Annotated in this window: 43 protein-coding genes and 1 pseudogene; 8 read left to right on the top strand and 36 right to left on the bottom strand. The window is 69.5% G+C overall.

The window, feature by feature from the left end; genetic code table 11:
* On the bottom strand, positions 1-208 hold a 208-nt coding region (locus ACLQ6X_RS11505; protein ID WP_411700297.1), incomplete at its 3' end, for a phosphoribosyl-ATP diphosphatase.
* A 41-nt stretch (positions 209-249) separates the two neighbouring features.
* Positions 250-453 carry a hypothetical protein gene (locus ACLQ6X_RS11500; RefSeq protein ID WP_411700296.1) on the bottom strand — a complete coding sequence of 68 codons (204 nt, stop codon included), beginning with the start codon at positions 451-453 and terminating at the stop codon, positions 250-252.
* A gap of 70 nt (positions 454-523) precedes the next feature.
* On the opposite strand from ACLQ6X_RS11500, the gene ACLQ6X_RS11495 reads away from it, so the two are divergent.
* Positions 524-1,483: an LLM class flavin-dependent oxidoreductase gene (locus ACLQ6X_RS11495; RefSeq protein WP_411700295.1), complete on the top strand. Its 960-nt coding sequence runs from the start codon at positions 524-526 to the stop codon at positions 1,481-1,483.
* 46 nt (positions 1,484-1,529) lie between these two features.
* Here ACLQ6X_RS11495 and ACLQ6X_RS11490 read toward each other — a convergent pair whose 3' ends face one another.
* The 20 genes from ACLQ6X_RS11490 to ACLQ6X_RS11395 all read right to left on the bottom strand — a co-directional run bounded on the left by ACLQ6X_RS11490 (position 1,530) and on the right by ACLQ6X_RS11395 (position 23,652).
* Entirely contained in the window at positions 1,530-1,904 is a 375-nt protein-coding gene (locus ACLQ6X_RS11490) for an FKBP-type peptidyl-prolyl cis-trans isomerase (RefSeq protein ID WP_184235498.1), read from the bottom strand.
* 454 nt (positions 1,905-2,358) lie between these two features.
* The gene (locus ACLQ6X_RS11485; RefSeq protein ID WP_411700294.1) at positions 2,359-3,768 is read right to left on the bottom strand and encodes an 8-oxoguanine deaminase; all 1,410 of its coding nucleotides are present in this window, start codon (positions 3,766-3,768) and stop codon (positions 2,359-2,361) included.
* A 16-nt stretch (positions 3,769-3,784) separates the two neighbouring features.
* A complete protein-coding gene (locus tag ACLQ6X_RS11480) occupies positions 3,785-4,549 on the bottom strand; it encodes a nucleoside phosphorylase (RefSeq protein ID WP_411700293.1) in 765 nt (254 codons plus the stop codon).
* 11 nt (positions 4,550-4,560) lie between these two features.
* Positions 4,561-5,538, bottom strand: coding sequence for a nucleoside hydrolase (locus ACLQ6X_RS11475; RefSeq protein WP_411700292.1), 978 nt, complete (start codon positions 5,536-5,538; stop codon positions 4,561-4,563).
* Positions 5,539-5,616: 78 nt separating this feature from the next.
* Positions 5,617-6,276 carry a ribulose-phosphate 3-epimerase gene (rpe, locus tag ACLQ6X_RS11470; protein WP_411700291.1) on the bottom strand — a complete coding sequence of 220 codons (660 nt, stop codon included), beginning with the start codon at positions 6,274-6,276 and terminating at the stop codon, positions 5,617-5,619.
* A gap of 2 nt (positions 6,277-6,278) precedes the next feature.
* Entirely contained in the window at positions 6,279-7,655 is a 1,377-nt protein-coding gene (locus ACLQ6X_RS11465) for a transcription antitermination factor NusB (protein ID WP_411700290.1), read from the bottom strand.
* Positions 7,652-8,590, bottom strand: coding sequence for a methionyl-tRNA formyltransferase (gene fmt / locus ACLQ6X_RS11460; RefSeq protein WP_411700300.1), 939 nt, complete (start codon positions 8,588-8,590; stop codon positions 7,652-7,654). The genes ACLQ6X_RS11465 and fmt overlap by 4 nt, the downstream gene beginning before the upstream one ends.
* A 128-nt stretch (positions 8,591-8,718) precedes the next feature.
* On the bottom strand, positions 8,719-10,728 hold the full coding sequence (locus ACLQ6X_RS11455) for a primosomal protein N' (RefSeq protein WP_411700289.1): 2,010 nt from the start codon (positions 10,726-10,728) through the stop codon (positions 8,719-8,721).
* A 26-nt stretch (positions 10,729-10,754) separates the two neighbouring features.
* Complete coding sequence (metK, locus tag ACLQ6X_RS11450) at positions 10,755-11,951, bottom strand: methionine adenosyltransferase (protein WP_411700288.1); 1,197 nt, start codon at positions 11,949-11,951, stop codon at positions 10,755-10,757.
* Between the two features lie 35 nt (positions 11,952-11,986).
* Positions 11,987-13,171 (bottom strand): bifunctional phosphopantothenoylcysteine decarboxylase/phosphopantothenate--cysteine ligase CoaBC, encoded by a 1,185-nt coding sequence (coaBC, locus tag ACLQ6X_RS11445; protein ID WP_411700299.1) that lies wholly within the window; start codon positions 13,169-13,171, stop codon positions 11,987-11,989.
* 29 nt (positions 13,172-13,200) lie between these two features.
* Complete coding sequence (gene rpoZ / locus ACLQ6X_RS11440; protein ID WP_184235522.1) at positions 13,201-13,461, bottom strand: DNA-directed RNA polymerase subunit omega; 261 nt, start codon at positions 13,459-13,461, stop codon at positions 13,201-13,203.
* Positions 13,462-13,509: 48 nt separating this feature from the next.
* Positions 13,510-14,406: a guanylate kinase gene (gene gmk, locus ACLQ6X_RS11435; protein WP_411700287.1), complete on the bottom strand. Its 897-nt coding sequence runs from the start codon at positions 14,404-14,406 to the stop codon at positions 13,510-13,512.
* Positions 14,403-15,251: an orotidine-5'-phosphate decarboxylase gene (gene pyrF, locus ACLQ6X_RS11430; protein WP_411700286.1), complete on the bottom strand. Its 849-nt coding sequence runs from the start codon at positions 15,249-15,251 to the stop codon at positions 14,403-14,405. Before pyrF ends, gmk begins: the two co-directional genes overlap by 4 nt.
* Positions 15,248-18,550 carry a carbamoyl-phosphate synthase large subunit gene (gene carB, locus ACLQ6X_RS11425; RefSeq protein WP_411700285.1) on the bottom strand — a complete coding sequence of 1,101 codons (3,303 nt, stop codon included), beginning with the start codon at positions 18,548-18,550 and terminating at the stop codon, positions 15,248-15,250. The genes pyrF and carB overlap by 4 nt, the downstream gene beginning before the upstream one ends.
* Positions 18,550-19,704 (bottom strand): glutamine-hydrolyzing carbamoyl-phosphate synthase small subunit, encoded by a 1,155-nt coding sequence (carA, locus tag ACLQ6X_RS11420; protein ID WP_411700284.1) that lies wholly within the window; start codon positions 19,702-19,704, stop codon positions 18,550-18,552. Before carA ends, carB begins: the two co-directional genes overlap by 1 nt.
* Positions 19,701-20,201 carry a hypothetical protein gene (locus ACLQ6X_RS11415; protein WP_411700283.1) on the bottom strand — a complete coding sequence of 167 codons (501 nt, stop codon included), beginning with the start codon at positions 20,199-20,201 and terminating at the stop codon, positions 19,701-19,703. The genes carA and ACLQ6X_RS11415 overlap by 4 nt, the downstream gene beginning before the upstream one ends.
* Positions 20,194-21,519 carry a dihydroorotase gene (locus ACLQ6X_RS11410; protein WP_411700282.1) on the bottom strand — a complete coding sequence of 442 codons (1,326 nt, stop codon included), beginning with the start codon at positions 21,517-21,519 and terminating at the stop codon, positions 20,194-20,196. Before ACLQ6X_RS11410 ends, ACLQ6X_RS11415 begins: the two co-directional genes overlap by 8 nt.
* A gap of 5 nt (positions 21,520-21,524) precedes the next feature.
* Positions 21,525-22,472, bottom strand: coding sequence for an aspartate carbamoyltransferase catalytic subunit (locus tag ACLQ6X_RS11405; protein WP_411700298.1), 948 nt, complete (start codon positions 22,470-22,472; stop codon positions 21,525-21,527).
* Between the two features lie 2 nt (positions 22,473-22,474).
* The gene (gene pyrR, locus ACLQ6X_RS11400) at positions 22,475-23,008 is read right to left on the bottom strand and encodes a bifunctional pyr operon transcriptional regulator/uracil phosphoribosyltransferase PyrR (protein WP_188509453.1); all 534 of its coding nucleotides are present in this window, start codon (positions 23,006-23,008) and stop codon (positions 22,475-22,477) included.
* Between the two features lie 56 nt (positions 23,009-23,064).
* A complete protein-coding gene (locus ACLQ6X_RS11395; RefSeq protein ID WP_411700281.1) occupies positions 23,065-23,652 on the bottom strand; it encodes a hypothetical protein in 588 nt (195 codons plus the stop codon).
* Positions 23,653-23,745: 93 nt separating this feature from the next.
* Here ACLQ6X_RS11395 and ACLQ6X_RS11390 point away from each other — a divergent pair, with 93 nt between their 5' ends.
* The 7 genes from ACLQ6X_RS11390 to ACLQ6X_RS11360 all read left to right on the top strand — a co-directional run bounded on the left by ACLQ6X_RS11390 (position 23,746) and on the right by ACLQ6X_RS11360 (position 30,345).
* Positions 23,746-24,648, top strand: a complete 903-nt coding sequence (locus tag ACLQ6X_RS11390; RefSeq protein ID WP_411700280.1) for a LysR family transcriptional regulator — start codon at positions 23,746-23,748, stop codon at positions 24,646-24,648.
* A 130-nt stretch (positions 24,649-24,778) separates the two neighbouring features.
* Complete coding sequence (locus ACLQ6X_RS11385) at positions 24,779-25,624, top strand: MBL fold metallo-hydrolase (protein ID WP_411700279.1); 846 nt, start codon at positions 24,779-24,781, stop codon at positions 25,622-25,624.
* Positions 25,621-26,928 carry an extracellular solute-binding protein gene (locus ACLQ6X_RS11380; RefSeq protein WP_411700278.1) on the top strand — a complete coding sequence of 436 codons (1,308 nt, stop codon included), beginning with the start codon at positions 25,621-25,623 and terminating at the stop codon, positions 26,926-26,928. The genes ACLQ6X_RS11385 and ACLQ6X_RS11380 overlap by 4 nt, the downstream gene beginning before the upstream one ends.
* Positions 26,925-27,842: a carbohydrate ABC transporter permease gene (locus ACLQ6X_RS11375; RefSeq protein ID WP_411700277.1), complete on the top strand. Its 918-nt coding sequence runs from the start codon at positions 26,925-26,927 to the stop codon at positions 27,840-27,842. Before ACLQ6X_RS11380 ends, ACLQ6X_RS11375 begins: the two co-directional genes overlap by 4 nt.
* A complete protein-coding gene (locus tag ACLQ6X_RS11370) occupies positions 27,835-28,662 on the top strand; it encodes a carbohydrate ABC transporter permease (protein ID WP_411700276.1) in 828 nt (275 codons plus the stop codon). Before ACLQ6X_RS11375 ends, ACLQ6X_RS11370 begins: the two co-directional genes overlap by 8 nt.
* A complete protein-coding gene (locus ACLQ6X_RS11365) occupies positions 28,659-29,714 on the top strand; it encodes an ABC transporter ATP-binding protein (RefSeq protein WP_411700275.1) in 1,056 nt (351 codons plus the stop codon). The genes ACLQ6X_RS11370 and ACLQ6X_RS11365 overlap by 4 nt, the downstream gene beginning before the upstream one ends.
* On the top strand, positions 29,707-30,345 hold the full coding sequence (locus ACLQ6X_RS11360; RefSeq protein WP_411700274.1) for a hypothetical protein: 639 nt from the start codon (positions 29,707-29,709) through the stop codon (positions 30,343-30,345). Before ACLQ6X_RS11365 ends, ACLQ6X_RS11360 begins: the two co-directional genes overlap by 8 nt.
* Here ACLQ6X_RS11360 and ACLQ6X_RS11355 read toward each other — a convergent pair.
* The 14 genes and pseudogenes from ACLQ6X_RS11355 to ACLQ6X_RS11290 form a co-directional block, all read right to left on the bottom strand.
* The gene (locus ACLQ6X_RS11355) at positions 30,342-31,163 is read right to left on the bottom strand and encodes an endonuclease/exonuclease/phosphatase family protein (RefSeq protein WP_411700273.1); all 822 of its coding nucleotides are present in this window, start codon (positions 31,161-31,163) and stop codon (positions 30,342-30,344) included. The two genes, ACLQ6X_RS11360 and ACLQ6X_RS11355, sit on opposite strands and share 4 nt — an antisense overlap.
* A 39-nt stretch (positions 31,164-31,202) precedes the next feature.
* The gene (gene nusB, locus ACLQ6X_RS11350) at positions 31,203-31,616 is read right to left on the bottom strand and encodes a transcription antitermination factor NusB (RefSeq protein WP_411700272.1); all 414 of its coding nucleotides are present in this window, start codon (positions 31,614-31,616) and stop codon (positions 31,203-31,205) included.
* Positions 31,617-31,627: 11 nt separating this feature from the next.
* On the bottom strand, positions 31,628-32,191 hold the full coding sequence (gene efp / locus ACLQ6X_RS11345) for an elongation factor P (RefSeq protein ID WP_411700271.1): 564 nt from the start codon (positions 32,189-32,191) through the stop codon (positions 31,628-31,630).
* Positions 32,192-32,280: 89 nt separating this feature from the next.
* A complete protein-coding gene (locus ACLQ6X_RS11340; protein ID WP_411700270.1) occupies positions 32,281-32,721 on the bottom strand; it encodes a type II 3-dehydroquinate dehydratase in 441 nt (146 codons plus the stop codon).
* Between the two features lie 155 nt (positions 32,722-32,876).
* Positions 32,877-33,953: a 3-dehydroquinate synthase gene (gene aroB / locus ACLQ6X_RS11335; protein WP_411700269.1), complete on the bottom strand. Its 1,077-nt coding sequence runs from the start codon at positions 33,951-33,953 to the stop codon at positions 32,877-32,879.
* A complete protein-coding gene (locus tag ACLQ6X_RS11330) occupies positions 33,950-34,474 on the bottom strand; it encodes a shikimate kinase (RefSeq protein ID WP_411700268.1) in 525 nt (174 codons plus the stop codon). The genes aroB and ACLQ6X_RS11330 overlap by 4 nt, the downstream gene beginning before the upstream one ends.
* Entirely contained in the window at positions 34,461-35,669 is a 1,209-nt protein-coding gene (gene aroC / locus ACLQ6X_RS11325; RefSeq protein WP_411700267.1) for a chorismate synthase, read from the bottom strand. The genes ACLQ6X_RS11330 and aroC overlap by 14 nt, the downstream gene beginning before the upstream one ends.
* 61 nt (positions 35,670-35,730) lie before the next feature.
* A complete protein-coding gene (locus ACLQ6X_RS11320; RefSeq protein WP_411700266.1) occupies positions 35,731-36,570 on the bottom strand; it encodes a shikimate dehydrogenase in 840 nt (279 codons plus the stop codon).
* A complete protein-coding gene (mltG, locus tag ACLQ6X_RS11315) occupies positions 36,567-37,841 on the bottom strand; it encodes an endolytic transglycosylase MltG (protein WP_411700265.1) in 1,275 nt (424 codons plus the stop codon). Before mltG ends, ACLQ6X_RS11320 begins: the two co-directional genes overlap by 4 nt.
* Positions 37,838-38,305, bottom strand: coding sequence for a Holliday junction resolvase RuvX (gene ruvX / locus ACLQ6X_RS11310; protein WP_411700264.1), 468 nt, complete (start codon positions 38,303-38,305; stop codon positions 37,838-37,840). Before ruvX ends, mltG begins: the two co-directional genes overlap by 4 nt.
* A gap of 3 nt (positions 38,306-38,308) precedes the next feature.
* Positions 38,309-40,963 carry an alanine--tRNA ligase gene (gene alaS / locus ACLQ6X_RS11305; protein ID WP_411700263.1) on the bottom strand — a complete coding sequence of 885 codons (2,655 nt, stop codon included), beginning with the start codon at positions 40,961-40,963 and terminating at the stop codon, positions 38,309-38,311.
* A 44-nt stretch (positions 40,964-41,007) separates the two neighbouring features.
* Complete coding sequence (locus ACLQ6X_RS11300) at positions 41,008-41,232, bottom strand: hypothetical protein (RefSeq protein ID WP_411700262.1); 225 nt, start codon at positions 41,230-41,232, stop codon at positions 41,008-41,010.
* A 44-nt stretch (positions 41,233-41,276) separates the two neighbouring features.
* Positions 41,277-41,654 (bottom strand): DUF948 domain-containing protein, encoded by a 378-nt coding sequence (locus ACLQ6X_RS11295; RefSeq protein WP_411700261.1) that lies wholly within the window; start codon positions 41,652-41,654, stop codon positions 41,277-41,279.
* 77 nt (positions 41,655-41,731) lie between these two features.
* Positions 41,732-41,929: pseudogene (locus ACLQ6X_RS11290) on the bottom strand (30S ribosomal protein S4); the annotation flags it as partial.

Genomic DNA, 41,929 nt, shown 5'->3' with positions numbered 1-41,929 from the left:
GTACGTGGTAGATCAGCTGCGAGATTTCTTCGGCAGCTTCGGTGTCGCTCTGGAACTCGGCGGCCATCCACACCTCGGCTGCCTCTTCGACGATCTTCTTGCCGATGGCATGCACGCCGGCGTCGAGCTCTGCGACGGTGCCAGACCCTTCGGGGCGTGACACGGCCTTCTCGCTCAGCTCGGCAAACAGGTCGTCGAAAGTTTTCACGAGGTCAAGGGTACTAGTCGTGGCGCCCGCCCCGCGCACGGTCACGGGCCGAAGGCCCCGCCGCCCATGCTCGAGGGACCCGAGGAGTAGGCGGCTGCCATGGCCGCGGCATGCTCGCCTCCCGGCTGGTCGCGCGGGTCGAGGTGGTCCTGGTAGTCGCCGGCGCGTCGCTCGCGCCAGATGAGCAGGGCGCTGATGATCAGGATGATGGCGACGATACCGATCGCGAAAATGGTGAGGAACACGCGGACTCCGTCCTTTGGGCCAATCTAGCCCCGCCAGCCCCGAATTGCGAGCAATCGATAGAGTGCCCTCATGCTCAACGACCGTGCACTGGGTGTCTCCCTCCCCCGCGACCTCGCCGCCGACCGCATCGCCGATTTCGCCCGCGCGGCAGAGACGCTCGGCTTCGGCGAACTCTGGATCGTCGAAGACTGCTTCTTCCGCGGTGGAATCGCGCAGGCGGCGGTCGCGCTGGCCGTCACCTCGCGCATCCACGTGGGCATCGGCATCCTGCCGGCCGCCGCACGCAACGTCGCGTTCGCGACGCTCGAGGCGAACACGCTGGCCGAGCTGTTCCCCGGCCGGGTGACGATCGGGGTCGGGCACGGCATGCCGGCGTGGATGCGACAGGTGGGCGCCTGGCCGGCGAGCCCGCTGACGATGCTGGAGGAGACGATCGTCGCGATGCGGTCGCTGCTGCACGCGGAGACCGTGTCGGTCGAGGGACGGTACGTGCGGCTGCGCGGTGTCGAACTCGAGAGCCCCGCCGCCGAACCGCCGCTCGTCCTCGCGGGGGTGCGGGGTCCGAAATCGCTCGCGCTGTCGGGGCGCGTCGCCGACGGCACGGCCCTCGCGGAACCGGTAACCCCCGAGTACCTCGAGACGGTTCGCCGACAGATCGATGCGAGCCGCCCGCACCGGATCGTGGCGTACAACGTGGCGGCGGTTCATCCGGATGCCTCTGTCGCGCGGAAAGTCGCCCGCACCCGGCTCGACTGGGTAGGCGAACCGGACGGCCGGGTGCACATCGAACCGCTGCCGTTCGCCGAGGAGTTCTTCGCCCTGCGCGCGTCGGTGGCGTCTCCCGAGGCGTTCGCGGCCGCCCTTCCCGACGCGTGGGTGGACCAGCTGGCGGTCGTCGGCACGGTCGAGTCGGCGCGGGCGCGGCTCGACGAGTTGTACGCGGCCGGCGCGAACAGCGTCGTGCTGCTGCCTGCCGGCGACGACCCGTTCCGGGCGCTCGAAGATCTGGCGCGGCTGGTCGGGGGTTAACGAGCGCAGGCCCGCCGATCGCTCGACGGGCCCGCGTGCGGTGCTGCTACTTCGTGCCGAGCAGGTCGATCACGAAGGTGAGGGTGCGGCCCGAGAGGCGGTGTCCGCCGCCGACGGGGCCGTAGGCGAGCTCGGGCGGGCAGATCAGCTGGCGACGTCCGCCGACCTTCATGCCGGGGATGCCCTGCTGCCAGCCGGCGATGAGGCTGCCGAGCGGGAAGTTGATGCTCTGGCCGCGGCTCCAGCTGGAGTCGAACTCTTCGCCGCTCTCGAAATCGACGCCGAGGTAGTGCACGTCGACGGTCGCGCCGGGCTGAGCTTCCGCGCCGGTTCCCTCTTCGATATCGATGATCACGAGTTCGGTGGGCTCGGGGCCCTCGTAGAACTCGACTTCGGGCTTGGTCTTCGGTGAATCAGTCATGGCTCCATCCAAGCAGATCCCCGTGCTGCGGCGGGCGGGATCTCGTCGGGTACGCCCGTGGCGGAATCGCCGGGCCGTGGCGGCGTGCACGGGATCTCGCAACTCAGGCAGAAACGGCCGGCGGATGACGCGGGGCCCGGTATCGCGCGGGCGCGGTACCGGCGGCGCCCGATTCTGCCTGAGTTGCGAGGTCACCGCGGCTGATTTCCCGGACGGATGTTCCGCATTCAGGACGGATACCCGGCCGCGCGGCTCGTCGCGCGGTCTGGCGCGGGTCGTGCGGACCACGGGCGCATCCGCCCTGAATCACGAACGCGGGTTCTCGCAACTCAGGCAGAAACGGCCGGCGGATGAACCGGAGCCCGGAAACCGGCGGGTGCTGGCCTGCGGCTCGTGATTCTGCCTGAGTTGCGAGATCGGCGTGGGGGCGTGAGGGCCTTTGAGTGCCCAGCGGCTAGGCCAGGACGCCGGCGCGCTGGGCGAGGGCCGTCGCCGCGCGCGTCGCCGCGCGGGCTACACCGCGCTCGTCGACACGGGCGAGTTCGCCGTCGTCGACCACCACGCGGCCGTGCACGAAGAGTTTGGTCACCGGCGGCTGGGCGCCCAGCGTGAGCGCCGCGACGGGGTCCGCGATGCCCGCGTGCTCGACGCCGTCGACGCGCCAGAGCACCAGGTCGGCGAGCTTGCCGACCTCGATCGAGCCGATCTCGTTCTGGCGTCCGAGCACTCGCGCGCCGCCCATCGTCGCGATGTAGAGCCCCTGCCGTCCGGTCATGCCGTCGGCGCCCGCGCGCAGGCGGTTCATCAGCACGGCGTTGCGGATCTCGGTGCCGAGCTGCCCCGACTCGTTCGACGCCGAACCGTCGACTCCGAGCCCGACGGGGACACCCGCGGCTAGCAACTGCGGCACGGGAGCGATGCCGGCGGCGAGCCGGGCGTTCGACGACGGGCAGTGCGCGACTCCCGTGCCGGTGGCGGCGAAGCGGCCGATCGCGTGGTCGTCGAGGTGCACGCAGTGCGCCATCCAGACGTCGTCGCCGAGCCAGCCGAGGTCGTCGAGGTACTGGGTGGGCGTCTTGCCCCACTTCTCGAGGCAGAACGCGTCCTCCTCCACGGTCTCCGAGCCGTGCGTGTGCAGGCGCACGTCGAGAGAGCGGGCGAGCACGGCGGCCTCGGAGAGCAGGTCGGATGTCACGGAGAACGGCGAACACGGAGCGATGGCGATCTGCACCATCGCCTCTCGCGCCGGGTCGTGGTACTTCTCGACGGCGTCGGCGCTGGCCTGCAGCGCCGCGCCGGTGGTCTCCACGGCGAAGTCCGGCGGCAGCCCGCCCTGCGAGCGGCCGAGGTCCATCAAGCCGCGGGTGCCGTGCAAGCGCACCCCGACGCGGGAGGCCGCCGCAACGATCCCGCCGAGGATGTCGCCCGATCCGGCCGGGAACACGTAGTGGTGGTCGGCGACCGTCGTGCAGCCCGACCGGGCGAGCACGGCGATGGCCGCCTCGGCGCCCGCCTCGACCAGGTCGGCGTCGATCATCGACCAGGCCGGGTAGAGCGCGACGAGCCAGTCGAACAGGATCGAGTCCTGCGCCCAGCCGCGGGTGAGCCACTGGTAGAGGTGGTGGTGGGTGTTGATCAGCCCGGGGGTGAGCAGGTGCCCCGTGCCGTCGATCAGCTCGATCGTGGGCGGCGCAGCGAGCGTCTCCCCCGCCGGTCCGTGACCGCGAACGGCCCACTCGGGCGGGAGGCCGCCGCCGACACCGACGATCTCGGCGTCGTCGAACGCGACCCAGCCGCTGGCGTGCTCGGTGCCGAGGGCGTCGACGGCGGCGATCGTGGCGCCGCTGATAATCGTGCGGATCATCGGGTTTCGCTTTCCGTTAGAGGTCGAGGCTGACGGCGGTCTCGAGCGCGACCTCGATGCTGCGCATCCAGCCCTCTTTCATCGCCGTGTTCTTGTCGGAATAGAGCGAGGCCCCGTCGACGAGGTTGCTCGAGGCCGCGCAGATCATGCCGGCGCGCAGGCCGCGCAGGCGGGCGACGACGTACAGCGCCGAACTCTCCATCTCGACGTTGAGGATGCCGAGGCGGTTGAGCTCGCTGATCCACTCCGGGCCTTCGGCGTAGAAGGCGTCGTCGCTGGCATTGATGCCCGAGAAGACGTTTGTCGACGAGCCGGCCGAGAGTTCGAGGGCGATGCGGTGCAGCTCGACCGCGATCTTCAGGTCGGGGACGGCCGGGAACCCGTGGTGCGCGTACGCGGCCGTGGTGCCGTCGTTGCGCAGAGTGCCCTCGCTCACAAGCAGGTCGCCTGGCTCGATGCCCGCCTGCAGACCGGCCGAGCTGCCGACGCGGATGAACGACGTGACGCCCACCCGGGCCAGCTCCTCGACCGCGATGGCGGTGGACGGGCAGCCCATGCCGGTCGAGGTGGCCGTGATGTGCTTGCCCTTGTAGTACCCCGTCATCGTGCGGTGCTCGCGCTGGTGGGCGACGTCCTTCACGTCGGTGAGGAACTCGGCGATCATCGGCACGCGGAAGGGGTCGCCCGGCAGCAGCGCGACCGAGCTCACCTCGCCCGGGGCGATGCCGATGTGGTACTGGCGAACGCCCTGTCCTTCGGAGTCCTTGTCGACGACGGTCATGACGGTCCTAACTAGGCGGTGAGCAGTGTGGCGAGCAGGGTGGGTGCGAAGTCGTCGTCGAGGGCGAGCACGACGCGCGCGTGGGCCCCCGACTGTTCGGGGAAGCCGTTGTACATGCCGCGCAGGTCGCAGATGGTCTGGCCGCGGCCGGGACCGTCGGTGTCGTCGACGAGCACGCGCACGACGGGGGCCGTTTTGAGCCCGACATCGCCGAGTGCGATCGCCACCGCGAGCGGGTCGTGCAGCGCCGAGGCGCGGTGCCCGTAGACGCCCACGTAGAACTCGAAGTAGTAGTCGAGCATGTGACCGAGCGCGACCGCGACGGGTCGTCCCGACTCGATGAGCGCCTCGCGGTGGTGCTCGAGGAAGACGTTGGGCATCGTCACGTCGAGGGGCACCATGGTGATGAACCAGTCGGCCGCGAAGACCTCCGCCGCGGCATCCGCATCGTTTGCGATGTTCGCCTCGGCGACGGGCGTGATGTTGCCGGGCACGTTCGCGGCGCCGCCCATCAGCGTGAGTTCCTTGACCAGTCCCGGCAGGGCGGGGTCGAGGCGCAGGGCCGCCGCGATGTTGGTGAGCGGGCCGATCGCGATGACGCGCAGTTCGCCCTCGTGCTCGTGGGCGAGGCGCACGAGCAGCTGTTCGGCGGATTCGCCCACGAGAACGGATGACACGGACTTCGCGATCACGACGTCGCCGATGCCGTTGGCCCCGTGCACGTGGGGGGCACCGCCGCGGAACGAGCCGCCCTGCGGGTGGTGCGCGCCCACGGCGACCGGGATGTCGTCGCGTCCGGAGAGCGAGATGAGGTCGAGGGTGTTGTGGGCGCCGACGCTGGCGGAAACGTTGCCGCTCACGCTGCCGATGCCGACGATCTCGATGCCGTTCGACTCGTCGGCGGCCGCCGCGAGGAGGTAGGCGACGGCGAGAGCGTCGTCGATTCCGGTGTCGCAGTCGAGGTAGTAGGGGACGCGTGCGGTGGTCATGGTGCTCCGGTGGTTCTGAGGGTGGACGTGCCGATGCTAGCCGCGGCGTGTTTCCGGGCTGTTGCGGTGCGGGGTCGGCTAGTGCACGTGGGCCTCGGCGGCGGCGCGCAGCGAGGCGATGTTGTCGGCGGGCTCGCCGCGGAAGACGCTCGAGCCGGCGACGAAGGTGTCGGCTCCGGCCTCGGCCGCGATGACGATCGTGTCGGCGGTGATGCCGCCGTCGACCTGCAGCCACACGTCGAGGCCGGACTTCGTCACCGCTTCGCGCAGCAGGCCGAGCTTCGGCATGGTCTCGGCCATGAAGCTCTGGCCGCCGAAGCCGGGCTCGACGGTCATCACGAGTACCTGGTCGAACTCGGGCAGCAGGTCGAGGAACGGCTCGACCGGCGTGCCGGGCTTCAGGGCGATGCCGGCGCGGGCGCCGATGTCGCGCAGGCGGCGGGCGAGCGAGACCGCGTCTTTCGCGGCCTCCGCGTGGAAGGTGACGGAGTACGCGCCGAGTTCGGCGTACCCGGGGGCCCAGCGGTCGGGGTCGTCGATCATGAGGTGCACGTCGAGCGGGATCGCCGAGAGCTCTTGGAGGCGCTCGGTCATCGTCGGCCCGAAAGTCAGGTTCGGCACGAAGTGGTTGTCCATGATGTCGACGTGCACGAGGTCGGCGGTCGCGATGCGGCCGAGTTCGCGCTCGAAGTTGGCGAAGTCGGCGGCGAGGATGCTGGGGTTGATACGCACACGCATGGCTAGACCTTACTGATGAGCTGGATGAACATGGCGTCCGTGCCGTGGCGGTGCGGCCAGAGCTGGGCGTGCTGCGCTGGCGGTCCGTTGGTCGGGCCCAGGTCGAGCTCGGCGTCGGTGATCGTCGCGAGCACCGCGGGAGTGTCGATGCGCTCGATGGCGGCGCCCCACTTCTTGACGGCACCCTCGACGATCACCTTCGACTCGGCGAGGTGCGGCGAGCAGGTGACGTAGGCGAGCACGCCGCCCGGCTTGAGCGCGGTGATCGCGGCGTTCAGCAGGTTCGACTGCAGCCCCGAGAGGTGGGCCACGTCGCGCGGCGACTTGCGCCAGCGTGCCTCGGGTCGGCGACGCAGGGCGCCGAGACCGGTGCAGGGGGCGTCGATCAGGATGCGGTCGAACTCGTCGGCGTGGTCGTCGCCGACGGTCGTGCCGTCGAGCTCCCACACCTCGGGCGCCGGTTCGAAGACGGCGAGGGCATTGCGCACGAGTTCGGCGCGGGCGGGAACGACCTCGTTGGCGATCAGCGTGGCCCCGCCGACGCGGGCCTCCGCGGCGAGCAGGGCGGCCTTGCCGCCCGGGCCGGCGCAGAGGTCGAGCCAGCGCTCGCCCGCCACGATCGGGCGCACGCGGCTGAGCGCGAGGGCCGCGAGCTGCGAGCCCTCGTCTTGCACGCGGGCACGACCGGCACGTACGGCCTCGAGCTGCAGCGGGTCTCCCCCGTCGAGCACGGCGCCGACCGGCGAGTAGGCGGCTGCGTAGGCGTCGAGTTCGGAGACGGTGGATTCGCCGGGAAGCGCGACGACGCTCACCCGCGGTGCCACGTTGTCGGCCTCGAGCAGCGCGTCGAGCTCGGCGGCGCGGCCCTCCGCGGCGAGGGCGGAGCGGAAGGCCCGGATGATCCAGACGGGGTGCGAGTACGCGATGGCGAGACGCTCGTCGGCGTTCTTGGCCGAGTCGAGGGCGCGCTCGTGCCATTCCGCGGCCGGGGTGCGGGTGATGGTGCGCAGCACGCCGTTCACGAACCCGGTGGCGGAGTTCGAGCCGACGGTCTTGGCGAGTTGCACGGACTCGTCGACCGCGGCGTGCTGGGCGACGCGCATCGACAGCAGCTGGTGGCAGGCGAGTCGCAGCACGTCGAGGATCGCGGGGTCGATCTTGTCGACCGGGCGTCCGGCCGCCAGCGCGATGACCGCGTCGTAGTAGCCCTGGCGGCGCAGCGTGCCGTAGGTCAGTTCGGTCGCGAGGCCGGCGTCGGCCTCGGAGAGCTTGGCCCTCTGGAGGCGCACGGGCAGGAGGAGGTTCGCGTAGGCATCCGACTCTCGCACCGCGAGGATGACGTCGAGCGCGATGCGGCGCGCGGGCTGCACGGCGCTCACTCGGCGACCGCCGGGGCGTCGACGACGGTCGCGGCGTCGGCGGGGCGGCCGCGCCACCAGTCGCCGGCGTTCATGGCCTTGCGGCCCGCCGGGTGCACGGTCACGAGCTGCACGGGTTCTGTCGCTGTTCCAACGAGGATGAGCTTGCCTTCCTGGGCGAGGTGGCCGGGGACGAGGCGCGGTGCGTCTCTCGCGATCGCGGCGTCGATGATCTTGAGGCGGGCGCCGTCGAGCGTGGTGAAGGCTCCGGGTTCTGGGGTCACGCCGCGCACGAGGTTGACCACGTCGTGGGCGGGCCGGGCGAAATCGACCAGGCCGTCGGCGAGGGTGAGCTTGGGGGCGAGGGTCACGTCGCCGGCCTGCGGCTCGGCCCGGGCATCGCCTTCGGCAATAGCGTCGACGACGGCGGCGAGAAGCTCGGCACCGCTCACGGCGAGCGAGTCGAGCAGGTGACCGGCGGTCTCGTGCGAGCCGATCGACTGCGTGAACTGCCCGAAGACGTCGCCGGCGTCGAGCTCGGGAACCAGCTGGAACACGGTGGCACCCGTGAGGTCGTCACCGGCCATGATCGCGCGCTGCACGGGGGCAGCGCCACGCCAGCGCGGCAGCAGCGAGAAGTGCAGGTTGACCCAGCCGTACTTCGGCGCGCTGAGCAGCGGTTCGCGCACGAGGCCGCCGTAGGCGACGATGACGCCGAGGTCGGGCCGCAGGGCCGTGATCGCCTCGGTCGCGTCGCCCGCGAGCCGGTTGGCTTTGATCGTCGGAATACCGAGCTCGTCGGCGAGGGTTGCCACGGGGGTCGGGGTCAGGATGCCGCGGCGCCCCTGGGGCGAATCCTCACGGGTGACCACCGCGGCGACCTCGTGCCGCGAGGCGGCGAGAGTCGTGAGGCTCGGCACGGCGGCCGCCGGGCTGCCGGCGAAGACGAGGCGCAGAGAAGTCATTAGGTCATTCTCCCCCATCCGTGGATCGAGCTGGTTGAGTAGGTCGCTCAGCGACCGTATCGAAACCTCGCTGAAATCTCGATACAGGCCGCAGGCGGCCTCACTCGACCGGCAACGCGCTATTGCTCGAGGAACGGCTCGACGTCGTCGAAGCGCACCTTGAGGCTCACCGGCACGGGACCGCGGGCGGCCTTGCCGAGGGCACGCCGGCGATTGGCGGCCGACTTGACCACCTCGGCGCGCAGGGCCGCGGCGATCTCGGCGCCCCTGGCGTAGTCGAAGCGCACGATGGTGCGCACTCCCCCGCCGTCGACGTCTACCGGGCCGAGGATGTCGGGGCCGTCGACGCCCAGCGCCGCGACGGCGTCGGCGACGGCCTGCACCGTGCCCGTGACGGTCGCGACGCGCACGGCGGGCGGGAAACGCAGGGCACGCCGGTCGGCGAGCTCGGAGCGGGCGAAGTCGGCCTGCCGCCACGTGACGAACGCCGAGGCGAGCGCGCCGCCGACACCCACGAGCACGATGGGCGCCCGCCGCGCCGCGAGGGCCGCGGCATTCGACCACCAGCGCAGGCAGTCCTCGGCGACCCGCAGGCTCTCTCGCGCGATCATGCTCTCGCCGTCGAGCAGCAGCACGGCGCGGTAGCCGCCCGCCGCGATCGGCTCGGCGCCGCGGGTGGCGATGACGAGCGCCGGCTCGGCACCGACCGTGAGGATGGGCCGCTCGCCGTCGGCGACGATGACGCGCACGCCCGGGAAGGCGCGGCCGAGGTCTTCGGCGGTGCGCCCGGCGCCGGAGCCGACGAAGCGCAGCCGTTCGCCGTCGCAGTTCGCGCACTTCCAGTCGACGGCGAGGGCGCCGCACCAGTTGCAGGCCGGGGTCGAGCGCGAGGTCTTCTGGCCGAGCGGACCCTCGCACTTCATGCACCGGGCGCTGCGCTTGCAGTCGGCGCAGGAGAGCTTCGGCGCGTAGCCGGGCCGCGCGACCTGCACGAGCACCGGCCCGAACTCGAGCGCGGCGCGGGCCTCGCGCCAGGCGGTGGACGGAATGCGCGCCTGCGCCGCGAGCCGGTCTTCCGACGACTGCTGCGCGGTCGGCACGACCTTGGGCAGGACGGCGGGCTGCGGCGCGAAGGCACGCACCCAGTGCACCTCGACGAGCCGCTCGACCTCGGTGCTGCGCGCGTGCCCGAGGAACATCAGTGCGCAGCCGCTCTGCTCTTGCCGCACGAGCGCGGCGTCACGGGAGTGCACGTAGGGGCTGAGCGGCTCGCTGTGCAGCGGGTCGCCGTCGTCGAAGATCGCGACGAGCCCCAGGTTCGCCGCGGGGGCGTAGACGACCGACCGGTTGCCGATGATCACGACGGGGTCGTCGCTCAGGCAGCGCAGGAAGGCCCGGTAGCGGTCGGGGTTGGACTGCTTCGCATCGAGACGGATGACGCGTTGCGCCGGCAGAATCGCGGCGAGAGCCGACGCCAGCTGTTCCTGGTCGCGGTAGTCGGGCACGGCGAGAATGGCCGTCGCACCGCCCGCGAGCGTCGCGGCCGCCGCGGCCGCCATGGTGACGGCCCACTCGCCCACCCACACGCCGGGCGACACCTCGGCGACGAGCGGGATGGCGTCGACCGCGAACCGCGATCGTGCGGCGATCGCGGTCTCTATGACGCCGTCGCCGTATCCCTGCACCCGCGCCGGCGCGTCGAGGGGCGCGAGCGACGCTCGCCCACCGTCGTCGGGCTGCGCCTCGGCGGCGGCGAGGAATGCTTTCTCGACGCGCACCTGACGGTTCGGAACGGCGAGCCGCACGATGTCGTTGGCGTTGCCCGCGGCGCGCTCGGACACCTTGCGGGCGAGCGCCCACACCTCGGGCGTGAGCACCTGGACGGCGGAGACGACCTCTTCGATCTCGCTCAGCACACCCGTGTAGTCGCCGGGCGGCGCGATCTCGACGATGAAGCCGTCGGCGACCCGGCCGGCCGAGCGCAGCGGCACCCGCACGCGCACACCCGCGACGGCCCGCTCACGCAGTGCCTCGGGGATGCCGTAGTCGAACAGCCGGTCGAGTTGCGGCAGCGGGGAGTCGATGAGTACGCGGGCGATCGGACGGTGGCCGCCCGGTGCCTGAGTCATCGCCGCCTCCGTCTCGAAGAGCGCTTCTATAGCTTCGCGGCGGCGCGCAGGGCGTCGACGCGATCGAGTCGCTCCCAGGTGAAGTTCGGCAGTTCGCGGCCGAAGTGGCCGTAGGTCGACGTCTCGGCGTAGATCGGCCGCAGCAGATCGAGCTCGCTGATGATCTTGCTCGGGCGCAGGTCGAACACCGACTGGATCGAGTCGATGATGATGTCTTCGCCGACGTGGGCGGTGCCGAAGGTCTCGACGTAGAGCCCAACGGGCGACGCCTTGCCGATGGCATAGGCGACCTGTACCTCGAGGCGGTCGGCGAATCCGGCCGCGACGGCGTTCTTGGCTACCCAGCGCAGCGCGTAGGCCGCCGAACGGTCGACCTTCGACGGGTCTTTTCCGCTGAAGGCCCCGCCGCCGTGACGGGCCGCTCCCCCGTAGGTGTCGACGATGATCTTGCGGCCGGTGAGGCCGGCGTCGCCCTGAGGTCCGCCGATGTGGAACACACCGGTGGGGTTGATGAGCACGCGAACGTTGTTCGAGTCGAGATCGATCGTGGAGAGCACCGGGCGGATGACGATCTCTTCGATCTCTGTGCGCAGCTGCTGTGTGGAGATCGAGGGCGAGTGCTGGGTGGAGACGACGACGGTCTCGACGGTGCGCGGGATGGCTCCGTCGTAGCCGATGGTCACCTGGGTCTTGCCGTCGGGGCGCAGGTAGTCGACGAGGCCCGACTTGCGCACGAACGCGAGACGCTCGGCGAGGCGGTGCGCCAGCCACACGGGCAGGGGCATGAGTTCGGGGGTCTCGATGGTGGCGAACCCGAACATGATGCCCTGGTCGCCCGCACCCTGGATGTCGTCGATGTCGCCGCTCGACTCTTCGCGGGTCTCCTGGGCGTGGTCGACACCCGCGGCGATGTCGGGCGACTGGCCGCCGATCGAGACCGAGACGCCGCACGAGCGGCCGTCGAACCAGACGTCGGAGGAGTTGTAGCCGATCTCGGAGATGCGCTTGCGCACGATCGTGGGGATGTCGACGTACCCGCTCGTCGTGACCTCGCCCGCGACGTGCACGAGACCGGTGGTGACGAGGGTCTCGACAGCGACCCGGGCCTGCGGGTCGACCGTGAGCAGCGCGTCGAGGATGCTGTCGGAGATCTGGTCGCAGATCTTGTCAGGGTGGCCTTCCGTCACGGATTCGGACGAGAAAAGACGCAGTGGGGAGCTCATTGATTAGCCTCTGGCTGGGTGAAAGGGTGAAGGAATTAGATCAACAGGTCGAGGATACGTTCGGCCACCGACGCCTTGCTGCCGCTCGCCTCGCTCACTATATCTCCGGCCCGATCGAGCACGATGATGGCGTTACCGTCTGTGGCGAAGCCCTCGCTCCAGCCCACCCTGTTGAGGACGAGATAGTCGGCGCCCTTGCGCGCGATCTTGGCGCGGCCGAGTTCGACGAGGGCGTCACGCCCCTGCTCGGTCTCCGCGGCGAAGCCGATGATCAGCTGCCCGGGTGCGCGCCTCTCGGCGAGGCCGGCCAGGATGTCGGGGTTCTTCACGAGGGTGAGCTGCAGGGTGTCGCCCTGCGTCTCCTTCTTGATCTTGCTCTGCGCGACGGACTCGGGACGGTAGTCGGCGACCGCGGCGGCCATGATGACGACCTGCGCCTCGGGAGCGGCGGCGACGACGGCGGCCTCGAGTTCGAGGGTAGAACCCACGTGCACCACGGTGAGAGATTCGGATGCCGCGGCGTGCACCTCGAGGTTGGCCCCGATGAGCGTGACGGTGGCTCCGCGGGCGGCGGCGGCGTGGGCGATAGCGAGGCCCTGCTTTCCGCTCGACCGGTTGCCGATGTAGCGCACGGGGTCGAGCGCCTCACGGGTGCCGCCCGCGGTGACGAGGAGCCTCATTCCCGCGAGGTCTTTGGTGGCGACGACGGCGAGGGCCGCCGCGACGATGTCGTCGGGCTCGGACAGGCGTCCGGGGCCGTTGTCTTTGCCGGTCAGCTGCCCGACCGCGGGGCCGACGACGTGCACGCCGCGCGACCGCAGCAGGGCCACGTTCGCAACGGTGGCGGGGTTCTGCCACATCTCGGTGTGCATCGCCGGTGCGATGACGACCGGCGCCGTCGACGCGAGCACGGTGTTGCCGAGCAGGTCGTCGGCGATGCCGGCGGCGAGCTTCGCGATCGAGTTGGCGGTGGCCGGGGCGATCACGATGAGGTCGGCGGCCTGGCCGATCGCCACGTGGCGCACCTCGGCCACACCCTCGTAGAGGTCGGTGTGCACGGTATTGCGGCTGATGGCCTCGAGAGTCGGCTTCCCCACGAACTTGAGCGCGGCATCCGTCGCGACGACGTGCACGTCGTGCCCGGCCAGAACCAGGGCCCGGACGACAGAAACCGCCTTGTACGCCGCGATACCGCCGGTAATTCCGACGACGACGTTCAAGACGGTCACTGGGTGATTCTCAGAGGTGATTACTCGCCCGACAGTCTCTTGAGCTCGAGCTTGTCGTTGTTGATCTCGCGCAGGGCTACCGAGAGCGGCTTGTCTTCGATGGTCGAGTCGACGAGCGGTCCGACGTTGTCGAAGAGGCTTCCCTCGTGCAGGTCGGCGTAGTAGTTGTTGATCTGGCGGGCGCGCTTCGACGCGAAGATCACGAGCTGGTATTTGGAGTCGACCTTCGACAGCAGTTCGTCGATGGGCGGGTCAATGATTCCGCTGTTCTTGTCAGCCATTAGTGCTCCTTTATAGGGGAATTGAGAAAAGTAGGCGCGCGCGAACCCCTATGGGGAAACGGGCACTGCCATCAACTCTACGACTTCTCGCGCCGCTTCGCTGACGTCGCGGTTGACGACCTTGACGTCGAACTCGTCTTGGGCGGCCAATTCGACCTTGGCCGTCTCGAGCCGGCGGGACTGTTCGGCGGCGTCCTCGGTGCCCCGGCCGATGAGCCGGCGCACCAGTTCTTCCCACGTCGGAGGCAGCAAGAACACCAGGATGGCCTCGGGCATCGCCTGGCGCACGAGCCGCGCACCCTGCAGGTCGATCTCGAGCAGCACCCGACGGCCGGCGCCGAGGGCGGCGTCGATCGGGGGGCGCGGCGTGCCGTACCGGTAGGAGTTGTGCACGATCGCCCACTCCAGCAACTCGTCGGCGGCGATCATGCGGTCGAACTCATCGTCGCTGACGAAGTAGTAGTGAACGCCGTCGACCTCGCCGGGGCGGGGCTTGCGCGTGGTGGCCGAGACGCTGAGCAGCACGTCGGGGTAGTTCTCGCGGATGTGCGCCGAGACCGTGCCCTTGCCGACGGCGGTGGGGCCGGCGAGTACGACGAGTCGCGCCGGTTCGCCGCCCGCGCGTGTCACGAGGTACTCGCGCAGCCGCACGCGCTGCCGCGTGCCGAGTCCGCCGACACGCTTGCGGTCGGAGATGGCGAGGGTGTCCATCACCCGCGCGACGCGCGTGGGGCCGAGGGTCGGGATGCTCGTGAGCAGCTCGGTGACCCGCAGCGACGCCTCGGCGGTGTGCGGCTGCGCCCACGCGGTCTCGGCGACGTCGAGAGCGGTACGCGACCGGTCGGCGACCGACTTCTTGACTGCGGCGCGGGCACGGCGCGCTGCCACGGCGGCCTGCGCCGCAGCGACGCGGTCGACCTCGGGCGGAGTGGGTCGCGGGCTCATGCGAACGCCCCCGCGATCTCGGTGTTCTGCGCGTCGATCGCGGCCGCGATCGAGGACGGACCGGCGGCGAGGATGCTGCGCGAAGCGCTCACGATGACGCCGGCGGTCGCAGCGCCGAAGAGCGCGCCGACGTCGGCGACGAGTGCGCCCTGGTGGCCGAATCCGGGAGCGAGAATCGGCGTGCCGGCGAGCGACTGCGGCGTGATGCCGTAGTCGGCGAGGGCGACGGTGGCGCCGATGACGACGCCCGTCGAACCGAGGCCCGATTCGAGCTGATTCCAGTCGTGCACGTCAGAGACGATACTCGCCGCCACCGAGCTTCCGGCAGTGGGTCCCGCGGTCACGGTCGCGGTCTGCAGCGTCGCGGCCTCGGGGTTCGAGGTCGCCGCGAGCACGAACAGGCCTTTGCCGTGGGCGGTCGCGAGGTCGTGGGGCGCCCGGATCGACCCGACGCCCTGGAAGGCGCTGATCGTCATGGCGTCCGACTCCAGCGGCGAACCCGGCGTGAGCCAGGCCTCGCCGTAGGCCTCGACGCTCGTGCCGACGTCGCCGCGCTTGACGTCGGCGATCACGAGGAGGTTAGCGTCGCGGGCGGCGCCGAGCACGGCCTCGAGGGCGGCGTATCCAGCTGAGCCGTGGCGCTCGAAGAACGCGACCTGCGGCTTGACGATGCCGGCGCGCCCGACGGTGGCCTCGACGACACGCAGTCCGAATTCACGCGCACCCCGCGCGTCATCCGACAACCCCCACTGCCCCAGCAGGTAGGCGTGCGGGTCGATGCCCACGCATAGCCGGCCCGAGGTGGCGAAGGTGTCGGAGAGTCGCGTGCCGAAGGTCGGCGTCATACGGCGGCCAGCCTCTCCGCGCGGTCGATCGCGTAGTTCTGCAGGGAACGCACCGTGAACGGCTCGCGCACCGCCTCGAACGACGCGACGGCGGCGGCCAGCTGGGCGATCGTGGTGAACAGCGGCTTGTCGGCCGCGACCGTGGCGGTGCGGATCTCGTAGCCGTCGGCGCGCGCGCTGCGTCCGCTCGGGGTATTGATCACGACATCCACCTCGCCCTGGTTGATGAGGTCGACGATGGTCGGCTCCCCCTCGACGTGCACCTGCCCCTGGAAGTACTTGCGCACGATGCGGGCGGGGATGCCGTTGCGGCTGAGGATCTCGGCCGTGCCCTCGGTGGCAAGGATCTCGAAGCCGAGCTGGCTCATGCGCAGCATCGGCAGGATGATCGCGCGCTTGTCGCGGTCGGCGACCGACACGAAGACGCTGCCCGAGTTGGGCAGTCCGCCGTACGCGGCCTCCTGGCTTTTCGCGAACGCCTTGGGGAAGTTCGAGTCGATGCCCATGACCTCGCCGGTCGATCGCATCTCCGGGCCGAGCACGGAGTCGACCACGTGTCCTTCCTTAGTACGGAAACGCTTGAACGGCAGCACGGCCTCCTTCACGGCGACCGGGGAATCCATCGGCACGACGGAGCCGTCCTGCGCCGGGAGGAGCCCGGAGTCGACGAGCGAACGGATGCTGTCGCCCACCATCACGAGGGCGGCGGCCTTTGCGAGCGGGATGCCCAGAGCCTTGGAGACGAAGGGAACCGTGCGGCTGGCGCGCGGGTTCGCCTCGAGCACGTAGAGGATGCCCTGGCCGATGGCGAACTGCACGTTCAGCAGGCCGCGCACACCGATGCCCTCGGCGATGCCGAGTGTCGCCGTGCGCACCCGGTCGATGACGTCGCGGCCGAGGGTCACGGGAGGCAGGGTGCAGGCGGAGTCGCCCGAGTGCACGCCGGCCTCCTCGATGTGCTCCATGATGCCGCCGATGTAGAGCTCGGTGCCGTCGTAGAGCGCGTCGATGTCGATCTCGATCGCGTCGTCGAGGAAGCGGTCGACGAGGAGCGGCGACCCGGGCTCGATGATCACGAGGTCTTTCACCCGCTCGAAGTAGTCGAACAGGCTCTCGGTGTCGTAGACGATCTCCATGCCGCGGCCGCCGAGCACGTGCGACGGACGCACGAGCACCGGGTAGCCGATGTTCTCGGCGATGGCCACGGCCTCCTCGGAGGTGGTGGCCGTGCCGTTCTTCGGCGAGATGAGCGAGGCGTTCTCGAGGATCTTCGAGAACAGGCCGCGCTCTTCGGCGAGGTCGATGGCCTCGGGGGTGGTGCCCAGAACGGGCACGCCGGCGTTCTTCAGTCCCTGCGCGAGGCCGAGGGCGGTCTGTCCGCCGAGCTGCACGACGACACCGACGAGCTCGCCGCTCTGGCTCTCGGCGTGCACGATCTCGAGCACGTCTTCGAGGGTGAGCGGCTCGAAGTAGAGGCGGTCGCTCGTGTCGTAGTCGGTGGACACGGTCTCGGGGTTGCAGTTGATCATGATGGTCTCGTAGCCGGCGTCGGAGAGCGCGAAGCTCGCGTGCACGCACGAGTAGTCGAACTCGATGCCCTGGCCGATGCGGTTCGGGCCGGAACCCAGGATGATCACCTTGCGGCGGTTGCTCGGGCGCACCTCGGTCTCGAGGTCGTAGCTCGAGTAGTGGTACGGCGTGAGCGCCGGAAACTCGCCCGCGCAGGTGTCGACGGTCTTGAAGACCGGGCGCACACCGAGCTCGTAGCGAGCCGAGCGCACCTCGGCCTCGTCGAGACCGCGGATCTCGGCGATCTGCACGTCGCTGAAGCCGTGGTCTTTCGCGTGCCGGAAGACGGCCTCGTCGAGCGTCTCGGCGCCGGCGATGCTCGCGGCGACCTCGTTGATGAGCACGATCTGGTCGATGAACCAGGGGTCGATCTTGGTGGCCTCGAAGACCTCCTCGGCGGTGGCACCGGCGACGAGCGCCTGCTGCACGGTGACGATGCGGCCGTCGGTCGGCACGCTCGCGAGCTCGAGCAGCGCCGCCTTGTCGCGCAGCTCGTAGCGCCAGTGGAAGCTGGAGCCGCGCTTCTCGAGCGAACGCAGCGCCTTCTGCAGCGCGGTGGAGAAGTTGCGGCCGAACGCCATGGCCTCGCCGACCGACTTCATGGTGGTCGTGAGGGTCGTGTCGGCGGCCGGGAACTTCTCGAAGGCGAAGCGGGGAACCTTGACGACCACGTAGTCGAGCGTGGGCTCGAAGCTCGCGGGCGTCACCTTGGTGATGTCGTTGTCGATCTCGTCGAGGCGGTAGCCGATGGCCAGCTTCGCCGCGATCTTGGCGATGGGGAAGCCGGTGGCCTTGCTCGCGAGCGCCGACGAACGTGACACGCGGGGGTTCATCTCAATGACGATGACGCGCCCGTTCGCGGGGTCGATGGCGAACTGGATATTGCAGCCGCCGGTGTCGACGCCCACGGCGCGGATGATGTCGATGCCGATGTCGCGCAGCTTCTGGTATTCGCGGTCGGTGAGGGTGAGCGCGGGCGCGACGGTGATGGAGTCGCCGGTGTGCACGCCCACGGGGTCGACGTTCTCGATCGAGCAGACGACCACCGTGTTGTCGGCCGTGTCGCGCATGAGCTCGAGCTCGTATTCCTTCCAGCCCATGATGCTCTCCTCGAGCAGCACCTCGGTGGTCGGGCTCTGGTGCAGGCCGTCGCCGACCATGCGCACGAGTTCGTCGCGGTCGTAGGCGAAGCCCGAACCGAGCCCGCCCATGGTGAAGGAGGGGCGGATGACGAGCGGGTAGCCCAGGTCTTCGGCGAACCCGATGGCTTCCTCGACCGTGTGCGCGATGTAGCTCTTCGCCACGTCGGCGCCGGCGTCGAGCACGAGCTGTTTGAAGATCTGGCGGTCTTCGCCCTTGTTGATCGCCTCGAAGTTGGCGCCGATGAGTTCGACGTCGTACTTCTCGAGGATGCCGTGGTTGTGCAGGTCGATGGCCGCGTTGAGCGCGGTCTGGCCGCCGAGCGTCGGCAGGATGGCGTCGGGCTTCTCGGTGGCGATGATCGTCTCGATGACCTGCCAGGTGATGGGCTCGATGTAGGTCGCGTCGGCGAAGTCGGGGTCGGTCATGATGGTGGCCGGGTTCGAGTTGACGAGGATGACGCGCACACCCTCCTCGCGCAGCACCCGGCAGGCCTGCGTGCCCGAGTAGTCGAATTCCGCCGCCTGGCCGATGACGATCGGGCCGGAGCCGATGACCAGTACCGACGTGATGTCTTCCCTCTTGGGCATTAGATGTTTCCTTCGGTGCTGGAGGTCTGCTTCGCGATGACGAGATCGCGGAACCGGTCGAACAGGTAGTTGGAGTCGTGCGGGCCGGCGGCGGCCTCGGGGTGGTACTGCACGCTGAACGCGGGGATGTCGAGGGCGTTGAGGCCCTCCACCACGTTGTCGTTGAGGTTGACGTGGCTCACCTCGACCCGGCCGAATCCGGCGGGCGACTCGGTGATCTCGCCGATGGGCGCGTCTACCGCGAAGCCGTGGTTGTGGCTCGTGATCTCGGTGCGACCCGTCGACACGTCGACGACGGGCTGGTTGATCCCCCGGTGGCCGAACGGCAGCTTGTAGGTGCCGAAGCCGAGCGCGCGCCCGAGCAGCTGGTTGCCGAAGCAGATTCCGAAGAACGGCAGGCCCTCGCGCAGGATGCCCTGGAGCAGGTCGACATGCTGGTCGGATGCGCCCGGGTCGCCGGGCCCGTTCGAGTAGAACGCGCCGACGGGTTCGATCGCCAGCACCTCGTCGAGCGTCACGTTCTGCGGGAGCACGTGCACGTCGAAGCCGCGCTGCGAGAGGTAGCTGAGGGTGGAGGTCTTCACGCCGAGGTCGAGCACCGCGAGGTTGCCGATCTTCTCGCCGATGGCGGCAACGACATACGCCTCCTGCGTCGACACCTCGCTCGAGAGGTTGAGACCGCGCATGTCACGGCCGGCGCGCACGATCTGGAGCTGCTCGTCGTCGCTCAGCCCGGTGTCGGTGCCGGAGAAGATCCCGGCGCGCATGGCGCCCGAGTCGCGCAGGCGACGGGTGATGGCGCGGGTGTCGACGCCGCTGATGCCGACGACGCCCTGCTCGACGAGGTCGTCGTCGAGGGAGCGCTGCGAGCGGTGGTTGGAGACCACGCGGGAGGGGTCGCGCACGACGAATCCGGCGACCCAGATGCGGCTCGACTCGAGGTCTTCGTCGTTCATACCGGTGTTGCCGATGTGCGGCGCGGTCATCAGAACGATCTGGCCGGCGTAGCTCGGGTCGGTCAGCGTCTCCTGGTAGCCGGTCATGCCGGTCGCGAAGACGGCCTCGCCGAGCGTGCGGCCGAGTGCGCCGTAGGCGCGGCCCGTGTAGCGCGTTCCGTCTTCGAGCACGAAGACGGCGGGAGTGGGGATGCTCATTTCGAGTCCCTTTCTGTGGTGAGGGGCGCGAGAGCCTTCACGGCGGCGAGGAACGCCTCCGAGTTCTCGGCACGGAAATAGCTTTCGACCGCGGTCTCGGCGAGACCCCACGCGATCATGGTGAGTCCGTCGGTCTCGACGACCCGGTCGATGGTCCAGGTGGCGCGGGCGACGAGGGTGATGTCTTCCCGCGGGATGAAGATGTCGGGCTGCCCGGCGATCGGAACGACGACGCCGGTCTCGGCGACCACGACGGTGCTCCTGGCCCGGAAACCGAGGCCGTGCACGGCGACCCGGTTGAAACGGTCGTCGGCGAGGGTCGTAGCGACGTAGAAACCGGGGAACTCGCCGATGACCTCGCCGAGGTGTTCGGGCGGCCGTTGCGGCGCGGCGATGCCGCGCTGGCGGCGCTTGCGCGCGTACCAACCGAGCGCGATGAGCCCGAGGAAGACGACGAGCGCTCCGAGCACGAGCGCGGCCAGCCCGACCCTATCCACGTGCGACCCCGGCCTGCTCGGCGACGCGGGCGGCGTCGACGAGCACACCGTCGAGCACCGTGGCGTAGCCGTCGTGGATGGTGGCGATGACCTGTCCGGGCAGGGATCGCTGCAGGTAGGGCGAGTTGACGCTCTTGCCGTGCAACTCGTTCACCGAGAACTCACGGCTGACCGTGGGGTCGTACAGGGTGAAGTTGGCGTGGTCGCCCACACCGAAGGCCGTGGAGTATCCGGCCAGCCGACCGATTTCCGCCGGCTTCGACGAGAGCACTCGCGCGACATCCGCGAAGCCGATGAGTCCCGTGTCGACCATCGCGGCCTGCACGACGCTGAGGGCGGACTCGAGTCCGACCATGCCGTTCGCGGCCTCGTCCCACGCGCACTCCTTCGCCTCGAGCGGGTGCGGGGCGTGGTCGGTGGCTACGATGTCGATGGTGCCGTCGGCGAGGGCGGCGCGCAGGGCGAGCACGTCCTCTTCGCGGCGCAGCGGCGGATTCACCTTGAAACGCGAGTCGTAGCCGCGCACGAGCTGCTCGGTGAGCAGCAGGTGGTGCGGCGTGACCTCGGCGGTCACGTCGATGCCGCGGGCCTTCGCCCAGCGGATCACGTCGACGGAACCGGCGGTGGAGATGTGGCAGACGTGCAGTCGGGCGCCGACGTGCTGGGCGAGCAGCACGTCGCGCGCGATGATCGACTCTTCGGCGACGGCGGGCCAGCCGGCGAGGCCGAGTTCGCTCGAGAGGGCTCCCTCGTTCATCTGTGCGCCCTCGGTGAGGCGCGGGTCTTGCGAGTGCTGCGCGATGACGCCGTCGAAGGTCTTCACGTACTCGAGTGCGCGGCGCATCAGCAACGGGTCGGAGACGCAGATGCCGTCATCGGAGAAGACGCGCACCCGGGCGCGCGAACCGGCCATGGCGCCGATCTCGCTGAGCGCCTTGCCGGCGAGTCCCGTGGTGACGGCTCCGATCGGGCGCACCGTGACGTAGCCGTGCTCGGCGCCGAGGGAGGCGACCTGTTCGACCACGCCGGCGGTGTCGGAGACCGGGCTCGTGTTGGCCATGGCGAAGACGCTCGTGAATCCGCCGATCGCGGCGGTGCGTGATCCGGTGAGCACGGTCTCGCTCTGCTCGAAGCCGGGCTCGCGGAGGTGGGTGTGCAGGTCGACGAGGCCGGGGAGGGCGAGGAGGCCGTTCGCGTCGATGACGGTGGCGCCCGCCGAGCTGAGCGAGGAACCCACCTCGGTGATCACTCCCCCGTCGACGAGCAGGTCGGTGGTCGAACCGTCGGGCAGAGTCGCGCCCGTGATGACGATGGTCATATTCCTCACAACTCCACAGTTCCAGACAGCAGCAGATACAAAACGGCCATCCTTATCGACACCCCGTTGGCCACCTGCTCCAGCACCGTCGACTGCGCGGAGTCGGCGGCCTTCGACGAGATTTCCAGTCCGCGGTTCATCGGCCCGGGGTGCATAACCAGACTAGCCGCAGGCAGGTGGGCGAGCCTCGCGTCGTCGAGGCCCCATTGGCGCGCGTACTCTCGGGCGTTCGGGAAGAACGCGGCGTTCATGCGCTCGCCCTGGATGCGCAGCATCATCACCACGTCGGGCTTCGTCGCGATGGCCGCGTCGAGGTCGTAGCCGACCGTGACAGGCCAGCCCTCGATGCCGAGCGGCACGAGCGTCGCCGGCGCGACGAGGTGCACGCGCGCGCCGAGCGCCGTGAGCAGCCAGACGTTGGACCTGGCCACCCGGGAGTGCAGGATGTCGCCGACGATCGTGACGCTGACTCCGTCGAGGTCGCGGCCGCGCGCGGCGGCGCCGTGGAGGCGTCGTCGGATGGTGAACGCGTCGAGCAGCGCCTGGGTGGGGTGCTCGTGGGTTCCGTCGCCCGCGTTGACGATTCCGGCGTCGATCCAGCCGCTCTGGGCGAGCACGCTCGGTGCGCCGGAGGCCGGATGGCGAACGACGACGGCGTCGGCTCCCATGGCGGCCAGGGTCTGGGCTGTGTCTTTCAGGCTCTCGCCCTTCGAGACGCTCGATCCCTTCGCGGCGAAATTGATGACATCCGCGCTGAGGCGTTTGGCCGCGGCCTCGAACGAGATGCGCGTGCGGGTGGAGTCTTCGAAGAAGAGGTTCACGACCGTCTTGCCGCGCAGGGCGGGCAGCTTCTTGACCTCGCGGCCGGCGACGTCTGCCATGTCTTCGGCGACATCGAGGATCGCGACGGCCTCGTCGCGCCCGAGGTCTTTGGTGGAGAGCAGGTGGCGCATGGTCACTCCCCCTCGATCGTGATCTCGTCGACGCCGTCGACCTCGACGAGACGCACGTTGATGCGCTCGCTCGCCGCGGTCGGCAGGTTCTTTCCCACGAAGTCGGCGCGGATGGGCAGCTCGCGGTGGCCCCGGTCGACGAGAGCGGCGAGGCGCACGGCGCGCGGCCGGCCGATGTCGTTGAGGGCGTCGAGCGCGGCGCGGATGGTGCGGCCCGAGTAGAGCACGTCGTCGACGAGCACGACGGTCTTGCCGTCGATGCCGCCCGCGGGGATCTGCGTGGGACGCGGCGCGCGGGTCGGGTTCTTCGCGAGGTCGTCGCGGTACATCGTGACGTCGAGGAAGCCCACTGTGCCGGTACCCGGCTCGATCGAATCGAGAATCTCGCCGATGCGGCGGGCGAGAACCACGCCGCGGGTCGGGATGCCCAGGAGGACGAGGTCGCTGGCTCCGCGATTGGACTCCAGGATCTCGTGGGAGATGCGGGTCAACGCTCGGGTGATGTCAGCCGATTGCAGCACGAGGCGTGCAGTCATTCTGACCTCCTTCCCCGCCTCTCTGGACGGAATTTAAAGGAAATCTGTTTCGACAACTATAGCGGTGCGTTCTGCGCCGATCGCGCGCGGCTGTCGGCGGTGAGATGCCCCGAGCACAGTCCGGCGAGGATCGACCCGGCGGTGCCGGCGGCCAGGTCGCCGATCGTGTCGTTGTAGGCGACGAAGATGGTGGGGTCGACGAAGTTGTGCCCCGCCCACTCGGCCAGCTCCCACACCACGGCGGCGCTCATGCCGAAGGCGGTGGTGAACACCGTGCCCTGCGCGCGCGTGGTGTCGGCGGGAACTACGAGCAGGCGCTGGGCGATCACGAACAGCGCCGCGGCGATCAGTCCGGTCGCGGCGAAGTGCACCACGAGGTCCCAGCCGCCGATCGAACCGTACAGGTCGAGCACGCTGCTCCACGACGCGGTGATGAGCGTCACGCCGAGGGCGATGTCGAACGCGGGTCGCAGGCCGAGAAACCGGGAGGCGTAGACCCCGAGCAGCGAAAGCGCGCTCACCCAGAAGGCGACCGGTCCCCACCCGACGCCGGCGGCGACGACACCCGCGGTTCCGATCACCCGCACGCCGTCGGCGGCCCATTCGGCGGGCCCCCGCGGCGGGCGCAGGAAGTTCTCGATCACCGTACGAGCCTAAACGCCGCGCGGGCGAGCCGCGGAGGGGGGGTCGACCACGACACCGCCCGTTCACCCGCTCAGGCTTCACTAGGGCCGGTCATGGAAATCCGTCAACTCGAGGCCTTCCGCGCTATCGCCGAAGAACTGCACTTCGGCCGAGCCGCGCAGAAGCTGTACCTGTCACAACCGTCGATCAGCCAACTGCTGCAGAAGCTCGAGGCCGAACTCGGCGTGCTGCTCGTCTTCCGCAATTCGAGGCTGGTGCAGCTCACCCCCGCGGGCGCCGTCTTCCTCACCGAGACGGAGCGCATCTTCGCCGCCATCGACCGCGGCGTGCACCTCGCGCGCCACGCGGCGGAAGCGGGCCGTGGATCGGTGCGGGTGGCCACCAACTACCCGGCGAGCCGGTTGCTGCTGCTGCCCCTGCTCGAGCGCCTGCGCACCGTGGGCTCCGACATCGGCACGACCCTGCGTGAGATGGGTTCGCCGAGCCAGCTCGCGGCCCTCGTGCGGGGCGAACTCGACGTGGGGCTCGTCTACGGACCGGTCGACGAGCCGGGCATCGCGAGCGCCCACCTGCTCGACCTGCCGGTGGTCGCCCTCGTGCGCGCGGGCCACCCCCTCGCGCACCGCGAGCATCTCGCGATGCGTGACGTGCTCGACTATCCGTACCTCACCGGCCATCTCGGTGGGAGCCGGTCGATCGAGAAGCGGGTGCTCGAGCACGCGGCGAGCCACGGTGTCACGCTCGCCGCCGCATCCGACACCTCGGATCTCGCGAGCCACCAGCTGGTTCTCGAAACGACGGACACCATCGGATTCTCCTCGCTGACCCGCGGACAGCAGAGTGAGGCGAACGGGCTGCGGATGCTGCGGCTGCAGCCGCCCGAACCGATGCTGAGCATCCACGTGGCCTGGAGCGATGCCACGGATGAACCTTTGGTGAACGCCGTGGTGAACCACCTGCGCGAGCTTGCCGCGGAGCTCGGCGACCCCGCATAGTGCCCGGTTTCACCGATTGCGGAGGCCAATCGAGCGTTCGCGAATCGCTCATTGTCGACGCGCCGCGCGGCCGCGCAGCATGGTCAGCGACAGCACCGCCTCCCGGCGGCGACCTCGACGAAAGCGACACATGCACCTCACTCCCCTCGGCTGCCTGGCGGGCATGCCGCTGAACGGCCAGGCCAGCTCCGGCTACCTCGTCGACTCCCCCGACCAGATGATCATGCTCGACGCCGGCCCGGGCACCGCGCTGGCGCTCAGCCGACACCTCGCCGACCGCCGGCTCGACGCGGTCTTCGTCAGCCACCAGCACACCGACCACCTCTACGACCTGTTGCCGATCGGCAAGATGCTGCTCGCGCTGCGGTTGACCCGCGACCCGCGCACCCTCGCCCTCGCCGTCGACGAGTCGGTGGCCCGCGTGCCGCTCTTCCTGCCGGTCGGCGCGCTCGCGGCGCTGCGCATCCTCGCCGCCCTCTTCCCGGTGACGACACACCCCCTGCTCGACCGCGCCTTCGACCTGGCGTTCGACGTGCACGAGTACGAACCGTCGGAGACCGTGCAGGTGGGTGACACCTCGCTGCGCTTCGAGCTGCTCGAGCACGTCTCGCCGAACTGCGGCGTGCGCATCGAGCGCGATGACGCGAGCCTCGTCTACACCGGGGACACGGGCGTCACCGACGCGCTGCCGCTGCTGGCCACCGGAGCGGGAACGCTGCTCGCCGAGAGCACCCTGCGCGAGTCCGACGTGTCGGGGCACGGGCACCTCAGCTCGGCCGACGCCGGGCGGGCGGCCGCCGACGCCGGCGTCGCCGAACTGATTCTCACCCACTTCTCGAGCACGCAGAACGCCGACCTCGAGTGGCATCGCGCCGCGGCATCCGCCCAGTTCTCCGGACCCGTGCGCATCGCACGTCCGGAGCAGACCTTCACCGTCCAGTCCCCCACCGCACCCCTGAGAAAGGCCACAGCATGATTCGCTCCACCCGCCCCCTCATCGCGACCGTCGCCTTCGGAGCCGTGCTCGCCCTGAGCTCGTGCGCCGCGACCGAGCCCGCCGAGTCCGAACCCGGCGCCGAGACCACCATCACCTTCAGCTCCTACAGCTACGGAACCCAGGGCGCCGCCGGCGAGGGCATGCAGACCCTGCTCGACGCCTTCGCGGCCGAGCACCCCGAGATCACGGTGCTGCCGGAGGCCGTGCCCGTCGCTGACGCGCTGACGAAGACCAAGGCCGCCGTCGCCGCGGGCTCGCCGCCCGACGTGCAACAGCTCGGCTACAGCAAGATGGCCGAGGCGTTCGCGACCCTGCCGGTGCAGTCCATCCAGGACATCGCCGGCGACGAGTGGGACGCCCATGTCGAGGGCATTGCCGCCGGGCTGGTCAGCACCGGTGCCGACGACAACACGGTGAAGGCGCTGCCGTTCACGGTCTCCATCCCCACGGTGTTCTACAACGCCGACCTCTTCCGCGAGGCCGGGCTCGATCCCGAGACGCCGCCGACCACGATCGACGAGGTCGCCGAGGCGGCCGAGGCCATCACCGCCGCCGGCCACAACGGCGTCTACTTCGGCCTGCTCGACCAGGGCAAGAGCGACTACCTCACCCAGTCGGTGATGGACAGCGCGGGTGGCAAGACCGTGGACGACGACGGCACGGTCGTGCTCGACTCGGCCAAGGCGGTCGCCGGCATCCAGAAGATTCAGGACCTCACGACCGAGGGCCTGCAGCCGGCCGTCGGCATCGACGACGCGGTCGCGGCCTTCTCGACGGGCGACCTCGGCATGTTCGTGTCGACCACGGCGCTGATGAGCAACCTGCAGGCCGGTGCGTCCGACAAGTTCGAGCTGCGCACCGCCGGATTCCCGAGCTTCGACAGCAAGCCCGCACGGCCGACCCACTCGGGCGCCGGTCTCATCGTGCTCGCAGACGACGAGGCGAAGCAGAAGGCGGCGTGGGAGTTCGTGAAGTTCATGACGAGCGAACAGGGCTACACGATGATCACCGAGGAGATGGGCTACCTGCCGCTGCGGGCCAACCTCGCGACCGACGAGAAGTTCCTCGCCGGATACTTCGCCGAGAACACCCTGCTGCTGCCGCCGCTCGAGCAGCTGGAGAACGTGACGCCGTACCGCTCGTTCGCGGGCGCCAAGTCGAACCAGGCGACCGTCATGCTTCAGGATGACGCGATCTCGCCGATCATCCTGCGGGGGGCCGACACGCAGAAGACGCTGAGCGAGGTCGCGGACCGCATCCGCGAGCTCGTCGAATCCGAGTGACCACGGTCACCGGTTCGTCGCGGGGCGTCCTCACGGGCGCCCCGCGGCCGCTGACCCCCGCCCTCCGCCCCTGGGTCTACCTGTCTCCGCTGCTCGTGGCGCTCGGGGTCTGGATCTACGGGCCGGCGCTCTTCACCCTCGCGCTCTCGGTGCTCGACTGGAACCTCACTACCCCTCCGACCGGCTTCGTCGGCGCCGACAACTTCGCCCGCCTGTTCCGCAGCGCCGACTTCTGGCAGGCGCTCGGCCAGACGCTGCTCTACGCGGCCGCCCTGCTCCCCTTCTCGACGGTCGTGCCGCTGCTGCTGGCCATCATGCTGTGGCAGCGACCCGGCCGAGCGAGTACCGCCTACCGGTCGCTGCTGTTCCTGCCCGTGATGATGGCCCCGGTCGCCGTCGCGGTCTCCTGGAAGTTCATGCTGAACCCGCTGCTCGGGCTCGCCAACGAGGTCGTCGGCTGGTTCGGTGTGCCGCCGGTCAACTGGCTCGGCGACCCGTCGACGGCCCTGCTCGTGATCGTCGCCGTCACCGCCGCCAAGGTCACGGCCTTCAACATGCTGCTCTACAGCGCCGCCCTCTCCGGCCTCGACCGGCGCACGATCGAGGCGGCCCGGCTCGAGGGCGCGACGTCGTGGGAGATCACCCGCTTCATCGTCGCGCCCCAGCTCGTCGGCACGACGGTACTGCTCGGCACGCTCAGTATCGTGCTCGCCGGCCAGTGGGTCTTCACCAACGTCACCGTGCTCACCCAGGGTGGGCCCGACGGTGTCACCGACAACATCTACTACCGCATCTACACCCTCGGGTTCTCGTTCTTCGAGACCGGCACGGCCTCCGCCGCCGCCGTGGTGGTGCTGGTGGTCTTCGCCGTGGCAGGCCTCGCCTGGCGCGTCATCCGGAGGTTCAATGTCTGACCGTCCCCTGCGGCGCATGGCGCCCGTGCTATGGCACGCGACGCTCATCGCCGTCGTGATCGCCATGGTGTTCCCCGTGCTGTGGGCCCTGCTGACCTCCTTCAAACCGGCGGGCGACATCTACAGCCTCACGCCGTTCTCGGCCGAGCCCACCCTCGAGAACTACGCGCGGGTCTTCGCCGACTGGCCGGTGCTGACGCTTCTCGGCAACACCTTCGTGATGGCGGCAGGAGTGGCCGTCGGCCAGATCGTCATCGCGGTGCTCGGGGCCTACGCGCTCGTGCACTTCTCCCAGCGCGCCCGTGGGCCCATCCTCGTGCTCGTCACGATCTCGCTCGCGATCCCGCCGCAGGCGCTGATCATTCCGCAGTTCCTGATGACGGCGCGGCTCGGCTGGCTGAACACCGACGCGGGGCTCATCGTTCCGCAGCTGGGAACCTGTGCGCTCGCCGTGTTGCTGCTGGTGCAGCACGTCGACGCGCTGCCGCGGACGCTCACGAACGCGGCCCGGCTCGACGGCGCACGGCCGTTCGAGGTGCTCTGGCACATCGTCCTGCCCGGACTTCGGCCGGCCATCGCCGCCGTCGCCATCCTCGTGTTCATCACGACCTGGAACGAATACCTCTGGCCGCTGCTGGTCGCCCCGAAACCCGAGGACACCACCGTGCAGATCGGGCTGACCCAGTTCCAGACCGCCGAGGGCAACGACTTCGGCGGCCTGCTCGCCGCCGCCACCCTCACCAGCATCCCGATCGTCGTCGTCTACCTCTTCGCTTCGCGTCGCATCACCGACGCCTTCCTCCAGTCAGGAATCAAATGACCACCACCGCCCCCCGCCGCACGGGCTCGGCCGACCTCCGGCTCACCGCACTCACCAAGAGCTACGGACACACCGTCGCGCTGGACGCCATCGACCTGCACATCCCCGCGGGCTCGCTCACCGTCATCGTCGGACCATCGGGCTGCGGAAAGTCGACCATCCTGCGCGTGCTCTCCGGCCTCGAACCCGCGACGAGCGGCGATGTCTACTTCGATGACGTCGCGGTCACCACCCAGGCGGCGGGAGACCGCGACGTCGCCATGGTCTTCCAGGACTACGCGCTCTACCCGCACATGACGGTGGAGCAGAACATCTCGTTCCGGCTGAGGCTGCAGGCCAGGCACGATCGCCGCAACGGACCGTCGCGCGCGTCGATCGCGATGCAGGTTCAGGATGTCGCGGGGCTGCTCGGTCTCGAGGCGCTGTTACTGCGCAAGCCGGCACAGCTCAGCGGAGGGCAGCGGCAGCGGGTCGCTCTCGCCCGCGCCATCGTGCACCGCCCGCAGGTGCTGCTGCTCGACGAGCCGCTCTCCGCCCTCGACGCCCAGCTGCGCGCGTCGGCGCGGGCCGAACTGCTGCGCCTGCACCGCGAGATCGAGTCGACCATGGTGCTCGTCACGCACGACCAGCACGAGGCGCTCTCCATGGCCACCCACCTCGTGGTCATGGACAAGGGCCGGGTGGCGCAGAGCGGCACGGCCGAAGAGCTGTTCCGCGCCCCCGGCAGCGAGTTCGTCGCGGCGTTCGTCGGCACGCCGGCCATGAACTTCACCACCAGGGCGGGTCGGCGCATCGGCTGGCGCGCGACCGACGCGCGCGAGCTCGCCGACGGTCAGGCGCCGGGCCCGGGACTGGTCGTCGAGGGGGTCGTCGACGTCGTCGAATTCACCGGCGACAGCCGTCAGGTGCTCTGCCGTGCCGACGACACCACGTTCACCATCGTGCAACGCGACGGCGAACCGGCCCCGCGCTCGGGCGACGTCGTGCGCGCCGAGATCGCCGGGACGCAGCTCCACCACTTCGACCGGGACGGAAACCGCGAGCGTGCCTGACTCCCAGCCCATCACCGTCGTCTGGTGCGACTTCGGCGGCGTGCTCACTCCCGCGCTCGGCAACGCCATGCAGGAGGTCTCGTCGGCCAGCGGCGTGGCCTGGCCCGACCTCTGGGCGGCGGCGCAGGCCGTGGCACGCGAGTTCGGGCTCTCGGGCCTGCAACCGCTGGAGCTCGGCCGCGTCAGCCAGGCGGCGTGGGGAGCCCGGGTCTCGGCCGCGCTGCCCGCCGGCACGGTCTCGGCGGTCGACCTCGGCGACTGGGGCGACTACTGGTACCGCAACCGCCCGGTGAACACCGAGCTCATCGCCGAGCTGGAGCGTATCTCGTCGGCGGGCGTCGCCGTCGGCATGCTCACGAACAGCGTTCTCGAGTGGGAACCGCATCGCGCGCGGATGCTCGCGGGAGTGGGGGTCTTCGCGGCGCACGTGCGCTCGCACGAGATCGATCTCGCCAAACCCGACCCGCGCATCTTCGAGTACGCCGACCGGCTGCTCCCTCCCCGCGAAGGGCTCGGGCTGCTGATCGACGATCTCGCGCCGAACTGCGCCGCGGCCGAGCGACACGGGTGGGTCGGCCTGCAGCACGTCGATACCGCTGAGACGATCGCCCGGCTGCGCGCGCTCGTCTAAGCGGGGGCGTGCATCCGCAGCACGGCTTGAACCGGCTCGTGGTCGGAGGGCGCGGCGCCCTCGAAGCGCGCCGTGTTGATGCCCATCGCCTTCACCTCGATGCCGCCCTTGACGAGCAGCCAGTCGATGCGCTTGCCGCCGACCTTCGGCGGGTGGTAGTTCGAGAAGGTCGTGTAGTCGTCAGAAAGCCGGCGGTCGGGAATCAGCCACGCATCGACCAGGCCGGCGTTGTACATCAGCTCGCGGTAGGGCGCCGAGTCGACGTCGGCGTTCGCGTCGCCGGTGACGACGACGGGAGAGGTGCCCTGCCGGATCAGCCGGGTCAGCATCCGCGCCGACTGCAGTCTGGAGGCCGCCGACAGGTGGTCGAAGTGGGTGTTGAAGGCCCGGAAGACCACGCCCGTCGCGAGGTCGCGGAACTCCGCCTCGACGACGGCGCGGGGAACCCTGTTGCCCCACGACCGCGAGCCGGGCACGAGCGGCGTGTTCGACAGCGCGAACTGCTTCCAGTCGACCAGCTCGAGCCGGGCGGCGTCGTAGAAGATCGGGCTGGCCTCGCCCTCACGGTTGGCGTTGCGCCCGTGGCCGACACGCGCGTACGACGCGCCGAGACACTCGCCCACGAACCGCGACTGGTCGAGCAGCGCCTCCTGCACGCCGAGCAGCGAGGGCTGTTCCGCCGTGAGCAGCGCCGCGATCAGGTGCTTGCGGCCGGACCACGCGTCCCGGCTGCGTCGCGGCAGCCGCGGCATCCGTCGTCTGATGTTGTAGCTCATGACGTGCAGGTCGGGAGGAGCGATGGGCCCGATGAACGTCATGGCCCAAGGCTATGCCGAGCCCGCCGAACCGGGCGGAGGCTAGGCGCGGGTCTGCGCGATGCGTCCAAGCAGGCCGTTGATGAAGCCGGCCGAGTCCTCGGTGGAGAGCACCGCGGCGGCCTCCACGGCCTCGGAGATCGCGACGCCGTCGGGTATCTGCTCGTTGAAAAGCAGCTCCCAGATGCCGATGCGCACGATGGCGCGGTCGACGGCGGGCATGCGGTTGATCGTCCAGCCCTGGGCGTAGGTCTCGATCAGTTCGTCGATCTCGTCGCCGTGCTCGGTGATACCGACCACGATCTCGCGGGCGTAGGGCCACGACGAGCCGCGCTTGGGGTCGGCGTCGGCGCGGGCCTGCTCCGCCGCGAGGGCGGTGTTGATCGACTCTTCGCGAACGTCTGCCCCGTAGAGCAGGTCGAGGGCGCGCTTACGCGCTTTGGTACGGGCACTCATGCTGGTGGCGCCTACTCGGAGACGCGGCCGAGGTAGCCGCCGTCGCGCGTGTCGACCTTGACCTTGGTGCCGATGTCGAGGAACAGGGGAACCTGGATCTCGTAGCCGGTCTCGACGGTGGCCGGCTTGGTGCCGCCGGTCGAACGGTCGCCCTGCAGGCCGGGCTCGGTGTAGGTGATCTCGAGCGTGACCGACGCGGGCAGCTCGACGTAGAGCGGCGCCTCGTTGTGCAGAGCGATCGTGACGTTCTGGTTCTCGAGCATGAAGTTGACGGCGTCGCCGACTTGCGCGGCCGAGAGGGTGATCTGGTCGTAGTTACCCAGGTCCATGAACACGAAGTTCTCGCCGTCGGCGTAGAGGTACTGGTAGTCGGCACGGTCGACGACCTCGGTCTCGATCTTCGCTCCGGCGTTGAACGTGCGGTCGACGACCTTGCCGCTCATGACGTTCTTGACCTTGGTGCGCACGAAGGCGCCGCCCTTGCCCGGCTTCACGTGCTGGAACTCGATGACGGTCCACAGCTGGCCATCCATGTTGAGAACGACGCCGTTCTTGATGTCAGAGGTAGAAGCCATGCGAAAACATTCCGTTCAGGTAGGGAGAAGTTGCAGGTTGAGTAGGTCGCTCAGCGACCGTATCGAAACCGAAGACTGATTCTACCGGTTCAGCTCTTGATCCGAGCAATGGCGCCCAGCGCGAGCAGGTAGGAGTCGAATCCGAAGCCCGCGATCACGCCCGTGGCAATGCCGGAGATCACGCTGGTGTGGCGGAACTCCTCGCGGGCGTGCGGGTTCGAGATGTGCACCTCGACGAGCGGGATCCCCGCCTTGGTGACGAGGGCCGCGGCATCCCGCAGCCCGTAGGAATAGTGCGTGAACGCCGCCGGGTTCAGGATGACCGGGGTCGCCGTGTCGACGGCCTCGTGCAGCCAGCCGATGAGTGTGCCCTCGTCGTCGGTCTGGCGCAGGTCGATCGAGGTGCCGGACGGAGACTCGGCTTCGAGCAGTTTCCGCAGCGCCGGGAGGTCCTGGTCGCCGTACACGTCGGGCTCGCGCGAGCCGAGTCGACCGAGATTGGGACCGTTGAGGACCAGCACGTTGTTCACGTGCCCCAGTGTACCGAGCGCCGCGACACTCCCGACGGAGTAGGGCAGAACCATCGCGGACACGTTCCTGAAACGAAGGACGACCGCGAAACGCGCCTCGCACCGTCCTTCAGTTCAGGAACGAATTGGCGACGTTCGTCGCCGCCAGTGCTCGGCTAGACTCCGACCTCTTGGTAGGCGAGGAAGAGCATGGATTCGTCCGGTGCCTCGAGCACCGTGGGTAGTGCGATGTCGTCGAGCACGATGAAGCGCAGCATGCCCGCGCGGGTCTTCTTGTCGCGCTGCATGGTGGCGAGCAGGGTCTGCCAGCGGCCGACCGGGTAGTCGATGGGGAGGGTCAGCGACGACAGGATGCTGCGGTGGCGGTCGACCACCGCGTCGCTCAACGACCCGGTGAGCCGGGCGAGCTCCGCGGCGAAGACCATGCCGACCGAGATCGCCGCACCGTGACGCCAGCGGTAGCGTTCGGCGTGCTCGATGGCGTGTCCGAGCGTGTGCCCGTAGTTCAGGATCTCGCGCAGGCCCGACTCCTTGAAGTCGGCGCCCACCACGCGGGCCTTGAGGGCGATGGCGAGCTCGACCACGCGGCGGAACTCGGGGGTGGTCGGGTCGGTGACCCGGTCAACGTCGGCCTCGATGATGTCGAGGATCTCGGGTTCGGCGATGAACCCCGCCTTCACGATCTCGGCGAACCCCGCGAGGATCTCGTTGCGCGGGATGGTGTCCAGGGTGTCGAGGTCGACGACCACGGCGGCGGGGGCGTAGAACGAGCCGACGAGGTTCTTGCCCTCTGAGGTGTTGATGCCCGTCTTGCCGCCGATCGAGGCGTCGACCATGCCGAGCACGCTGGTCGGCACCTGGATGAGCTTCACGCCGCGCAGCCAGGTGGCGGCGACGAACCCGGCGATGTCGGTGGTCGCTCCCCCGCCGAGCCCGATGACGGCGTCGGTGCGGGTGAAGTCGGTCTGGCCCATGATCTGCCAGCAGAAGGCGGCGACCTCGACCCGCTTGGCGTCTTCGGCGTCCGGCACCTCGGCGAGCAGCACCTCGTAGCGGTCGGCCAGGCTCTCCCGCAGGGCATTCGCCTTCGCGCCGAGCGTGGGCGGGTGCACGATGAGCACCTTGGCGACCTTGGCGCCGAGCTGGTCGCCGAGCTTCGCGAGCAGGCCGCGGCCGATGATGATGTCGTAGGGGTCGAGCCCCGCGACGGTGACGGTGGTGGTGTCGGTCATTCTGACGTCTCCTGGATCCAGCCGACGATGTCGGCGGCGATGTGGTCGAGCGGCAGGCTCGACGTGTCGAAGGTGCGGTGCGCGAGCCGGTCGTAGATCGGGCGCCGCGTGTCGACGAGGGCCGACCACGCCGCGACACCGTCGACGAGCGGCCGCTTACCGCCGGTGATGCGCTGGGCGACGGCCTCGGCCGTCACGGTGAGCTGCACGACCCGGTGGCCCGCGAGGTCGCGCTGGGTGTCCTCGTCGAGCACCGCGCCGCCGCCGAGCGCGACGACCGCTCCCTCGCGCAGGGCCGCGGCGACGTGTTCGCGCTCGATCGCGCGGAAGTGCGGCTCGCCGTGGTCGGCGAACAGCGCGGCGATCGACCCGTGCTCGGCCACGATGCGCTTGTCGGTGTCGATGAACGGCACGTCGAGCAGCTTGGCGATGCGTTTGCCGAGGCGGGTCTTGCCCGCGCCGGGCGCACCGATGAGCACGATGACGGGCCGGGCCGGTGCTGCCGGGTCAGGCTCGTTCATCGTAGGTCTGCGCGGTGCGCTGCGCCGAGGGGATGGCCGCGAGGTAGGCCTCGAGGTTGCGGGCGGTCTCGGGCACCGAGTCGCCGCCGAACTTCTCGATCACCGAGTTGGCGAGCACGAGCGCGACCATGGCCTCGGCCACAACGCCCGCTGCGGGAACCGCGCACACGTCGGAACGTTGGTGGTGCGCCTCGGCGGCCTCGCCGGTCGCGACGTCGACGGTGCGCAGCGCGTGCGGCACCGTGGCGATCGGCTTCATGCCGGCGCGCACGCGCAGGACGGTTCCGGTGGACATGCCGCCCTCGGTGCCTCCCGCCTTGTCACTGAGGCGCGAGATGAGCGAGCCGTCGGTGACGAGCTCGTCGTGCGCCTGCGAACCGGGTCGGGTGGTGGTCAGGAAGCCGTCGCCGACCTCGACGCCCTTGATCGCCTGGATGCCCATGAGCGCCGCGGCCAGCTGCGAGTCGAGCCGACGGTCCCAGTGCACGTAGGAGCCGAGACCGGGCGGCACGCCGTAGGCGAGAACCTCGACGACACCGCCGAGGGTGTCGCCGTCTTTCTGGGCGCCGTCGATGAGAGAGACCATCTGGGCGGATGTCGCGGGGTCGAAGCAGCGCACGAGGTCGGCGTCGAGCGTGGCGACATCGGTCGGCGTGGGCAGGTCGGAACCCTCGGGTACCCGCACGGTGCCGATGGCGAGGGTGTGGCTCACGAGGGTGATGCCCAGTTCGCCGAGGAACTGGCGGGCCACGGCGCCGAGGGCGACGCGCGCCGCGGTCTCGCGGGCGCTCGCCCGCTCGAGCACGTTGCGTGCCTCGTCGAAACCGTACTTCTGCATGCCCACGAGGTCGGCGTGACCGGGGCGCGGACGGGTGAGGGGCGCGCCCCGACCCTTCGGCAGGCTCTCGACATCCACGGGTGACGCGCTCATCACGTCGACCCAGCGCGGCCACTCGGTGTTGCCGATGCGGATGGCGATCGGGCTGCCCATTGTCGCGCCGAATCGCACGCCGCTCGAGATCGTGAGCTCGTCTTCCTCGAACTTCATGCGCGCGCCGCGGCCGTAGCCGAGTTTGCGTCTGGCCAGATCGGCACGGATGTCGTCGAGACTCACGGGGACGCCAGCGGGCAGGCCCTCCATGATCGCGATCAATTCCGGGCCGTGGGATTCACCTGCGGTCAACCAACGAAGCATAGGAGAATCCTCCCACACCCCGCGGGTCGAGCCTGATCCCGTGGGTCGAGCTTGTCGAGACCTAGCCCGCGACAGCCGCGCGCATGGCAGCCAGCACGTCCGCTTCACCCGGCAACGTGGCATCCGGGGCACCGTTCACGAAGACCCTGATCTGCGCGACGGCCTGGTGCAGCAGCATCTCGAGTCCCGAGATGACCGTTCCGCCCGCGGTCAGCCACGACGCGGCGAGTTCCGACGGCCACGGGTCGTAGGCGACGTCGAAGAGAACGGATGTCGCGCGGATCTGTTCGGCTAAGGCGAGGCCATGCGCACCGTGGCCGGGAATCGTGCTGACGACGGCGTCCGGCGGGCTCGACGGGCGGTCGGCCGCGTCGAACCGCCGAACGGCGACGTCGACGCCGACCCGCTCGCCGAGGGTCACCAGGTCGGCGGCCTTGGCCGGCGTGCGCACGGAGACGATGGCGCGCGACGCACCCAGCTCGCTCGCCGCGACGAGCACGGACGCCGCGGTCGCACCGCCGCCGAGGATCTCGACCATGTCGAGGTGCTCGACGCCGGCCTCGCGGAACGCCTCGGTGACGCCGTAGACGTCGGTGTTGTAGCCGCGCGTCTCGAGCGCGTCCGACGACCGGTCGAAGAGCACGGTGTTGGCGGCGCGAGTGAGGGTGGCCGTGTCATCCGCCCAGTCCAACAGCGCGAGAACGTCGCGCTTGAGCGGCATCGTGAGCGACAGACCGCGCCACGACGCGTCGCGGCTCGCCACGAAGTCGCTAAGCGCCGACTCCGCCACGTCGACGGCGTCGTAGTGCCAGTCGAGGCCGAGCGCGCGGTAGGCGGCGGCGTGCAGCAGGGGCGACTTGGAGTGCGCGATCGGCGAGCCGAGAACGGCGAGCCGGGTCACCCGCCGGTGTCCCAGTCGGGGTTGTCGCGCACCCACTGCTGCCAGACCTTGACCGCTGCCTCGTGTTCGGCGGCCGAGGTGGAGAACACGGTCTCGCCCGTCTCGCCGTTGACGAGCACGAAGAAGAGCCACGGGCCGTCGACGGGGTTGAGTGCCGCCTGCACCGCTGCGTCGCCGGGTGCCGAGATGGGCCCGACCGGCAATCCGGGGTTGGCGTAGGTGTTGTACGGGTTCGACGCGTCGGCGCGTTCCTCGTCTTCGGTGAAGATCGACCCGTTGCCCGTGCCGTAGCTCACCGTGGCGTCGGACTGCAGGTTCATGCCGATCTCGAGGCGGTTCTGGAAGACGCGGGCGACCTTCGGGAAGTCGGTGGCCGGGCCGCCCTCCTTCTGGATGAGCCCCGCCATCGTCAGCACGCGGTGGCGGTCGGCGACCGCGACGCCCGCCGCGTCGAGGCGGGTGAACGTCTCGTTGACCAGTCGCTGGAGGATGTCGTGAGCCGTCTGGTCGGGCTGGAACTCGTAGGTGGCCGGGAACAGGTAGCCCTCGAGGCTCGGGGCCTCGGCCGGGAGACCGAAGCTTGCGAGGTCGGTCGACGCGGCCTGGAATTCCTCGAGCGGGATGCCGGTGCCCTCGGCGAGGTTCTCGAGCGCCGTGGGCAGCGTGGTTCCCTCGATGATGAGGGCGGACGACACGACGTGGTTCGCGGGATCCTGCAGGGCGGTGAGTGCGGCCCGCGCGCTCATCTCCTTCTGCAGCGTGTAGGTGCCCGGCATGAACGTGGGCTCTTCGGCGACGAGCAGGTCGTAGAAGGCCTGGCTGGTCATGGTGACGCCGGCGTCGTGCAGCGTGTTCGCGATGTCCGAGCCGATGTCGCCGTCGGCGATGACGATGCTCACCGCTTCGCCGTTGCCCGAGCCCTCGTAGTCGATGGGCAGCTGCCAGCCGAGCGCTTCGCGCACCTGCGGCTCGAAGAGGGTCCAGGCCGCGAAGGCGGCACCGCCGGCGAGCACGATCAGGGTGAGCAGTGCCCAGAGCCAGCCGAGACGGCGCTTGCGCTTCGGGATGCCACGGAACTCTCCACCGTCGCCGCGCTTGCGCTTCGGCGGCTTGCCGCCGCCGCCGGCGACGGGCTCCTGCTCGGGGCGGTCGCGCTCGCGGCCCTCGGCCTCGCGCAACTGGCGACGGGTCAGCGGCTCGGCGGCCGGCTGGGCGGCGCCGTTCGCGGGCTGGGAGGTGAAGATCTCGTCCCAGCTGGGATCGTTGGTCACTGTTGCAGTCCTTTGTCCGGGTCAACGACGACGCCAGGCGAACGCTCGCTGGAGCGCTCGAAGTCGAGGGCATGTTGCAGAATTATAACGGCGGCAACCTGATCGATGACGTGACGCGTCTGTTTCGTCGATTTTCCCGAGCTGCGCACGGCGTTCTGCGCCGACACCGTCGAGAGTCGTTCGTCGACCAGACGTACCTCGACCGAGACCAGGGCCGCGAGCCGTTCGGCGAAACCGACGGCGTCTTCGGTCGACGCCGTGCGGCGTCCGGACAGGGCGAGGGGCAACCCGACGACGATCTCGAAGGCGTCGATCTCCGCGACGAGCGCGAGGATGCGGGCGAGGTCGCCGTCACCGCGCGGCACCGTCTCGACGGGGGTCGCGAGCATGCCGTGCAGGTCGCTGCGCGCCACGCCGATGCGCACAGTGCCGACATCGATGCCGAGCCGCACTCCCGAGCGCACGCGCTAGCCCGCGACGGACGAGCTGATCGCGTCGAGGGCCGCGCCGATCGCGCTGACGTCGGAGCCGCCGCCCTGCGCGATGTCGTCTTTGCCGCCTCCGCCGCCGCCGAGAACCGCCGCGGCGAGCTTGGCCAACGCGCCGGCCTTGACGCCCTCGCCGCGCGCCGCGTCGTTGGTCGCGACGATGACCGCGGGCTTGCCGGACACGTCGGCCGCGAGAGCGACGACGGATGCCACTAGCCCAAGTCTCTCGCGCACGCTCGTCACCAGCGAACGCAGCTCGTCGCTCGAGGCGACGCTTCCCACGTTCTGTGCCACGAGCGTGACGGCGCCCACGGTGTGGCCGCTGGCCACGAGGGCCGGAACCCGCTCCGACAGCGCGGCGGCCTCGAACTGGGCAATGCGCCTCTCGGCGGCCTTGAGGCTCGCCAACAGGTCGCCCACGCGGGCGCCGAGCTGGTCGCGCGGCGTCTTCAGGTTGCTCGACAGCTCGTTGACGATGGCACGCTCGGCGGCCAGGTCGCGGAACGCCTCGTAGCCGACGAGCGACTCGATGCGGCGATTCGCAGAGCCGACCGAGGTCTCGCTCACGAGGTTGATGAGACCGATCTCCGAGGAACGCGAGACGTGGGTGCCCGCGCACAGCTCGAGCGACCACGGGCCGCCGATCTGCACGACGCGCACCGTCTCGCCGTACTTCTCGCCGAACAGCGCCATGGCGCCGAGCGACTTCGCCTCGTCGAGGTTCATGATCTTGGTGTCGACCTCGAGGTTCTCGCGCACCTTGAGGTTCGCGATCTCCTCGATCTCGCTGCGGGTCTCGGGCGAGAGTGCCTGGTTCCAGCTGAAGTCGAGCCGCATGTAGCCGGCCTTGTTGTACGAGCCGCTCTGGTGGGCTTCCTGCCCGAGTACTTGGCGCACGGCCGCGTGGATGAGGTGGGTCGCCGAGTGGGCCTGGGTCGCACCGCGGCGCCAGTCCGCGTCGACGATCGTGGTGGCGGGGGCCCCGACGGACACCTCGCCCGTCGTGACCTGTACCTTGTGGCTCGTGAGTCCCTTCACGGGACGCTGCACGTCGAGCACCTCGAGCTCGTAGCCGTTGCCGACGATGGTGCCGGCGTCGGCCTCCTGGCCGCCCGATTCCGCGTACAGGGAGGTCTCGGCGAGGATGACCTCGGCGATCTGTCCCACGCTCGCGCTCGTGACGGAAACACCGTCGACGATGAGCCCGAGGATCGTGGTCTCGCTCTGCAGGTACTCGTAGCCGGTGAACACCGTCTCGCCGAGGGCGCGGAAGTCTCCGTAGACCGACAGGTCGGCGAGCGTCGACTTCTTGCTCTTCGCGTCTGCCTTGGCCATGGTGCGCTGCTGCGTCATGAGCGCGTCGAACGCGTCGCGGTCGACGGTGAGGCCGGCCTCCCCCGCCATCTCCAGCGTGAGGTCGATGGGGAAGCCGAAGGTGTCGTGCAGCAGGAACGCGGTGTCGCTCGCGAGAGCGGGGGCGCCCTCGCTCTTGGTCTTCGCGACGGCGAGGTCGAGGATGCTCGTGCCGCTCGCGAGGGTGCGCAGGAAGGCCTCTTCCTCGGCCAGCGCGAGACGCTCGATGCGGTGGTACTCGGTCTCCACCTCGGGGTAGGCGTGCTTCATCGCGTCGCGCGACGCGGGGAACAGCTCAGCGAAACTGGGGGCGTCGACGCCGAGGAGGCGCATGGAGCGGATGGTGCGACGCATCAGACGACGCAGGATGTACCCGCGGCCCTCGTTCGACGGGGTGACGCCGTCGGACATCAGCATCAGCGACGAGCGGACGTGGTCGGCGATCACGCGCATGCGCACGTCGTCGTCGTGGTCGGCACCGTAGCGACGGCCCGACAGCTCGGCCGCACGGTCGAGCACGGGGCGCACCTGATCGGTCTCGTACATGTTCTCGACGCCCTGCTTGAGGAACGCGACGCGTTCCATGCCCATGCCGGTGTCGATGTTCTTCTTCGGCAGCTCGCCGAGGATCTCGAAGTCCTTGCCGGCACCCTCGCCGCGCAGGTACTGCATAAAGACGAGGTTCCAGATCTCGACGTAGCGGTCGTCGTCGGTCGCCGGTCCGCCGTCGCGGCCGTAGGCGGGGCCGCGGTCGAAGAAGATCTCCGAGCAGGGTCCGGCGGGACCCGGCTGTCCGGTCGACCAGTAGTTGGTGTCCATGTCGAGACGCTGGATACGCTCGTCGGGCAGCCCCGCGGTCTGCTTCCAGTACTTGATGGCCTCGTCATCGTCTTTGTAGACGGTGACCCAGAGGTCCTTCTCCTGGAAGCCGAGGCCGCCGTCGGACTCCGACGAGGTGAGCAGTTCCCAGGCGTACTCGATCGCCTGCTCCTTGAAGTAGTCACCGAAGGAGAAGTTGCCGTTCATCTGGAAGAACGTGCCGTGGCGAGGAGTTTTGCCGACTTCCTCGATGTCGAGAGTGCGGATGCACTTCTGCACGCTGGTCGCACGCGGATACGGCGCGGGCACGAGTCCGGTGAGATAGGGAACGAACGGGACCATCCCCGCAACCGTGAACAGCAGGGTCGGGTCATCACTGACCAGCGACGCGGACGGAACGATCGTGTGCCCGCGCTCGCCGAAGTAGTTCAGCCAGCGGCTCTGGATATCTGCGGTGTACATGACTGGTCCCGGGTCGATTCAACGGCCCGAGGGCCACGAAGGTGCTACCTGCTGCGTTTGAAGTCTGCGATGACGTCTTCGGCCTCGGCAACGGCGGCCCGAAGCTCGGCCTCACGCGCCTTGTAGCCGTCGACGACGGCACTGCCGAACTCGCGCGCCTTGCTGTCCACGTCGTCGAAGAACTGCTTTCCCTCGGGGGTCTTAGCCACCTGGTGTGCCACGACGAATCCAGCGACGACTCCGACAGCCAGCAGAAGTAGGCCCTTCATGTGTGCTCCTTGGGGTTTCTGGGTTGGGTAAAGACCGTCTCAGCTTAGTTCCTCGTGGAGCGCGGCTTCCTGCCGGGGCGCAGTCCAACGACGGCGGCGCGTACACCGGCAGAGAAGCCGGCGATCCGAATGAGCGGACCGCCCACGGTCGCCGCGAACAGCGCAACGAGAGCGGAGACGTTACCGGTCGCCTCCTCCACGCTGCTCGTGATCACGTCGACGCGTGCGAGCTGCTTGTTGGTCTCGCTGATGGTCGTCGTCGCCTCTGTCAGCAGCGGCGTGACGCTGTCGCTGAGCTCGCGAATGGCGGTGCTGGCCTCGTCGAAAACGCGACCGAGCTTGACCAGCGGGATCGCGAGTAGTCCCACCAGCACGGCAAAAACTCCGGCTGCGATGAGCCCAGCGATGTCTGCACCCGACATGTGTACCTCCGTTAACGTCAGAAGCGGGCCACCTTTCGGTAACCCGCTCCCAGCGTATTCGCGTTAGCGTCTTTGCGTTAGCGAGCCGCGTAGTACTCGACGACGAGCTGCACTTCGCAGGTCACCGGAACCTCGGCGCGCTTGGGATGACGCACCAGGCGGGTCTGCAGCTTGTCGATCTCCACCTCGAGGTAGCCCGGGGTCTTGGGGAGCACGTCCACGTGACCACCGGCGGCGGCGACCTGGAAGATCTCCATGCCCTCGCTCTTGGGCTT

Origin of the sequence: Conyzicola sp. (genome assembly GCF_046714715.1) — a bacterium.
In the GTDB taxonomy this organism is placed as follows: Bacteria; Actinomycetota; Actinomycetes; order Actinomycetales; family Microbacteriaceae; genus Conyzicola.
This window is presented reverse-complemented; position numbering and strand designations above follow the sequence as displayed.

Bases quoted from the DNA above. Each gene is read 5' to 3' on its own strand.
- ACLQ6X_RS11495 (WP_411700295.1), top strand. From the start codon at position 524: ATGCTCAACGACCGTGCACTGGGTGTCTCCCTCCCCCGCGACCTCGCC.
- ACLQ6X_RS11490 (WP_184235498.1), bottom strand. From the start codon at position 1,904: ATGACTGATTCACCGAAGACCAAGCCCGAAGTCGAGTTCTACGAGGGC.
- ACLQ6X_RS11485 (WP_411700294.1), bottom strand. From the start codon at position 3,768: ATGATCCGCACGATTATCAGCGGCGCCACGATCGCCGCCGTCGACGCC.
- ACLQ6X_RS11480 (WP_411700293.1), bottom strand. From the start codon at position 4,549: ATGACCGTCGTCGACAAGGACTCCGAAGGACAGGGCGTTCGCCAGTAC.
- ACLQ6X_RS11475 (WP_411700292.1), bottom strand. From the start codon at position 5,538: ATGACCACCGCACGCGTCCCCTACTACCTCGACTGCGACACCGGAATC.
- rpe (WP_411700291.1), bottom strand. From the start codon at position 6,276: ATGCGTGTGCGTATCAACCCCAGCATCCTCGCCGCCGACTTCGCCAAC.
- ACLQ6X_RS11455 (WP_411700289.1), bottom strand. From the start codon at position 10,728: ATGACTCAGGCACCGGGCGGCCACCGTCCGATCGCCCGCGTACTCATC.
- metK (WP_411700288.1), bottom strand. From the start codon at position 11,951: ATGAGCTCCCCACTGCGTCTTTTCTCGTCCGAATCCGTGACGGAAGGC.
- rpoZ (WP_184235522.1), bottom strand. From the start codon at position 13,461: ATGGCTGACAAGAACAGCGGAATCATTGACCCGCCCATCGACGAACTG.
- gmk (WP_411700287.1), bottom strand. From the start codon at position 14,406: ATGAGCCCGCGACCCACTCCGCCCGAGGTCGACCGCGTCGCTGCGGCG.
- pyrF (WP_411700286.1), bottom strand. From the start codon at position 15,251: ATGACGCCGACCTTCGGCACGCGACTCTCCGACACCTTCGCCACCTCG.
- carB (WP_411700285.1), bottom strand. From the start codon at position 18,550: ATGCCCAAGAGGGAAGACATCACGTCGGTACTGGTCATCGGCTCCGGC.
- carA (WP_411700284.1), bottom strand. From the start codon at position 19,704: ATGAGCATCCCCACTCCCGCCGTCTTCGTGCTCGAAGACGGAACGCGC.
- ACLQ6X_RS11410 (WP_411700282.1), bottom strand. From the start codon at position 21,519: ATGACCATCGTCATCACGGGCGCGACTCTGCCCGACGGTTCGACCACC.
- ACLQ6X_RS11405 (WP_411700298.1), bottom strand. From the start codon at position 22,472: ATGCGCCACCTGCTCTCCACCAAAGACCTCGGGCGCGACGAGGCCGTC.
- pyrR (WP_188509453.1), bottom strand. From the start codon at position 23,008: ATGACTGCACGCCTCGTGCTGCAATCGGCTGACATCACCCGAGCGTTG.
- ACLQ6X_RS11390 (WP_411700280.1), top strand. From the start codon at position 23,746: ATGGAAATCCGTCAACTCGAGGCCTTCCGCGCTATCGCCGAAGAACTG.
- ACLQ6X_RS11385 (WP_411700279.1), top strand. From the start codon at position 24,779: ATGCACCTCACTCCCCTCGGCTGCCTGGCGGGCATGCCGCTGAACGGC.
- ACLQ6X_RS11380 (WP_411700278.1), top strand. From the start codon at position 25,621: ATGATTCGCTCCACCCGCCCCCTCATCGCGACCGTCGCCTTCGGAGCC.
- ACLQ6X_RS11370 (WP_411700276.1), top strand. From the start codon at position 27,835: ATGTCTGACCGTCCCCTGCGGCGCATGGCGCCCGTGCTATGGCACGCG.
- ACLQ6X_RS11365 (WP_411700275.1), top strand. From the start codon at position 28,659: ATGACCACCACCGCCCCCCGCCGCACGGGCTCGGCCGACCTCCGGCTC.
- ACLQ6X_RS11355 (WP_411700273.1), bottom strand. From the start codon at position 31,163: ATGACGTTCATCGGGCCCATCGCTCCTCCCGACCTGCACGTCATGAGC.
- nusB (WP_411700272.1), bottom strand. From the start codon at position 31,616: ATGAGTGCCCGTACCAAAGCGCGTAAGCGCGCCCTCGACCTGCTCTAC.
- efp (WP_411700271.1), bottom strand. From the start codon at position 32,191: ATGGCTTCTACCTCTGACATCAAGAACGGCGTCGTTCTCAACATGGAT.
- aroB (WP_411700269.1), bottom strand. From the start codon at position 33,953: ATGACCGACACCACCACCGTCACCGTCGCGGGGCTCGACCCCTACGAC.
- ACLQ6X_RS11330 (WP_411700268.1), bottom strand. From the start codon at position 34,474: ATGAACGAGCCTGACCCGGCAGCACCGGCCCGGCCCGTCATCGTGCTC.
- aroC (WP_411700267.1), bottom strand. From the start codon at position 35,669: ATGCTTCGTTGGTTGACCGCAGGTGAATCCCACGGCCCGGAATTGATC.
- alaS (WP_411700263.1), bottom strand. From the start codon at position 40,963: ATGTACACCGCAGATATCCAGAGCCGCTGGCTGAACTACTTCGGCGAG.
- ACLQ6X_RS11300 (WP_411700262.1), bottom strand. From the start codon at position 41,232: ATGAAGGGCCTACTTCTGCTGGCTGTCGGAGTCGTCGCTGGATTCGTC.
- ACLQ6X_RS11295 (WP_411700261.1), bottom strand. From the start codon at position 41,654: ATGTCGGGTGCAGACATCGCTGGGCTCATCGCAGCCGGAGTTTTTGCC.